Source organism: Streptomyces sp. NPDC002853 (assembly GCF_053591915.1).
In genome coordinates, this window is sequence record NZ_JBSFUS010000009.1 from 161,178 (window position 1) to 218,848 (window position 57,671).

Below are 57,671 nucleotides of genomic sequence, written 5' to 3' on the forward strand. Positions count from 1 at the left end.
GTCGGTCTCGACCGTCGCGCCGGCCGCTTGAGGGGACGCCGCCTCGCCCGCCAGTCCCATCAGGCGCGCGCGGCGGGACGCGACGTCGTTCGGCGGGGCGTCCGGGCCGTCGGCCGCGTCCAGGCTCTCCTTCGCCTGGTCCGGGTGCAGCTCCACCTGGCACCGCTCGACGGTCCAGTCCGCGAGCAGCTCCGTGCGCTCCAGGAGTTCCTCCACGAGTTCGCGGACGGTCTCCTCGGCGAGTTCGAGCGCCGGGGCGTCCACGAAGACCTTCAGGAGCGCACCCCCGGGGTACACGCCCACAAATGTGTCGCGGAGCCTGACCTCCGTCCCGTCGGGTCCCGCGATCTCCTCCACGGACTCGAAGCCGTCCTCGAGGAGAGCACCGGCGCCGATCCGCTGCAGCTCATCCATCTCCGGGGTACCGGCGGCTATCCGGGCGTCCACACTCACTGCATACGTCACGCGACACAGCCTCGCAGGCGAGAGCACCACTTGCGCCCGCAACGACTGCTTCCCACCCGTCCCGGGCCCGCACCCGCAGCACCCATAGCCTTCGCGCATTCAACCTGTGTCGTCCTCCCCTGCCTGGGAACACGGGAGGAGAAGCGGTGGCTTCGGGTTGTGACGGTGTGGTTCGCGCCGTGTGCGGCCGCAGCGGTCGTCGCTCATGAGCTCCCACGGAGACCGGCGCACTCCCGCGTCGCCGACCCCGTGGTAGAGGCGGGCCGGCCGTGGCCAAGGGGAGCCGCCGCGGCCGGGCCCTGCCAGTGGGACAGGGCCCCGGAGCCGACGTGGCGAAAGCTCTGTTACGACCCCCTAATACGTACCCGGCCAACCCTCACCCCACGCCACCCCCTCTCCCCCACCATGGGGACACACAGTCAGGGAAACCCGACGCGCAAGCCATGCCGTCGCCGGAGCAGGGGCAGGAGCAAGAGCAAGATCCGGAACCGGAGCCAAAGCCGCAGCCACAACCGGAGCCGTCGTCGCCTCGTCGACTACCCCCGGCACGGCAGACGCGGACCGCGGCGGTGGGTTCCCTCCTGGCGGCAAGGGCTCGGAGGGCTCGCGTTCCTGGTCGGCTGCCTCGGCTGTCTCTTCGGTCTCGTGTACGCCTCCGTCGACATTCCCGACGAGAACGCCGCCGCCCGGCGCGAGGCCAACGTCTACTACTGGGCCGACGGCACCCAGATGGTCAGCACCGGTGAAGTGAACCGGCAGAACGTGCGGCTCTCGGAGATTCCCGACGCCGTCGAGAACGCCGTCATCGCCGCCGAGAACGACACCTTCTACAGCGACTCCGGTGTCTCCCCCAAAGGCCTGGCCCGCGCCGCCGTCAACATGGTCCGGGGGCAGGAGACCCAGGGCGGTTCCACCATCACCCAGCAGTACGTGAAGAACACCTACCTCTCCCAGGACCAGACGGTGACGCGGAAGGTCAAGGAGTTCGTCATCGCACTGAAGGTGGACCGGAAGAAGAGCAAGCGGGAGATTCTCCAGGGGTATCTCAACACCAGTTGGTTCGGGCGTGGCGCGTATGGCATCGAAGCCGCCGCGCATGCCTATTACGGCATCCCCGCCCGGCAGTTGGACCCCAGCCAAGGGGCCGCCCTCGCCGCCCTGTTGAAGGGAGCCGAGCAGTACGACCCCTCCGTGAGCGCGGTCAACCACCACCGCTCGGAGGCCCGTTGGAAGTGGATCCTCGACCGGCAGGTCAAGGCCGGGCTCATGAAGGCCGAGGCCCGCGCGAAGTTCACCACCTACCCCGAGCCCCACAAGGAGTCCCGGACCACCAGTCTCGGCGGGCAGACCGGCTACCTCGTGGACGTCGCGAACAAGTACATCAAGCAGCACACCTCCCTCACCGACAAGGACCTCGCGCGCGGCGGCTACCAGATCCACACCACCTTCGACAGGAACAAGGTGCGGCACTTGAAGGGCGCGGTCGAGAACGTGCTCGACCGCGAGATCGACCCGAAGAAACGCGCCGCCGACAAGGGCGTGCAGGTCGGCGCCGCCTCCGTGCGCCCTTCCGACGGCGCCATCGTCGCCCTCTACGGAGGGTCCGACGCCACAAAGCACTTCACCAACAACGCCGACACCTCCGGCGTCCCCGTCGGCTCCGCCTTCAAGCCTTTCGTGCTCGCCTCCGCCCTTGAGCACGGCATCGGCACGTCGGGACGCGGCACACCGTGGCAGGCCGTCTCCGCGGGCAGCTCCTACGACGACAACGGCCGCCTGCGGGAATCCACCGTGCCCGCCCTCGCGAACGGCGGCATCGACACCGCCCGGCCCAGCAGCATCAGCGGTACGGACAACTCCGACAGCACCCACCCCACCCTCCGCCAAGCCCTGGCGAAGGGCGGCAACGCCACCTACGTACGCCTCGGCAAGGACGTCGGGTGGGAGCGGGTGCGGCGCACCGCCGTCGCGGCCGGGCTGCTCGAAGGCAGCATGGCGCGCCTGGAGCGGACCTTCCCCATCGGTACGTCGACCCCCAGCGCGATCCGCATGGCCAACGCCTACGGCACGTTCGTCGGCCGCGGCCTGCGGCACGACCCGTACTCGGTGACCAAGGTCGTCAAGAACGACGAGACCGTCGACGGGCTCGCGCGGCCCGGCGCCCGGCGCGCGCTGGATCCCGACGTGGCCGACGAGGCCGCCGCCGCGATGCGGGGCGTCGGCACGTCGGCCGTCGGCCGGCCCGTCGTCGCCGGCCGCACCGGCGACCAGGACCGCCTCCGCTCGGCCTGGTTCACCGCCACCACCGATGAGCTCTCGACCGCCGTGACGATGTTCCGGACCAGCCCGGGCAAGCCGCAGCTGCTGCCCATGTCGGGTGTGGGCGGGGCGGGTTCACGGCACGGGAACGCCTTTCCCGTACAGATCTGGCGCGATTACGTGCAGGCGACCGGCGACAGCGGCAGTCAGCCATAGTCCCGGCCCGGGGGACAGCCCCCTTCCCCCGGGCCCCGCCGGGCTGTCATCGTTCCGATATGTATCCCTATGGGCCACCTCCCGGGCCGCCGCCCCGCATCGACGCGGGACAACTGCGGCCCCGCCGGGGGTGGTTCGTCGTCGCGGCGGTGATCGCGGCGGTCTGTGTGGGCATCGGCGTCGCGAGTTTCCTGCTGACGCTTACCTCGACGGTGGACTCCGTCGAGGACGACAAGGCGTTCACGAGCGGGCAGTCCGTCACGCTGCGGATCGGACCCGACGACGACGCCGCCATCTACGTACGCAGCCCCTTCGTCACCCGCGCGCGCTGCGAGGTCGCCTCCGGCCCCGCCGGCTCCGCGCCGCGCGTGACCACGCCCGAGAGCACCTTCACCGTCACCAAGGGCAGCGTCGAGTGGGAGCGGGTGTTCGTGCTCAAGACCGACACGGCGGCGGACTACCGCGTGACGTGCGACGACCGGCGCGGCACCCTCACCTTCGCCCCCGGCGACGACGCCGACTTCGCGTCGTTCGTCGGCGGCATAGTCGTGACCGTCGTCGTACCGGCCCTCGGCCTCCTCGCGGGCTCCGGCATCGCGATCATCGTCGGGGTACGACGCGGCAGGCACCGCCGGTGGCTGGAGGCCCAGGCCTACTACAGCCGCCGTTGACCTTCCCCCTGGGGCAGAGCCCATCGTCGGCGTGCCGGGCCACGGGGCCCGGTGACGGAGGATGCCCCCATGGACGCGCACGCACACCCGCCGGCGAGCGGCGAAACCCTGCTCACCATCGGTGAGTTCGCCGCCCGCGCACGGCTCTCGCCCAAGGCCCTGCGCCTGTACGACCGCCTCGGCCTGCTGACCCCCGCGTACGTCGACGCCTCCACCGGCTACCGCCACTACCGCGCGGCGCAGGTGGAGCACGCCCGCACCGTCGTCCTGCTGCGCCGCCTCGGCATGCCGCTCGCGGACATCACCGCGACGGTACGGCTCGACGGCGACGGGGCGGGGCGAGCGGTCGCCGCGTACTGGGCGGATGTCGAGGCGCGGCACGCGGAGCAGCGCACGCTCGTGGGGTACCTCCGTGGACGACTGTCCGGAAGAGGTTTTGAGATGTACGGGAAAGATTTCGAGGTCAAGACCGTCGACGTGCCCGAGCAGCACGTCATCTGCGAGAGCAGGCACCTGCTCGCCGAGGAGCTGCCCGTGTGGATCGACGCGTCGACGCGTCGCCTCGAGGAGGCGGCCGAGAGCGAGTGCGGCGGCATGGCGGACTCGCCGTTCGTCGTCTACCACGCCGAGGTCACCCAGGACAGCGACGGCCCGGCGGAGGCCTGCGTACCGGTCAGGGACGCGGCGGCGGCTCGGGCGTGGGCGGCGAAGGCGGGGCGGCAGCGGGGCACGACCTCCCGCGTGGAGCCCGCCCACCGGATCGCGTACACCCGCATCACCAAGGCTCAGGTCTCCTATCCGCAGATCCTCGGCGCGTTCGAGGCGGTGGAGGCATGGGTGGCCCGCGAAGGCCTGAAGGTCGTCGGGCCGTGCCGCGAGATCTACTTCGTGGAGTGGGACACGGCCGGTCCCGAGGACCAGGTGTGCGACGTGGCGTTCCCGGTGGCGACCCCGTAGGGCTGAACGCTCAGCGCACGCTCTCCCGCAGCTCCTCGGGGCAGGCGGTGCCGCGCGGCAGCTGGTAGGGCGCGCCCAGGCGGTAGACGCCGGGGCCGGGGGCGAGGAGTTCGGTCCACTTGTCGCCCTCGGCGTCCTCCTCGGCCTCCATCAGGCAGCCGTTGACGTTGTCGAACTGCTTGGGGCGGTCCTCGTCGGTCTCGCGCAGCCGCTTGGACTCGTCGGTCTCCTTGGGGCCCTCGACGCCCTTGCCCTCGGCGTCGACGATGCTGAGCCACGGCGAGTACGGCACCCGGATCAGGACGCGGCCCGCCTCCTTCACCTCGATCGTCATCCCGCCCGCCTCGGCACGGTCGACGACCGCGGGCGGGTCGGCGAGCGGCGTCGGGTCGGTGACCTCGTACAGCTGCCAGTTGGAGTCCACCCACACCTGCTTCAGATACGGCAGGCCCCTCTCGACCAGCGCGGCCTCGCGCTTGCCGCCGTCACCGTCGGGCTCGCCCTTGGGCAGCACGACGTAGTGCACGGACCAGCGCTTGAGCCACTCGTGGTAGTTCGCGGAGTTCAGGGTGTCGTCGTAGAAGAGGGGGTTGCGCTCCATGTCCGCCTGGCGGTTCCAGCCGCGGGCGAGGTTCACGTACGGCGAGAGCGCGGAGGCCTCGCGGTGGCTGCGGGCGGGCACGACCTCCACGCGGCCCTTCTCGGCGCCGACCTCCTGCAGTTCGTTGACGAGCGGCGCGAGCTCACGCGTCCAGGAGGCCTGGGGCGTCGTGTGCACTATGTCGTCGATCGCCTTGAAGCCGACCCAGCCGGTGAAGGCGACGAGGGCCAGGACGATCGTGTACCACTTGCGGGACTTCTTCACCGCGAACGGCAGCGCGGCCAGCAGCGCGACGCCGCCGAAGGACATCGCGAGGCGGGAGATGTTGGAGCCGATCTGCGAGCTGATCAGCCAGACACCGAGCACGAAGGCCGCGTACACGGCGGTGGTGATCCGCACCGTCTTCCATTCCTTCGGCACGAGGAAGAAGACGAGGCCGGAGCAGATCAGGGGCAGCGAGGCGGACCCGAACGACATCGGCTGCGTGCCGGAGAACGGGAAGAGCCACGCGGAAAGTCCCACGACGATGGCGGGCGCCACCCCGAGGGCGTACGCGCCGGGGTAGCGCTTGCTGAGGAACAGCGCGACGGCGATCAGGCCCACGAAGAGCCCGGCCACCGGGCTGCCCATCGTCGCGAGCGCGGCGAACGGCGCGGCGACCAGCGCCTTCGCCCACCGCTTGTAGCGCCAGCGGTAGGGCCAGCAGAAGACGGCCGCGACGGCCATCAGCGCGAACATCTGGCCGAGGCCGTACGTCACCCGGCCCGACACCGCGTTGCAGAACAGCGCGAAGACACCCGCGAACGCGGGCCACAGCGGCTGCTTCACCGCACGGCTGCGGACCAGGATCATCGTGAGGAGCGCGGCGGAGACCGTACCGGCGATCATCATCGTGGTCCGGACGCCGAGCACCGACATCAGATACGGCGAGACGACGCTGTACGACACCGGGTGCATCCCGCCGTACCAGGCGAGGTTGTACGCGGAGTCGGGGTGCCGTCCGACGAACTCGGCCCAGGCGTCCTGCGCGGCGAGGTCACCGCCGCTGTTGGCGAAGGTGAAGAACCACACGACGTGCAGGACGGCCGCGGTGACGGTCGTGATGGTCACGGGGTGGCGCAGGAACCGCTGCCACTTGGTGGGCTGTTCGGGTGTCACGGGCTCCCCGCGGCGCTGGGCGGGCAGCTGTATTCGCGCCCCGGTGCGGGTGCCGCCACCGGTGCCGGGCGCAGGATCGGCGTCGTCGGCTCGCGTCGGCTCCGCTGTGGCCACTTGCGGCACTCCCCGTGTCGTTCTGTCCGTCCGGGGGCCGCGCCAGGGGGTCCGTCCCGGAACACCCCGTCGCTCAGCCCCGGCGTACTGCTCCCCGAACTTGTGACGCTAGCACGCACCGCGCGCGGGGAGCCTGGGGCGGGGGCTCCGTGCACGAGGGCCCGGCGGGCTTCGGCCAAGGCGCGGGCACGGGCGGCGGCTTGCGCCCGCACCCGTGCCCGCTCTCCCCTGTCCGTCGCGCTGTCCTTGCCTCGGTACGTTCCGCTGTCCCTGCCTCAGCCGACGCGCTGGAGCTTGGCTCCGAGGCCCGGCTCGGCAAGGTCCTTCTGGAGCGCGACGGGCACCTCGACGGCACCTTCCTTGCCGTCCCCGACGCTCAGCACACCCACCGTCGTACCGGCCTTCGCCGAGTGCGGGATCGTCACGCCGGCCTTCTCGCCGAGCTTCAGCTTGACCGTCAGGCCCGACCAGCCCGCGGCGGCGACGTCCTTGGTGGCGACGACCGGGGTCGTGCCGCCGAGCCCGTCGTCGACCTGGCCGACGACGTCGCCCTTCTGCACGATCTTCTTGGCCTTGAGGGCGCCCTGACCGGCCTCGATGAGCTTGCGGGTGACGCCGGTGACCTGGTCGATGTTGGCCACGCCGTTCTCCCCGTACTGACCGAGGGCGGCACCGATGATCGTGCGGGTCTCGCCGCCGACCTTCTTCTCCGCTGCGAAGAGGATGTTGCCGCCCGCCGCGGTGGTGGTGCCGGTCTTGATGCCGATGGCGACCGTCGGGACGAGCCCGAAGAAGTTGTTCTGCTTGTCGCCGTTGAGGTCCTTGTAGCTGGGCTGGCGGGAGATCTCGTTGAAGACCGGGTCCTCCATCGCGGCCCGGCCCAGCTTCACGAGGTCCTCGGCGGTGGAGACGGTCGTCTTGTCGAGGCCGCTGGGGTCCGTGTAGTGGGTGTTCTTCATGCCGAGTTCCTTGGCGGTCTTGTTCATCTTCGCGACGAACTCGTCCTCGGAATCGCTCTTGGTGTCCCAGCGGGCGAGCAGCTTGGCGACGTTGTTCGCGGACGGCAGCATGACCGCCTGGAGCGCCTCGTACTGGGTGATCTTCTGACCCTCGGTGACCTTGACGACGGACTCGTTGCCCGCCTTGCCCGTCGTGTAGTGCTTCTCCGCCGCGGCGTCGACCGGGATCTTCGGGCCGGGGTCGCCCTTCTTCAGCGGGTGGTCGCGCAGGACGAGATAGACCGTCATGACCTTGGCGATGCTCGCGATCGGCACGGGCTTCTGGTCACCGGACGTGCCGAACGTGCCGATGCCGTTCACGTCCATCGCCGCCTGGCCCTTGTCGGGCCACGGCATGGACGGCTTGCCGCCCTCGAAGGTGACGGTCTCCTTCGCGGTCAGCGCGAGGGTGGGGGTCGGCAACGGACGCACGGCCTGTACGACCGCAAAGACGACCACCAGGAGCAGCACCAGCGGCGTCCAGATCTTGACCCTCCGCACGGCGGTGCGGACCGGGGTCTCCGGGGGCGGCGGAGTGTTGGTCAGCTCGGCGAGAAGGTCGAGCGGCGGCCGCGGGGGCAGCGGCTGCTGGGTGGTGCGCTCGGGGCCTACGTTGACTTTCTCGGACGTGGACGCGTTATCTGGCGTGGGCGCCTTGGCCGGGGCCGGGGGCTTCGGGGCGCTGGGCGCCGCGTCGTCGAGGGGCTTGAGCGCGACGAACTTGCTGGTGCGCTCAGCGTCCCCCTCGGACTTCGCAGCAGGCTTTGCTCCCTTTGCTTCCTTCGCTTCCGGCTTCGCTTCCGGCTTCTTGGCCTCGGGCTTGTGATCGCCCAGCTTGAGCATGGTGGTCGGCTGATCGACAGCCTTCGGCGACACCGCCTTGAAAACGGCAGTGGCCTGGTCGACACCGCGGGTGGGGGCGTCGCCGGAGGGCTTCTCGTCGGCGTCGGCGTCGGTCGAAGCCTTGGGGGCACTGTCGGCGGGGGTGGGCTTGGCGTCGGCCTTGGGCTTGGCGTCAGGCGCGGGCTTGGCGTCGGCCTTGGGCTTGGCGTCAGGCGTGGGCTTGGCGTCGGCCTTGGGCTTGGCGTCAGGCGTGGGCTTGGCGTCAGGCGTGGGCTTGGCGTCAGCTGCGGACTTGGTGGGCTTGGCGTCCGCCTTGGGCTCAGCGTCAGCCGCGGGCTCGGTGGGCTTGGCGTCCGCCGTGGGCTCGGTGACACCGTCGGCTTCACGGGAGCTGTCCTCGCCCGCAGCCGCGTCGGCCTGCTCGGGCTCGTCGGGCGTCTCGGGTTCGGCCGAGTCGGCCGCGTCACCGGAGCCGTCCGCAGGCTCGGCGGCGCTGTCGGTACCGGCGTCACGGGAGTCGTCCGCGTCGCCCTCCGCGTCCGTGGGCTCGTCCGCCGCCTCAGGCTCGGCGGAGGCGGCGGCATCACCGGAACCGTCGGTGTCACCCGCGTCACCCGCAGCCCCGTTCGCCTCGGGCTCGGGCTCGGGCTCGGGCTCGGGCTCGGGCTCGGCGGAGCTTGCCGTAACCCCGTCCGTGGCCGGGGAATCGCCCTTCTCGGCGTCCGGGCTCGCCCCCTCGCCCTTCTCCGAGGCCACGGGGGTCTCCTCGTCCGCCGAGGCCACCCACGCCGCCACAGCGGCCCGCAGACGCGCGTCACCGGGCTCGGCGGGCTCAGCCGGCTCAGCCGGCTCCTCGGAAGCCGCCGAGGACTCGGCACGCTTCTCCGGGCCGGAGGCCGTCGCCTTCGTCGAGAAGACCGCCGTCGCCTGGTCCTCCCGCTCCTCGCGCGCCGCCGGGACCTCCCGGGCCACCGCGAGACGCGGGTCGCGTCCCTCCGGCGCCGGTGCCGGCACGGACGGTTCTGCCCCAGTCGGGTTCCCCGACGACTTCCGCTGCTTCGACCTGTCGGGGGTCTCGCCCGCCACCGATGCCTCCTCGTACGCCATGCCGCTCGCGTTGCCGTTGCGCCAAAACCACGGCCGGACCCGCTGTCCGAACCATGTACCAGTGTCCTGTGTGAGGGCTTAACCCCCGTGGTAGACGAGAACGACATACCTACTGGTTCCCGTACGTACCGGTCACGCACTCTCGACAGACCAATGTGAGAGGGGTCACCCTGTCATTCATCCACGCGGGGAGGCATGGATGGGCAGGAGCCGCAGAACAATTCCGGAGGAGCTTCTGCTGCTCGCTTTGGACCCGGCCACGGGTACCACAGCGCAGCCGCAGTCGCTCGACCTCGGTCTGGCCGGAGCACAGCTAGTGGAGCTGGCGCTGGCCGGACGGATAGCCCCAGACGGGGATCGTATCGCCGTGGTGATGCCACGGCCGACCGGAGATCCGACTCTGGACTCCGCACTGGAACTGCTGCGCAGGCGCGGCAGCCCGGTTCGGGCAGTCCACTGGATTGGCGGGCCCCGACTGGGGCTGCGCCAGATCTACCTCGCGCACCTGGAGCGGTGCGGCATGGTGCATGCCGTATCGGGCCAGATGTGCGGAGTACTGCCGACGACTCGCTACCAAGCGACGGACACGGCAATCAGCCGGGACATCAGGTCCCGGCTGGACAGCGCGATCCGCACCGGCGTACCTCCGGACCCGCGGACCGCGGCGCTCGCCGCGCTCGCTCACGCAGTGGGACTCGGCAAGCACCTCTACCCCGGCAACGAAGGGCGTTCATCGCGCTCCCGTCTCCGGGACCTGATCAGGCACGACCCGATGGGCGGCCTCGTGGCGCACGCCGTGATGGACGTCCAGAACGGTGTGGCCGCTCAGCCACGCCGCAGCCCGGCCCCAGCGGGCCCGGGTGGACCGGGTGGACCAGGCGGTGGCCGACAGCCGGCCAGGACCGTGCCGGAACCCGGCGGGGTTCCGATGCAGCCGCGCCGCGGATCCATGGCACGTGCCGTGGCCCACTGACCCTGGTCAGAGACAGGGAAGCAAGGACTCACCCGCAGTACCGGCAACAGCAACGCCGCACCGCAGTCCCCCAGACCCGGTTCGGGAGCCGCTGGGCCGCGCGGGGCACCGGTACCGGAACCGTCAAAAAGACGGCACCGGCACCTCGCCCCGCGCGGCCGCGCGACTGGCACCGCGCGGCCGGGCCGCACCCTCACACCACTCCTCATGTCCGCCTTCACGTCGCACGGCAGTTCGCTCTTCACATCGGCTGTTTCCCAGCGGTGCGCGACGCGATGGTGGCACTCTGCTGAACAGCAGATACGCAAAGTAGAGGCATGTAGTCGGAGGTGCACGTCCGTGGCGTCCAATGTCAATCCCACCGTCAGGCGACGCCGGTTGGGCCAGGAGCTCCGCAGGCTCCGCGAGCTCAAGGGCATGACGGCCGAGGAGGTCGCCGAGCGCCTGCTGGTCTCGCAGTCGAAGATCAGCCGCCTCGAGAACGGCCGCCGTTCGATCAGTCAGCGCGATGTACGCGACCTCTGCGGCGTCTACGAGGTCGAGGACCACCGCATCGTCGACTCGCTCATGCAAATGGCGAAGGACTCGCGCCAGCAGGGCTGGTGGCACTCCTTCGGCGACATCCCGTACAGCGTCTACATCGGCCTGGAGACGGACGCCGCGTCGCTGCGCGTGTACGACCCGCAGGTCGTCCCCGGCCTGCTCCAGACCCGTGCGTACGCGGAGGCGCTCATCACCGGCGCGCTGCCGGAGACCACGCCGACGGACATCGAGAAGCGGGTCCAGGTCCGTGTCCGCCGCCAGGAGCGCATCAACGCCCCGGAGAACCCGCTGCGTCTGTGGACTGTCCTCGACGAATCCGCGCTGCGCCGCGTGGTCGGCTCCCGGCATCTGATGCGCGACCAGCTGGAACACCTCGTGGAGCAGTCCCAGCTGCCGCACGTGACGGTCCAGGTGATTCCCTTCGAGATGGGCGCGCACCCCGGCCTCAACGGCCAGTACGCGATTCTCGAGTTCCCGGACGCGGCGGATTCCAGCGTCGTCTACATCGAGGGCGTCACGAGCGATCTCTACCTGGAGAAGGCCAACGACGTACAGCAGTACAGCGTGATGTACGAGCATCTGCGGGCCCAGGCACTGAACGTGGATCAATCGCGCCAACTCATCGCGGACATCGCGAAAGAGTACGCACGCTGAGGCAATACGTCGCGTATGCGACCGCCTCGCGAGGGAAGGCGCCGCACGGTACACCTACCACTCGGCGAGGCGGAAGACCCCACTGGAATATGCCATCCGGTCGAGTGAACGCTCCCTTCACTCCGCGATGTTGGCGAGTAGCGTCATTCACGCCATCAAGCAACATCCGTTGGCGCAGCCGCTGTCGGCGGTGACCGCAACTCAACAACTGGGCGAACCGGAGTAACCATGGCAATTCATCAGGGCGCTACGAATACGTGGGTCAAGTCCTCGTATTCCACGGGAAACGGCGCATGTGTCGAGGTCAAGTCCCCTCTCGCGACCGCGATTTCGGTCCGGGACTCGAAGGTCACCGAGGGCCCCGTCCTCGCCTTTCCCTCCGACTCATGGCGCGCGTTCGTCTCCGAGGTCGGCCGGGAGAAGTAACGAGAGATCAACAACCGCATAAGCAGTACCGATTGAGCCCTCTCGACTGGCCCGCCGTCCCGGCCGAGGGGGCTCGGCCTTTTACCGGAGCTGCTCGTTATCGGAGCTGCTCGCTATCGGAGCTGTTCGTTACCGGAGCTGCTCGACGTACGCGTCCGTGCCCGGCACCGTGGGAATGAACGGAGCCACCAGCTCCACCCTCCCCATCCCCGATTCCGCCACCGCGTCCGCCCGCCCGGCGAAATGCTCCTGCCAGCACTCCCGCGGGTCGGTCTGCAGGAACCACAGCAGCGTGAGGCGCGTGTCGACTCCCTCCACCTGCTTCACGTACGTCATCCGGTCCCCCGGCAGCGGAGTCGGCCGGAAGATGGTCACCATCGCGGCCGGGGACCCGGCGAGGGCACGCGGTAGCTGCCTGGACCGCAGCCACTCCAGCAACTCCGCCCGCTGGGCGCCGGATTCGGCGTCGATGACTTCGAGCACCAGGCCCTGGTAGGGGTGGTCGAGCGCGTGGAAGTCGCGGGGCCCCGCCGCCCCGTCGCGGTAGACGGTGGTCTCGTGGTCCTGGAAGGCCGTGAACACGTGCGTGCGGTCCTGATAGACGCGGCCGTCGCGGTTCAGGCGCTTGTTGATGCCGACGGTCCACTTCATGTGCTCGTCGTAGCGGCCCTCGGTGACCCAGTAGGTGGAGAGGTAGCAGCCGGCGGTCACGGGTTCGGCGACCGCCGACTTCTCCGGCTTGCGCAGGAGTTGCAGTTCGCGGGGGGCGACCCAGCGGCGGCCCGCGTACATCCAGGGCATGGCCATCGCGCCCGCGTAGTAGTGGTCGTCCTCGTACCAGCGGTTGTACGCGTACTCGTGGCCCGGGTGCGGCTCGACCATGGTGATCAGGGCGTGGCCCGGATGCACGCCGTACGGGCCGACGGCGGCCAGTTCGCCGTAGACCTCGCTGCGGGTGTCCTCGCTCATGAGTCTTCCTTCCTCCGTTGGTCGCCCATACTCTGACGCCCCGTCAGCAAAACTGCCAGAGCCGGGAGGCGCCCCATGCGCTCGCTCCTCGAAGGAAAGACCGTCGTCGTCTCGGGGGTCGGCGCGGGCCTCGGCCACCAGGTGGCGGCCGCCGTCGTACGGGACGGGGGCCGGGCAGTGCTCGGGGCGCGTACGGAGGCGAACCTGGCCAAGTCGGCCGGCGAGATCGACCCCGAGGGCGCGCGCACGGCGTACCGCCCGACCGACATCACCGACGAGGCCCAGTGCGAGGCCCTCGCGGCTCTGGCGCGCGAGCGCTTCGGCGGGATCGACGCGGTGGTCCATGTGGCCGCCTGGGACAGTTATTTCGGCGGTGTGCAGGACGCGGACTTCGCCACCTGGCAGCAGGTCATCGACGTCAATCTGCTCGGCACGCTGCGGATGACGCGCGCCTGTCTGCCCGCGCTCAAGGAGCGGGGCGGCTCGGTGGTGTTCATCGGCACGCAGTCGGCCGTCGCGGCGCCCTCGCAGGTGCGCCAGGCGGCGTACGCGGCATCGAAGGGGGCGCTGACGTCGGCGATGTACTCCCTGGCGCACGAGGTGGGGCCTGATCGGGTCCGGGTCAACACCGTGCTGCCCGGCTGGATGTGGGGCCCGCCGGTCGAGGCGTACGTCCAGTTCACCGCGCACACCGAGGGGGTGCCGGAGTCGGAGGTGCGGGACCGCCTCGCGGCGCGGATGGCACTCCCGGAGCTGGCGACGGACGGGGACGTGGCGGACGCGGCGGTGTTCCTGGCGTCGGACATGGCACGGGCGATCACGGGGCAGTCGCTGCTGGTGAACGCGGGTGAGCTGATGCGGTAGAGCGCTCGGCACGCAGGGCGAACAGGCGACGGCTGTACGGGACTTGGGCCCCGTGCAGCCGTTTCCGTGTGCTCCGGGGGCTCCGGGAATCGGCGCGAAGCCCGGCCATCTCGGATCAAGGATGTGAACGCAGGTCAGCAAACAGAACGATTTTACTCGCTCTTGACCCTACTGCCGGTTGTCGGCGGCGCACGCCCGAACCCACGATGAGCGGGCACTTCAAGGCCGCCCAGGTCCGTATGTCACGAAACTGGCGAAGTGCACGGCATAACAGCGCAGTTCACAAGGCGGACCCCTGGAGGGGGCACATGAACAGTCTCGACTGGGCCGTGCTCATCGGCTACTTCGGCATCATGGTCGCGATCGGCGTCTGGTCCCACAAACGCGTGGACAACGTGAGCGACTTCTTCACCGCGGGCGGCAAGATGCCCTGGTGGCTTTCCGGCATCTCGCACCACATGTCCGGCTACAGCGCCGTGATGTTCACCGGGTACGCGGGCATCGCGTACACCTACGGCGTCACGTCCTTCATCACCTGGTCGTTCCCGATCGCGCTCGGCATCGCCATCGGCTCCAAGCTCTTCGCGCCCCGCATCAACCGGCTGCGCGGACGCCTGCACGTGGCCTCACCGCTCGAATACCTCAAGAACCGCTACAACCTGAAGACCCAGCAGGCCCTCGCCTGGTCCGGGATGCTCCTGAAGATCGTGGACGTGGCCGCCAAGTGGGCCGCCATCGCCACCCTGCTCTCCGTCTTCACCGGCATCTCGATCAACCAGGGCATCCTGATCACCGGCGTGATCACCGCCATCTACTGCACGATCGGCGGTCTGTGGGCGGACGCGCTCACCGAGCTCGGCCAGTTCATCATCCAGCTCCTCGCCGGTGTAGCGATGTTCGTGGCCGTGGTGTCGAAGCTGGGCCCGCACGGCGGGTTCTTCGGGGTCTGGGACGAGCCCGAACTCGCGGGCCACGGCAAGCCGTTGGTCGGCCCGTACGGGACGATCTTCCTGCTCGCCTTCCTCTTCATCAAGCTCTTCGAGTACAACGGCGGCATGCTCAACCAGGCCCAGCGCTACATGGCCACGGCGACGCCCCGCGAGGCCGCGCGCTCGGCACGGCTCTCGGCGGTGCTGTGGCTGGTGTGGCCGGTCATCCTCTTCTTCCCCATGTGGATGTCCCCGCTCCTGGTGGACGCGAAGAAGCCCGACGGCTCGGACTCGTACGCCCTGATGACCGAACAGCTGCTGCCGCACGGCCTGTTGGGGCTTGTCATCGTCGGCTTCTTCTCCCACACGATGGCCATGTGCTCCTCGGACGCCAACGCCATCGCCGCGGTCTTCACCCGGGACGTGGCGCCGGTGATCTCCCGGCAGGCCAGGCTGTGGAACGAACGCTCGGGCCTGCTCGCCGCGCGTCTGACGACCGTCGTCTTCCTCGGCCTTTCCATGGCGGTGGCCACCCAGGTCAACTCCCCCGCGTTCAAGGACATCATCACCGTCGTCATCAAGTGGGTGGCGGGTCTGATGGGCCCGATCGCGATCCCGATGATGCTGGGTCTGCTGCGCACGTTCCGCAAATCGGGTCCGACCGCGGCGCTCACCAGCTGGTCGATGGGTCTGCTCGCCTTCTGGCTGGTCAACTACCCGATCAACTGGAGCGTCGAGGGCGGGGTGCCCCTGGAGTACCAGGTCTCGATCCCGCTCGCGGTCTCGCTGATCCTTTACATCCTCGTCGGCTACCTGAAGCCGGAGGACACTCCCGAGCGGGACGCGATCATCGAGAAGATCAATACCGATGACGACGGCTCGGCGGCAGCCGGGGCGACTGTTCCGGGGCCGGCGGAGCCCTTCGAGCGACAGGGTGTGGCCCGCTCACAGGTGAAGGACTGACCCGGCAGCTGTACGAGTCGCCGGGTGGGCCGGGGGTGACACCTCCGGCCCACCCGGCGTTGCTATGCCCGCGGATACCGCGCGAGCCACCCGGGCGAGGACACCGCGGGCCCGTGCAGCGCGGGCCCCTGCGTCATCTCCATCGCGAAGTCGTCCGCCAGCTCAAGGATCGTGGCCCGCCCCTCCAGCTCGGTGAGCCAGGCGGGCGGCAACGCGGTCTCGCCGTGCAGCGCGCCGAGCAGCGCCCCGCACAGGGCGCCCGCGGCAGCCGACGAACCGCCGTGGTTGACGGCCAGCCGCAGCCCGTGGCGGATGTCCTCGCCCACGAGGGCGCAGTACACGGCGGCGGCCAGCGCACCCTCGGCGCCGCCGTCCCCCAGCAGCTCCTCCACCCGGGACGGGCTTGGCATCCCCTGCCGCACGGCTCCCAGGGCGTGCTTCAGCGCATCGGTCACGGGCTGGTGACCGGGCCGGGCGGTCAGCAGCGCGAGCGCCCGCTGGATGGCCCCGTCCAGGGAATCCCCTCGGGCGAGACCGTGGACGAGGATGGTGTGCGCGCCGGCGGCGAGATAGGCGGTGGGGTGCCCGTGCGTCTGTACGGCGCATTCCACGGCGAGCTGGAGCACCAGCTGCGGCTCCCATCCGACCAGGAGCCCGAAGGGGGCGGACCGGGTGACGGCCTCGGCGCCCCGCTCGCCGGGATTCTTGGGGGCTTCGAGCGTCCCCATGTTCTCGTCGCCGAACCCGGTCAGGCAGGCGCGGGCAGGCGAGCGGCGCGAGTAGAGCCACTCCTCGCGGGCCAGCCAGCCGTCTTCCTTGCGGCGCTCGTCGGGCCCCCAGTCGCTCTGGGTGGCCGCCCAGCGGCGGTAGGCGCGGTGCAGGTCGGTGGGCGGATGCCAGGCGCCGGTGTCGCGCCGCACCTGGGCGCGTATGAGTCCGTCGACGGTGAAGAGGGTGAGCTGGGTGGCGGCGGTGACGGCGCCGCGTCTGCCGTGCGCGGGGGCGGGTTCGATGAGGCCTTCGGCGCCGTGGGCCTCGCGTATCTCGTCGAGGCTCAGCGCGTCGACGGGCGCGCCCAGCGCGTCCCCGACGGCGGCTCCGAGGAGGGTGCCGCGCACCCGGCTCCGGAAGTCCTGCTGCTCGGCGCGCCCCCAGACTCCGGTGGCTGCTGCGGTGCTCACGGCACCTCCTCCCCTGGCTCGCCCCCTGCACTTCCGCGCATGCTCTGCGCAGCACTGTAATCGACCGGGAACGGTCGGTTCAGGGTCGATGCGATTTCTAAGGAGACGCCCTTCAGATCACTTTTGACCGGCCTTCACCAGGGCTTTCAGTGATCTCCGCAGGGCGGCCGCGAGCTCCACCGCTCCCGGAACGCGTCCCTCGCCGCGCGCACCCTGACCAGGCGTGGGGCCAGGCCCGACCGGTCCGCGCCGGGGGCTTCGAGGAGTTCCGCGAGGAGGTCGGTGAGTTCCGCCAGATCTTCCCAGTCGACCTCCGGGGGCGCCGTGGCCAGGACGCGGTCCAGGCTCGCGTCGAGGGACGCCCAGTCGCCCACGGCCGCGCCGGACACCACGTACACGCAGTCGTCGGATACGGCGGGTGGCGCCTCCCGCGGCTGTCGGCGGCGGGTCGCCTCCTGCCACAGGGGGCGGGCCGCGTCATACCCCTTCGCGCCGCTCTCCGTCAGCGCCAGCACGAACGCCCCGGCCTCCTCGCCGGCCGCGACGAGCGTCCGCGCGGCCTCCCGCGCCCGGTCCCACCGCCCCGTCATGCGGTACGCCTTGGCCAGCTCCTCGGCGTCGTCGGAGTCATCCGCGTCCAGCACCGCGAGGGCCCGCTCCGGGTCACCCGTCCACATGTGGAGCTCGGCGGTCTTGCGGCGCGCCCAGTCGAGGTCCGCACCGATCTCCGCATAGCGCGCGAGGTCGGCGAGGGCCTGCTCCCAGCGGCCGGAGGCCAGGGCGTTCTCCGCACGGACGACGCGCGTCCAGCCGTCGTCCGGTTCCGCCTCGACGGCACGGTCGAGGTCCGCCGACGCCTCCGCGTAGCGGCCCAGTTTGCGCAGCGTGGAGCCGCGCAGGACCCGCGCCAGCTGGTAGTCGGGGGCCATGCCGAGCACCTGGTCGAGAGCGGAGCAGGCCTCCTCGTACCGCCGGAGATCGTGCAGGACCGCGCCGCGCAGGTACAGCAATCCCTCGCTGTCCGGCCGGAGCGCGCACGCCCGGTCGACATCGGCGAGCGCGCGCTCGTGATCGCCCAGGACCCGGTGCACACCGGCCCGCTGGGTCAACGCCCAGGCGTTGCCGGGGTGAAGATCGAGGGACCGGTCCAGGTCGGCGAGCGCCTCCTCATGCCGCCCGAGGTCGTTCAGCGCGGCACCCCGGCTCGCGTACGCCGACGTGTACACGTCGTTGAGCCCGATCGCACGGTCATACTCCGCCAGAGCCTCCTCCGGCCTGTCCGCGGTACGCAGGGCGTCGCCCCGCTCGCACGCGACGAACGCCGACTGCGGGGACACCCGGGCCGCGCGGTCCAGGTCCGCCATCTGCTCCGCGCGCTGCCCGCGGTGGCCCCATATCCGAGCACGGCGCGCCAGCGCCCACGCGTACTCCGGGTCCAGCTCCACCGCCCGGTTCAGATCCGCGAGGGCCTCGTCGTCCTGCTCGATGCTGTACTGGGCGGCACCCCGGGACGCCCAGGCGTACGCGTCCGTCGGCTGGATCTCGATCGCCCGGCTCAAGTCCCTGATCGACTCACCCCAGTTGCCGAGCACCCGGTGGTACTCACCCCGCAGCCGCAGAGCCCGGTGGTAGTCCGGGTCGACGGCGACGGCCCGGTCCAGCTCCGTGATCGCGGCCGCGAAATCACCCTGCTTGGCCCGGGTCGACCCCTTGCCGTAGTGGGCCCGCGCCAGCTCCGGGTCCAGGGCGATGGCGCGGTCGTACTCGGCCAGCGCCTGCTCGTACGCCCCGCTCTCCCGCAGGTCCCGCCCCCGCAGCATCCGCGCGACCGCCTGCCCCCTTACGTCGAGCCCGGCCCGGTCCGCCAGCAGCCCCAGAGCGTCGACGCACGCGTTCTCCGTCAGCGCGGCCAGCAGATCGCGCCCCCACTTCCCGACAGCCGCACCGCCCGCGTCGTCCCCCGCGTCCACCAGCACCTGCGCCCAGCGCCGGGCCACGACCTCGCCCATGTCACAGGCGTCGACGGCATCCCGCAGCACGGCGGGCAGCGCTCCCCGCTCCCCCGCGCACAGCAAGTGGTACGACTCCGCGAGCCGCAGCTCACGCCAGGCCTCCCCCTCCCACAACTCCTCGGCGTCCACCCCGGCTTCCGCCTCCGCCCGCCACCCCGCGAACGTCTCCGCCAAGCGCCCGTGCGCCTCCGCCCACCCCCGCGGCGACGCCTTGCGCTGCGTGCGGAGCATCGGCGCCCGCACCACGTCGTGGTACTGCACCCGCTCGCTCCGCTCGCTCACGAACGGCAGCCCCCGCAGCCACCCGAAGAGGCCCGGCACCTCCGCCTCCGCGCAGATCCCCTCCACGGCCGCCCGGAACACATCCGCGTCGAGCCGCCTCGGCAGCGCGCACGCAAGGGCCACCGCCCTGCGCACGGGATCCCGCTCCCACTTCAGGAAGCGCTCCACGGCGGTGGCGCTCGGGTCACCCACGTCGTCCGGGGCCGCGGGCCGCCCCTCGGCGAGGGTGGAGACTAGGACGGGCAGGCCGCCGGAGAGCCGCAGGACCTCCTCCACCACCGGCTCCGCCACCACACCCTTCCCGGCGAGCAGGCCCCGCGCCTCCAGCTCCGTGAAGGGGCCGAGCGGCACATCCATGACGAAGTCGCCGTAGCCGCCCCACCGGGCCGTGTCGAAGGGCTGCTGCCCGGCCGTCACCACGACCACGTCGGCGGGCAGCGCTCCGTGCCGGTCGGTGAGCATCACGTCGTGCAGCCAGCTGTCCAGGAACGGCGCCGTCCGCTCGTACGTGTCGAAGAAGAGGACGATCCACGGCGCGTCCTTCGCCGCGTCGGCCAGTTCGGCCAGGAAGACCGGCGTGAGGACGCGCTCCGGCGACAGGACGAGCTGGACGTCGTCCTGACTGCCGAGGCGCGCGCTCAGTCCCGCGCGCAACCGGTCGGCGCCCTGCGCGAGTTGCGCCGGGTCCACCGCTCCCGCGAAGGCGCCCACCCCCGGCAAAAGGCCGAGCCCGACCAGGCTCGCGCGGGCAGCGGTCATGCTGCCGGTGGAGGGCGCGGGCACCACCGCGGGGCCGGGCTCCTGGCCCGCGGCCTCGAACATCCCTGCCGCCGACGCCGATTCCGCTTCGTGGCGGCGTTCACGGTGGGTCGCCAGGAGGCGGGTGAGGTCCTTGCAACGGCGCCCGCGCAGGGCGAACTGTGCGGCGATCGCCGCCATCGCCTCCGGCACGCTGCCGACCGCTTCGTCGACGTACGCGGTCAAGGCGCCGCGCTCCCGGGCCAGTTGCTCCCACTCCCGCACCAGGGACGTCTTTCCCACGCCACCGATCCCGTGGACGTGGAACAGGAAGCGGTGCCGGTCGTCGTTCGGCGGTACGTCGAAATTGGCCCGGAAGGCGTCGAGTTCGCCTCTGCGGCCGACGAAACCCGCCCGTCTGCGACGGCGTATCAACTCCTGCATGGACGGCTGCTCCGCCCCCGCCGACACCACTACAGGCTCCACCCTCCCCGCGAAACGGACTGCCCCGCCCCCAGTGTTCCACCGGCCCCAGGACGGCGGGGCCGAATCCGTGTGGCGGGAAACGGAGGGCAACGTCACGGGAATGTCCGGGCGTCGTAACAAGAAACCTGCGGGGTACAACCACTTCACTGATGCGCCTGTCTTCCGTGGTGTCACAGCAGTTACCCCACAGGCAGTTTCCCCACAGTCCACAGGCAGTTCCCCCACAGGAGGACCAGTGCGTCGCTCACTCATAGCCGCCGTCGCGGTGACCGCGCTCGCGACCCCGTTCGCCGTCGTCGTCACGGCCGGTTCCGCCTCCGCGGCACCCGCCGCGGCAGGCAAGTCCGTGACCGACTTCAACCATGACGGATACGCGGACCTCGCCGTCTCCGCGGGCGGCGGCGCCGTCAGCGGCAAGTCCGGCGCGGGCTACGTCTCGATCGTGTACGGCTCGGCGTCGGGCGCCGACACCGCGCACGCCAAGCAGATCGACCGCACCACCGCCGGCGTACCCGGCGACCCCGAGGAGGACGGCAGCTTCGGTGCGAGCACCGAGGCGGCCGACCTCGACGGCGACGGATACACCGACCTCGTCGCGAGCAACGGCAGCGCCGCCGACGCGGTGCTCTGGGGCTCCGCGGACGGCCTGACCAAGGGCGGCGCGCTGCCGGGCGACTACGTGCAGCAGATCAAGGCCGGCGACTTCAACGGCGACGGCAAGGCCGACCTCGTCGCCAACTCCCAGTCCACCATGGAGGTGCGCTACGGGCCGTTCACCCGCGACGGGAAGCCCGCCTCCACCTCGTCCGTCGAGAACAGCGACGACGGCCCCCAGGACCTCATGGTGGGCGACGTGACCGGCGACGGCGCCGACGACCTCGTCACCGGCCACGCCATGGAGGAGATGCAGCACTCCTCGCGCCTGTGGAAGGGCAGCAAGGACGGCCTCTCCAAGACGTCGACGCCGACCAAGAAGTTCACCACGAACGGCGTCATCGCCGACGTCGACAAGGACGGCTACGGCGACCTCGTGGCCCACGAGGTGGACGAGGTCTCCGAGACCCAGGTGTACGACGCGGGCGCCATCCGGGTCATCTACGGCTCCGCGTCCGGCTTCTCCGGCCGCACCGCGAAGATCGACCAGGACACCGCGGGCGTCCCCGGAGCCGGCGAGGCCGCGGAGATCAACGGGCCCGAGCGTGGCGACCAGTTCGGCTACTCCGTCTCCGCGGGCGACGTCACGGGTGACGGCTACGCGGACATCGTTGTCGGCGTGCCCGGCGAGAACCTCGACGACGTCCAGGACACCGGTGCGGTCGTCCTGCTCAAGGGCGGCGCGAACGGCCTGACCGGCACCGGCTCGCAGGCCTTCAACCAGTCCACCGCCGGCGTCCCCGGCGTCTCGGAGAAGGGCGACAACTTCGGTGAGGAGGTCCACCTCACCGACGTGAACAAGGACGGCCTCGCCGACCTGACCGTGGGCGTGCCCCAGGAAGACGGCACGACCAAGGACTCCGGCGCCGCATGGCTGTTCCGCGGCGCCAGGACGGGCCTCACGACGACCGGCATCACGTCGTTCAGCCCGTCCTCGCTCGGCACCCAGGAGGCGGGCGCCCACTTCGGCGGCGGGCTCTCCTGACGAGTCAGTCCAGAACGGGAAGCAGTTCCGGGAGGTGGCCGTCCGAAGCGGCGGCCGCCTCCTGGCGCTCCACGGGCACCTCTCCGTACAGCGTCGTGCGCGGCTTCGCCGGGCGCCCCGCCTCCTCCGCGATCGCGACGAGATCCTTCACGGAGCGGTACGAGCCGTAACTGGAGCCCGCCATACGGGAGATGGTCTCCTCCATCAGCGTGCCGCCCAGGTCGTTCGCGCCCGAGCGCAGCATCTCCGCCGCACCCTCCGTGCCCAGCTTCACCCAGCTGGTCTGGATGTTCGGGATGTACGGGTGGAGCAGGAGCCGCGCCATCGCCACCACCGCGCGGTTGTCGCGGGTGGTCGGCCCCGGCCGCGCGATGCCCGCCAGATAGACCGGCGCGTTCGTGTGGATGAAGGGCAGCGTCACGAACTCCGTGAACCCTTCGACCCCCTTGGCCAGCGCGTCCCGCTGCATCCCGGCGAGGGTGCGGAAGTGCCCGAGCCAGTGCCTCGGCTGGTCCACGTGCCCGTACATCATCGTGGACGAGGAACGGATGCCCAGCTCGTGGGCCGTCTTCACCACCTCGATCCAGGTGGCCGTCGGCAGCTTGCCCTTCGTCAGGACCCAGCGCACCTCGTCGTCGAGGATCTCCGCGGCCGTGCCGGGGATCGAGTCCAGGCCCGCCTCCTTCGCGGCACCGAGCCAGTCCCGTATCGAAAGGCCGGTCCTGGTCGCGCCGTTCACGACCTCCATCGGCGAGAAGGCGTGCACGTGCATGCCCGGCACGCGCTCCTTCACCGCCCGCGCGATGTCGAAGTACGCCGTGCCGGGCAGGTCCGGATGGATGCCGCCCTGCATGCACACCTCGGTGGCACCGACCTCCCACGCCTGCTGGGCCCGGTCCGCGACCTGGTCCAGGGAGAGCGTGTAGGCGTCGGCGTCCGTGCGGCGCTGGGCGAAGGCGCAGAAGCGGCAGCCGGTGTAGCAGACGTTCGTGAAGTTGATGTTGCGCGTGACGATGTACGTGACGTCGTCGCCGACCACGGACTTGCGCAGGTCGTCCGCGACGGAGCACAGCGCGTCGAGGGCGGGCCCGTCCGCGTGCAGGAGGGCGAGGGCTTCGGCGTCCGTCAGGCGCGTCGGGTCGTCGGCGGCCGTCTTCAGGGCCGCCCGTACGTCACCGTCGATGCGCGAGGGGACCATGCCGGGCGCGGCCTGCTCCCGCAGGGCCTCCCAGTCGCCGTACACCTCGTCGAAGTCGTCGCGCCGGTCGGAGGTGCGGCCCGTCGTGTCGATCGTGCGGTGCAGGTCGGTGCGGCCGGACGAGGCGACGTAGCCCTCGTCGGGCTCCTGCCAGGGCAGTCCGCCCGGTCGTGCGTCGGGGTTCGCCAGGCCCGTCTCCGGGTCGACGAGCGCGCGCACGTGCGGGAGGAGGCGCGGGTCGAGCCAGGGTTCGCCGCGCTCGATGAACTCGGGGTAGATCGTGAGGCGTTCGCGCAGCTCGAAGCCCGCGTCCGCGGTCTTCTCGGCCAGCTCGTCGATGTGCGGCCAGGGCCGCTCGGGGTTCACGTGGTCGGGCGTCAGGGGCGAGACGCCGCCCCAGTCGTCGATGCCCGCGCCGATCAGGAGGGCGTACTCGGCGTCCACCAGGTTCGGCGGCGCCTGGATGCGGGCGCTCGGGCCGAGGATGTGCCGCGCCACCGCGATGCACGCGGCGAGCTCCTCCAGCTCGGCGTCCGGCATGCCGCGCATCGCCGTGTCCGGCTTGGCGCGGAAGTTCTGGACGATGACTTCCTGGATGCCGTGGTACGAGCGCTGGGTCGAGCGAAGGCGGAAGAGCGCGTCGGCCCGCTCCTCGTACGACTCGCCGATGCCGATCAGGACGCCGGTGGTGAAGGGGACGTTCGAGCGGCCCGCGTCCTCCAGGACCCGCAGCCGAACGGCGGGCTCCTTGTCGGGCGAGCCGTGGTGCGGTCCGCCCGGCTCGCTCCACAGCCGGGTCGCGGTCGTCTCCAGCATCATGCCCATGGACGGCGCGACGGGCTTGAGGCGCTGCAGGTCGGTCCAGGTCATGACGCCCGGGTTGAGGTGCGGGAGCAGGCCCGTCTCCTCAAGGACACGGATCGCCATCGCGCGGACGTAGGCGAGCGTGTCGTCGTACCCCTCCGCCTCCAGCCACTCGCGCGCCTCGGGCCACCGGTCCTCGGGCCGGTCGCCGAGCGTGAACAGGGCCTCCTTGCAGCCCATTTCGGCCCCGCGCCGGGCGATGTCGACGACCTCGTCGGGCGACAGGAACATCCCGTGGCCCTCGCGCCGCAGCTTGCCGGGGACGGTCACGAACGTGCAGTAGTGGCACTTGTCCCGGCACAGCCGCGTCAGCGGGATGAAGACCTTCTTCGAGTACGTGATGACTCCGGGCCGCCCGGCGGCCGCGAGGCCCGCGTCACGCACCCGCGCGGCGGACGCGGCGAGGTCCTTCAGGTCGTCGCCGCGCGCCTGGAGCAGCACGGCGGCTTCGGCGGTGTCGAGCGCGACGCCGTCCCTGGCGCGTTTGAGCGCGCGACGCACGGCGTTCGCGGTGGGCCGAGCCGGCGCTGGGGTCGGCCCCTGGGGTGCTTTGTCCTGCGGCGCGCTGTTGGTCATGCGTCCGAGCATACGAGCGACCGCGCGGAGAAACAGCTACAGGTCAGTGCGGGTTCCCGGGGGCAGGTGCGAGGTGCACGTATCGCTGGAACCCGTCGAGCGTGCGCAGCACCTCCGCCTCCCCGCGCGCCGGGAGCTGCACGATGACCTCGTCCACGCCGAGCTCCGCGTAGTGGGCGAGCTTGCCCTCGGTCGGCTCGACGGCGGAGAGCGCCACATACAGGTCGGCGGAATCCCGGCCCGCGTCCGCCCAGGCGGTGCGGAGCACCGGCAGCGCGTCACGAAGCCCGCCGCCGCCGATGGGCAGCCAGCCGTCGGCGTACTCCGCGACGTGCGCGAACAGCGTGGGCCCCGCCGCTCCGCCGATGAGCGTACGGGGCCCGTACAGGGGGCTCTCCACGCGCGGCCGGGAGCGGGCGGCGCGCGCCGGCTTCGGGTGCGCCTCACTGGCGCGCACACGTCCGAACTCACCCTCGTACGCCGTCGGACGCTCGGCCCACAGAGCCCGCATGACCGCCATCCGGTCCCGCACGAGCGCGCGCCGCGTGCGCCACTCGACGCCGTGGTCGGCGGCCTCCTCCTTGTTCCAGCCGTAACCGATGCCGAGGGTGAACCGGCCGCCGGAGAGATGGTCGAGGGTCGCGATCTGCTTGGCCAGGTCGACCGGGTCGTGCTGCCCGACGAGCGTGATGTTCGTGCCGAGCCCCAGCCGCCGCGTGACGGCGGCGGCCTGGGCGAGGGCGACGAACGGGTTCAGCATCCGGGCGCACTCGGGCGGCAAGTCACCGCCGGGGTAAGGAGTCTCGCGGGACACCGGGATGTGGGAGTGCTCGGGCAGGTACAGCGCGGCGAAGCCCCGCTGCTCGAGCTCCTGGGCCAGGCGGATCGGCGTGATGGTCCGGTCGGTGAGGTAGAGCGTGGCGGCAACTCGCACGGGAGGGCCTCCTGTTGTCTCTCGGTGCGTCGTACGCGCGCGGGGCTCACTTACTAGCCGTCAGCGGCGCAGGAGTCCATGCCGCGCCCGCACCCCGCGTCCGCCTCCGGTAGTAGGCGACCGTCACCGCGACGAGCAGCGGAGCCCACAGGAGCAGCGGCACGTAGCAGACCATCAGGAGCGTCTGCTTGGCCGCGCTGTCCGTGACGCCGGACCCCAGCTCCGCGTACGCCGCGTACACGAACCAGCCGGTGATCAGGAACAGCCCGGCCGCCCCGAGCAGCGCCGGAACCACTGCGGCGAGCGGCCGCACCCGGCGCCCGCCGAGCAGCGGTATCCAGCCCGGCACCACCTCGCCCCACCCCCGCACCAGGCCGAGCGTCAGCAGGGCGAGGCACTCGGAGACGACGCTGAGCCCCAGGACGTAGATCATCTCGCCCCAGCCCTCCACGGGCATGTCGGCCACCGGGAGCCCGGCGACCAGGGCGACGCGCCACAGCCCCGAGGGCAGGGTGGCCAGCGGCACGGCATGGGCGGCGATCACGGCCCACCGGGGGACATCGGGGAGAGCGCTCATCTTCAGCATGGGACTCATGCTGGCCGTGGGCAGGGGCCCGTCACATCGGCGTACGGTCCGATCAGGAACGCCGGGCCTCCGCCGCGCGGGGGAGCGGAGAATCCGCCCAGGGCTCCCCCACGGAGCCGGCCGCCGTGCTGCGGGCCGCCGGCGCGAGCACCTAGGCGCGGGGCGCCGCGTGGCCTAGGATCCGCCAGAACCGGGGTATTCCGGTGAGTTCAGGGGGAATTGGGGGGCTCCATCATGCGACTCCGTCCGGCGACCGTCCTGCTGCTGCTCGGCGCGCTCCTTGGAGGCACGGCTTCCGCGGGGGCCCACGCGGTCACCCCGCAGACCGGGTCCACTGCGACATCCGCTGCATCAACGACCGCAGCTTCGGCCGCGGCACCCGCTTCGACCTCGTACGCGACAGGAACCGTCACCGTCCGGACGGTGACCAAAGCAGCAGACGAGGCGCAGTCCAAGCCCAAGAAGAAGAAAAAGAAGAAGTCCAAGGGCGGGATCGGACTGATCTTCGGGATCATCGCTGTCATCGCGATCATCATCATCGTCCTGATCGCCGTCCGCCGCGTACGCAAGGCCCGGCACGGCCACTGAGCGACACCACCCGTAAGTCTGTCAATTGCCTTCCCTTGCCGCGAAGTTCACGGCTCAATACCAGGGTTGCCCTGCAGTCCCTTCCGACACCCTGGGGAGCCGACACATGTGCGAGGACGAACACCACCGGGCCAGAGCCGCCGACACACCCCTGAACCGGCGCGGTCTGCTCGTGACGGGAGCCGCCGCCGCGCTTACGTTGAACAGCGTGAGCTTCGCGAGCGCCGCAGGGCGTGAACCCGGAAGTGGCGACGAGACCAAGGTGGTGCGCGGCACGCTGCCCACCGGGTCACCCGACTTCGTGTACCTGCCGGTCGAAGTCCCGGACGGCGTACGGGAGATCCACGTCGCGTACACCTACGAGAAGGTCACCGTCCCGGCGGGCACGCAGGGCAACGCACTCGACATCGGCATCTTCGACCAGCGCGGCACCGCACTCGGCGGCAAGGGGTTCCGCGGCTGGTCGGGCGGCGCGCGCACCGAGTTCTTCATCCGCGCCGACGAGGCGACCCCCGGATACATCCCGGGCCCGGTCAAGGCCGGCACCTGGAACATCGCGCTCGGCCCCTACACCGTCGCACCCCAGGGCCTGCCCTACGAGGTCACGATCACCCTCAGGTTCGGGGCGCCCGGCAAGACGCCCAGGCCCACCTACCCGCCGGAGCGGGCGAAGGGGCGGGGCCGCGCCTGGTACCGCGGCGACTGCCACCTGCACTCCTGGCACTCGGACGGCAGGCGCACCCCGGCCGAGATCGCGGCGCTCGCGCGCGCCGCGGGCCTCGACTTCATCAACTCTTCCGAGCACAACACCCACTCCGCGCACGCCCATTGGGCCGACCACGCGGGCGACGACCTCCTCGTGATGCTGGGCGAGGAGGTCACCACGCGCAACGGCCACGTGGTCGCCCTCGGCACGGATCCCGGCACGTTCGTCGACTGGCGCTACCGCGCCCGCGACAACCGCTTCGGCAAGTACGCCCGCGAGGTCCGCGACGCGGGCGGCCTCGTCGTCCCCGCGCATCCGCACGCCACCTGCATCGGCTGCAACTGGAAGTTCGGCTTCGGGGAGGCGGACGCGGTGGAGGTGTGGAACGGCGCGTACACCCCGGACGACGAGATCTCCCTCGCCGACTGGGACAGCACCCTCGTCGCCGCCGTCCGCGGCCGCAAACCCTGGATCCCCGCCATGGGCAACAGCGACGCCCACCGCGACCCCGACCCCATCGGCACCCCCCAGACGGTGGTCCTCGCCGACGACCTGACCCGCGACGCCATCCAGGCGGGCATCCGCGCGGGCCACAGCTACGTGGCCGAGTCCAGGCACGTCTCGCTCAAGTTCACCGCCACCGGCGGCAGGGGCAAACAGGCGGGCATCGGCGACCGCCTCTACGTCGAACAGGACGCCCCCGTCACGGTCCGCCTGGACGTCACGGGAGCCCCCGGCTGCACGATCCGCTTCGTCACCGACCAGGGCGTGCTCTTCACCAGCCCCGCCCTCCCCGCCTCCGGAACCGGCACGGCGGAATGGCGCACGACGCCTTCGTACGCCGCGTACGTACGCGCCGAGGTCCGCCACCCCGCGACGGTACCGACCCTCCCGGGCCCGCTGACGGCCTTCACGAACCCGATTTTCCTGGGCCGGAGTTAAGCACCACGGAGCGGCCGCCCCTGCCTCCGACCGCCTCTGACCAGGGGCGGGGCGGCCCTCGCGGAAACCCCCGCATAAGGTCGGACGATCACCAGCACCCCCAGGAGAGCCGCCCCATGCCGTCCACCAAGCCCCGCCTCCTGCTCGTCACCGACCTCGCCTACGAGGCGCGGGGCCGCCGCTACTGCGACGAGGACATCGCGCTCGCCTCCCGCCTCCGCGAGGACTTCGACACGGCGCTGTGCCACCCGCTGGACGCGGCGGCGCTGATGGACTCCTTCGACGCGGTACTGATCCGCAACAGCGGCCCGGTCCTGAACCACCAGGCGGCCTTCGACGCCTTCCGCGCCCAGGCGCTCGCCTCGGGCACCCGCGTCCACAACCACCTGACCGGCGGCGCGGACATGGCGGGCAAGCAATACCTCGTCGACCTGACGGCGGAGGGCCACCCGGTGATCCCGACGGTCGACCGCCTCGCGGACGTGCACAAACTCCCGGACACGGCCGAGTACGTGGTCAAGCCCAAGCAGGGCGCGGACTCGATCGGCCTTGAGTTCCTCACTCGCACCGACCTGGAGACCCACGCCGGCCCCGACGGCTCGATCCTCGTCCAGCCCCGCATCGACTTCACGTACGAGGTGTCGTTCTACTTCGTCGACGACACCTTCCAGTACGCACTCCACGCACCGCACCCGGACAAGCGCTGGGCCCTGGAGCCCTACACGCCGACCCCCGCCGACCTGGCCTTCGCCCAGCGCTTCATCGACTGGAACACCATGGACCACGGCATCCAACGCGTCGACGCCTGCCGCACGCGTTCCGGAGAACTGCTCCTGGTCGAACTGGAGGACCTCAACCCGTACCTGTCCCTGGACCTCATCCCCCGGAACCACCGCGACGCCTTCATCACCAACCTGAAGGCGTCGCTGCAAAGGCTGCTGGCGGACTGAGGGGTCAGTCCGCGACCACCAGCGCCGGAGTGTCCCGCTTCAGGACCTCGCCCCGGAAGAACGCCGGGCTCTTGCGGCCCATCGCCAGCATGATGACCACGCCGAGCAGCAGCAGGCCCACGCCGATCACGAAGACCGAGCCGACACCGAAGACGGAGGAGCCGCTGCCGTAGGCGGGGTTCCACATGTCGATGAGGGTCTTGACGAAGACCGCGGTCAGCAGGATTCCGCCGAACACCGGGAAGAAGCCCTTGAAGGCGAAGTCGCGCGCGGACGAGAACAGTTCGCGCCGGAAGTACCACGCGCAGGCGAAGGCCGTCAGCGCGTAGTAGAAGCAGATCATGAGGCCGAGCGCGTAGATCGTGTCGACCAGGACGTGCTCGGAGACCAGGGTCATGACCGTGTAGAAGGCGCCGGTGGCGACTCCCGCGACGACGGTCGCGCGGCCCGGGGTCTTGAACCGGGGGTGCACGCGCGCGTAGGACGGCGGCAGTGCCTCGTACGTCGACATGGCGAGGACCGTGCGGGCCACCGGGATGAACGTGGTCTGCAGGCTCGCGGCGGCCGAGGCCAGCACGGCGACGAAGAGCAGGATGCCCAGGCCGCTGCCCATGATGGGCCCGGCGAGCGCGGCGAAGACGTTGTCGGACGTGTCCGGGTTGGCGAGGCCCAGACCCTTGTCGCCGGAGCCGACGGCCATCTGGGCGGCGATCCCGGTGGCGAGGTAGGAGCCGATCAGGACGACCATCGAGATGAGCGCCGCGCGGCCCGGGGTCTTCTCGCTGCCGGTGGTCTCCTCATTGGCGGTCAGACACGCGTCCCATCCCCAGAACATGAAGATCGACAGGGAGAGACCGGCCGTGAAAGCGCCGAAGGACTGGACGGAGAACGGGTTCAGCCACGACCAGGAGAAGTCCATGGATCCGGCGATGTCACCGCTGCGGGCCTTGCCCAGGGCCATCACGACGAAGAGCGCGAGGACCACGAGCTGCAGGCCGACCAGGAGGTACTGCACCCCCTTCGTGGCCGTCATCCCCCGATAGCTGATCGCCGTCGCCGCGGCGATCAGGGCCAGGCACGTGAGGATGTGGACGGCCTTGTTGTCGTCCAGGGCGGCCACCGAGTCGCTGCCCGTGATCTCGCCGGCCAGGAGCCAGAAGTACGAGGTCGCCACGCCCGCCAGGTTCGACAGGACGATGATCGTGGCGATGACGAGGCCCCAGCCGCACATCCAGCCGATCCGCGGCCCGAAGGCCTTGACCGTCCAGGTGAAGGACGTGCCGCAGTCCGGCATGGCCTTGTTGAGCTCCCTGTAGGCGAACGCCACCAGGAGCATCGGCAGGAAGCCCGCGAGGAAGACCGCGGGCATGGCCAGGCCGACCTCGCCGGCGGTGGAGCCGAGGGTCGACGTCAGGCAGTAGACGGGGGCGACGGTGGAGATGCCGATGACGGCGCTGCCCATGAGGCCGACGGAGTTCCCGCCGAGGCCTTTGGCGCGTACGCCCCCGTCGGGGGAGCCGTTTACCGTGTCTCCGGCCTGTGGCCGTACGTCCAACTGGGTCATGAACAGGACGTTAAGTCCTGCGGTTTCCACATGCGGAGGCCAGAGATCCGGATCTTATGGCTTGCAATCGACGGAGCAATCGGGGCAACCGCCATCGATTGAGCACCCGATAGCGGCGCACACTCATTCATTGCCAGGCAAAAGCCAGACCGTCCGGTATGCGGGAACCGTAGGCATGTCCGTTTTGCCCTAGTTCTAAATTTTCCCGTCCCGCTTTCCCCGTGTCACATGCCGGACGCCCTCGCTCTAGCCCGGCCACACGATCGACTGCAGTTCGCTGTACGCGTGCAGCGCGTACGACCCCACGTCGCGCCCCACCCCGCTCTTCTTGAAGCCGCCGAACGGCGCCTCCATGTTCCGGCCGATCGTGTTCACGCCGACCCCGCCCGCGCGCAGCCGCCGCGCCACCCGGAAGGCGCGGGCCACGTCGCCCGACCAGACGTAGTCGAGGAGGCCGTAGTCGCTGTCGTTGGCCAGCGCGATGCCTTCCTCCTCGTCCTCGAAGGGAACCACCACCACGACCGGCCCGAAGATCTCCTCCCTGACCACCCGCATGTCGTTCGTGCAGTCGGCGAGCAGCGTCGGGGCCACGTAGAAGCCGCGGTCCAGGCCCGGCCCCGCCGGGCGCTCGCCGCCCGCGACGACCCGCGCGCCCTCCTTGCGCCCCAGCTCCACGTACGACTCGATGCGGTCCCGGTGAGCCGCCGAGATGACCGGGCCGACGATCGTCCCCTTCTCCCGCGGATCCCCGACCTTCATGAAGCCGATGTAGCCCGTCAGCTTCTCGATCAGGGCGTCGTGGACCGCGCGGTGCACGATCACCCTGGTCGGAGCCGTACAGATCTGGCCGCTGTAGAAGGAGAACGTGGTCCCGATCCCCGCCACCGCCGAGTCCAGGTCCGCGTCGTCGAAGACGAGCGCCGCGCCCTTGCCGCCCAGCTCCATCAGCTGGCGTTTCATGTCGCGGCCGCACACCTCGGCGATCCGCTGCCCCACCGACGTCGAGCCGGTGAAGCTGACCATGTCGACGTCCCGGGAGTCGACGGCCGCCTCGCCCACCTCGGCGCGCGCGCCGCTCACCACGTTCACCACTCCCGGCGGCGCCCCGGCCTCCTCCAGGGCCGCCGCCATCCGGTACACGGACAGCGGGTCCTGCGGGGCGGGCTTCACGAGGACCGTGTTGCCCATGGCCAGGGCGGGCGCCACCTTGCCCGCCGGGTTGGCCCACGGGTTGTTGTACGAGGTGATGCAGGTGACGACGCCCACCGGCTGGCGGACGGTGAGCGCCCCCACGACGCCCGCCTTCCCCATCGGCCCGGCCTCGTTGATCTGCGGCGGAAGAGCCGCCTCGACCGGTTCGAGGGCGCCCTTCGCGTAGCGCCTGAAACGCGCCACGGACACCGCGACCTGCATGCCCCGAGCCGTGCCCGTCGTCGCGCCGCTCTCGGCCTGGGCGAGTTCCGCGTACGGACCCAGATCACGCTGCATGATCGACGCGGCCCGGTCCAGGACGGCGGCCCGCTCCTCCGGTGTCGTACGCGACCACGAGCCGAAGGCCTCCCGGGCGGCGCCGGCCGCCGCGTGCACCTGCTCGCGGCTCGCCTCGGGAGCGAGGCCGACGACGCCTTCGGTGGCCGGATTGACGACCTCGTAGTGACCACCGCCGGGTTCGATCCACTCGCCGCCGATGAACAGCCGCTGCTCCCGCGGGAGTTCGCCGCTCACTTGGTGCTCACCGTCCTGGTGTCGCGGCCCGAACGCAGCACCGTGCCGGGGGTCGCGCCCGTCACCCGGTCCTCGCGAATGGCCTCGACCCCGTTGACCCAGACGGCGTTGATGCCGATGGCCTTGGAGTCCAGGCGCGGGCTGTCGCCGGGCAGGTCGTGCACCAGCGTGGCCTTGCCCGCGTCGATCCGCTCGGGGTCGAAGAGGACGAGGTCGGCGTGGAAGCCCTCCTCGATACGGCCCCGCCCCCGCAGCCCGAAGAGCTGCGCGGGATCATCGGTGAGCATCTTCACCGCCTCCTCCAAACCGACCAGCTTGCGGCCGCGCAGACAGTCCCCGATGAACCGGGTCGTGTACGGGGCCCCGCACATGCGGTCCAGGTGCGCGCCCGCGTCGGAGCCGCCCAGCATGACGTCCTCGTGCTGCCAGGTCTCCTGGCGCAGGGCCCACGAGTCGGGGTCGTTGTCGGCGGGCATCGGCCACAGGACCGTACGCAGGTCGTCGTTGGCGCAGATCTCGACGAGGCACTGGAAGGCCTCCTGGCCGCGCTCGGCGGCGATGTCGGCGACGACGCGTCCGGTGAGGCCCTCGTTCTCCTTGGAGTACGTGTCCCCGATGACGTAGCGGTCGAAGTTCGCGAGCCGCCGGAAGACCCCGGCCTCCTTGCTGTCGGCGCGCCGCAGCATCTCACCCCGGACGTCCGGGTCGCGCAGCTCGGCGATGCGCTCGGGCACGGGCAGGCCGAGTACGTCTCCCCAGCCGGGGATCAGGTTCAGGGCGCAGAAGGTTCCGAGCGACATGTTCATGGGAGTGAGGATCGGCATGGTCAGGGCGACGATCCTGCCGCCCGACTCACGGGCGCGCTCACTGGCGGCCAGCTGGCGCGGGACGCGTTCGGGCACGGCGGCGTCGATGGTGAGGACGTTCCAGTTGAGCGGCCGCCCGGCGGCGGCGCTCATCTCGACGAACAGATCGATCTCGTCGTCGCTGAACTGATCCAGACAGCCCGCGACGATCGCTTCGAGCTGCGTGCCCTCGTGTTCGGCGACGGCCCGGCTGAGTGCGAGCAGTTCGGCGGGCTTCGCGTGCCGCGATGCCACCGGCTGCCCGTCGCCGTCGGAGTGCGTGGACGACTGTGTGGTGGAGAGCCCCCAGGCCCCGGCGTCCATGGCGTCGTGGAAGAGCCGCAGCATCTCGTCGAGCTGCCCGGGGGTCGGCTGCCCGCCCACCGCGTCGGCACCCATGACGTACCGCCGCAGCGCGCAATGCCCCACCATGAAACCGGCGTTGACGGCGACGCGCCCCTCCAGGGCGTCCAGGTACTCGCCGAACGAACTCCACGACCAGGGCGCGCCCTCTTCGAGGGCCACCAGGGACATGCCCTCGACCTTGGACATCATCCGCCGCGTGTAGTCGGCGTCCTCGGGGCGGTCGGGATGCAAGGGGGCAAGGGTGAACCCGCAGTTGCCGCCCGCGACGGTGGTGACGCCATGGTTCAGGGAGGGCGTCGCGTACGGGTCCCAGAAGAGCTGGGCGTCGTAGTGCGTGTGGGGGTCGACGAATCCGGGGGCGAGGACTCGGCCCTGGGCGTCTTCGCTGGTCGCGGCCTGCTCGGTGACTGCGCCCGGCTCGGCTATGACGGCGATGCGCCCGTCCCGGATGCCTACGTCGGCGGTGTATGCGGGGGCGCCGGTTCCGTCGACGACAGTGGCGCCCTTGATGAGGTGATCAAGCATGACGGTGCACGTCCCCTTCGGGGTAACGGGGGTGGGTGGGGAAGATGACGCCCGAGGGCGGAGAGGGGAACCCCGGCTTCCGTCCGGGAGGGGAAGCCGGGGCGGTCAAAGGGGGGTCAGGAAGACCCTGCCTGCCGGAAGCGCGAGGTCCGATGCACGGGGTCCGTGTCGATCTTCGGAATCACATGCTCACCGATCAACTTGATCGTGTTCTTCGTGTCCTCGGGCGAGATCCCGATCGGCAGCCCGAAGCTGAGCTGATCCGCCCCCGCCTGCTCCCACCGCTTGCACTGCGTGAGCACCTCGTCCGGGTCGCCGCAGATCATCAGCTCCTCGGCGATGAGCAGCTCGATGATCTCCTCGCTGTACTCGGGGAGCAGCTCGGGCCACTCGGGGATGCCCTCCGGCCGCGGGAAGGTGTCGTGGTAGCGGAACAGCAGGGACTGCAGGTAGTTCAGCCCGCCGCTGACGGCGATCTCCACTGCCTTCTTGTGCGTCTCGGCGCAGATCGCCGTGGAGGTCACCATGACGTTGTCGTTGACGAAGTCACCGACCGGTTCGGCTTCCTTCACGGCCGTCTTGTACGACTCGAGGACCCACTCCATGTCGGAGACCTTCTGCACGCTGAAGCCAAGGACCCCGAGCCCCTTCTTGCCTGCCATCGCGTACGAGGGCGGGGACCCGGCGGCGTACCACATGGCCGGGTGCGACTTCCCGTACGGCTTGGGCAGGACCTTGCGGGGCGGCAGCGACCAGTGTTTGCCCTGGAAGCCGACGTACTCGTCCTGGAGCCACATCTTGGGGAACTCGGCGATGGTCTCTTCCCAGAGTTCCTTGGTGTGGTTCATGTCGGTGATGCCCGGCATGAAGCCCAATATCTCGTGCGACCCGGCCCCGCGGCCCGACCCGAACTCGAAGCGGCCCTCGGAGAGGTGGTCGAGCATGGCGACCTTCTCGGCGACCTTGACCGGGTGGTTCACCGGGGCGAGCGGGTTGAAGATCCCGGAGCCCAGGTGGATGCGGTCGGTCGCGTGGGCGAGGTAGCCGAGGAAGACGTCGTTGGCGGAGAGGTGGGAGTACTCCTCCAGGAAGTGGTGCTCGGAGGCCCAGGCGTACTTGAAGCCGGACTTGTCCGCCTGGATGACGTACTCGGTCTCCTCGATGAGCGCCTTGTGCTCTGCTTCGGGGTCGACCTTGGCCCGCTTGGCGGGCACGTATCCCTGTACAAAGAGACCGAATTCCAAGGAGGTTCACCATCCTCGTGAGTATCTGCGAGTTTCTGACGAACCGTCAGATTGTGATGCGACGACTGTTCCACCGGCCGCCGGGACCGTCAATACCCGCGGCTCGGATGACTGACGTACCGTCAGTTCCACTGCACGGCGTCATACGACACTGACCCCCGCCAGCCACCCTCCGTCGATGACGAACGGCTGCCCGGTGATGTACGCCGAGTCGCCCCCGGTCAGGAAGAGCGCGAGCGCGGCCACCTCCTCGGGCCTGCCGATCCGGCCGAGCGGCACGAGCTTCTTGTAGAGCTCGGCGACGGCATCGCCCGCCTCGACGGGGTCTGCGGCCGGGTCGAGCTGCGCGGGATTGGTCATCGGGGTGTCGACGGCCCCCGGACACACGGCGTTGACCCGGATGTTCCGGGCCGCGAGCTCCAGCGCGGCGACCCGGGTCAGGCCGAGGATGGCGTGCTTGGTCGCGGCGTACGCGCCGACGTACGCCATCCCCGTCATCGCCGTGTACGAGGCGGTGTTCACGATGGTCCCGCCGCCGGCGGCCCCGATCTCGGGCGCGACATTGCGGATGCCGAGGAAGCAGCCCACCTGATTCACCTGGATGATCTGCTGGAACTCTTCGAGCGGAGTGCTGACCAGCTCGTTGAAGCGCAGGATCCCCGCGTTGTTCACGAGGCCGTCGATCTTCCCGAAGGCGTCCTTCGCGGCACCGACCGCCGCTGCCCAGTCGGCCTCCTGGCTGACGTCGAGGTGCACGTACTTGGCCACGTCACTGCCGAGCTCCTTGGCCAGGGCCTCGCCCTGGTCGTCGAGCACGTCACCGATGACGACCCGCGCCCCCTCGGCGACGAAGAGCCGCGCCTCCTGCTCGCCCTGCCCGCGCGCCGCACCGGTGACGATGACGACGCGACCGTCCAGCTTGCCCATACGAGTCTCCTCAGTCGAGTCGGTCGGGTTTTGGTCTCAGTTGAGATGCGGTGCGACCTCGGCGGCGAAGGCCGCCATCTGATCGGTGAGTTCGGTGCGGCCGCGGCTGCGGAAGCGCACCTGGATCTGCTGCACGCCCATCGCCCCGTACGCGCGCAGCGACTCGGCGAGGGCGTCCGGCTTCCCGCTCAGGGTGCGCCGCCCCACGGACCAGCCGGGCTCCCCCACGTACAGGGGCTCGGCGATCGCCCCCACGACGAGCGGGTCCTCGACCCCCGTCTCTTCCCTGAGCCGCTTGAGCGTGGCGATCTGCGCGGGCAGCTTGTCGCGCGGGTCACCCTGCGGCAGCCACCCGTCGCCGCGTACGGCGGCCCTGCGGACGGCGGCGGGCGAAGAACCGCCCACCCAGATGGGCACGCGGGCCTGGACGGGGCGCGGCTGCTGGCCGAGCCCGCTGAACTCGTACAGCTCGCCATGGTGCTCGGGATACTCCTCGGGCCCCAGAGCTGCCTTCAGGGCGTCGATGGTCTCGTCGAGCACGGGCCCGCGCCGCTCGAAGTCGGCGCCGACGGCGTCGAACTCCTCCTGCACGTGCCCGGCCCCGACACCGAGGATCAGCCGCCCGCCGCTGAGCCGGTCCAGGGTGGCGTACTGCTTGGCGGTGACGAGCGGATGCCGGAGCCCGACGACGGCGACGTGACTCATCAGCCGAACGTTCTCGGTGATCCCGGCGAGAAAGGAGAGTGTGGCCACCGGGTCGTACCAGACGGTGCTCATGGTGTCGGCGAGCCGCCGCGGAATGGCCACGTGATCACAGCCGGCGAGGTAGGCGAAGCCGCCGCGGTCGGCGGCGCGGGCGATCTCGGCAAGGTCATCGGCACTGGCGTCCGCCTCCCACGCCTCGGCGTAGATGACACTCTGCGACTGAATCGGAAGCTGCATCCCGTAGACCAGCCGCCCCTGCGGAAAAACCTGCGCCAACGCATCGGCAACCATGAGACCCCAACCCCTCACCTTGACCTGACGGTTCGTCATCTACGGCAACGGCACTCATCGTCGTAGCTGACGACCCGTCAGGCAAGGGGTGGGAGGGGACTGTCCGGGGGGCGGGGCGGGGCTGCTCGCGGAAAAGGGAGCGGAGGCCGCAACCCGTGGAACAAGGGGCCACAAGCCACCGCCCACGCCCGTCCGACAAGGGGCAAGCCACCGCCCGCCAGCCGACGGGCCGTAAGCCGCCGCCCACCAAGCACCGACCCGAAGGCGACCGCCCGCCAGCCGACGGGCCGTAAGCCGCCGCCACCCGCCGGGCTAAGGCCGCAGGCCACCGCCCACGCCCGTCCGACAAGGGGCAAGCCACCGCCCGTCAGGCAACGAGCCGCAGGCCACCGCCCACCAAGCACCGACCCGAAGGCGACCGCCCGTCAGCCGACGAGCCGTAAGCCGCCGCCACCCGCCGGGCTAAGGCCGCAGGGCGAAGGCCGCCGGGCGAAGGCCGCACGGCCACCGCCCACGCCCGCCAAGCCACAAGCCGCAGGCCACCGCCCGCCAAGCACCAGCCCGAAAGCGACCGCCCCCAGGCAACGAGCCGTAAGCCGCCGCCGGGCGAAGGGCCGCAAGCCACCGCCCACCCCCGTCGAACAAGGGGCCACAAGCCGCAGGCCACCGCCTGCCAGGGCCAGCGGCCTGCGGACGGCACCCCCGCCCTCAGGCCAGCGGCCAGCGGTCAGCGGCCGACGCCCATGCCGTCTATGCCCCCGGCCCCGCCCACAGCCCGTCCGCCGTCAGACCGAGCAGGTCGATCGCGTTGCCCCGCACTATCCGGTCCACGACGTCCGGTGCGAGGTGGCCCATCTGGGACTCCCCCACCTCCCGCGACTTCGGCCAGGTCGAGTCGGAGTGCGGGTAGTCGGTCTCGTACAACACGTTCCCGACCCCGATCGCGTCGAGGTTCTTCAGGCCGAACGCGTCATCGAAGAAGCACCCGTACACGTGCTCGGTGAAGAGCTCGGACGGCGGCCGGTGCACCTTGTCGGCGACCCCGCCCCACCCCCGGTTCTCCTCCCAGACGACGTCAGCCCGCTCGAGGATGTAGGGAATCCACCCGATCTGCCCCTCCGCGTACATGATCCGGAGATTCGGGAAGCGCTCGAACTTGCCGCTCATCAGCCAGTCGACCATCGAGAAGCAGCAGTTGGCGAAGGTGATGGTGGACCCGACGGCGGGCGGCGCGTCCGCGGACGTGCTCGGCATCTTGCTGCTGGACCCGATGTGCATGGCGATGACCGTGCCGGTCTCGTCGCACGCGCGCAGGAAGGGGTCCCACTCGTCGGTGTGGATGGAGGGGAGCCCCAGGTGGGGCGGTATCTCGGAGAAGGCGACGGCACGCACCCCGCGAGCGGCATTGCGGCGGACCTCGGCGGCGGCGAGCTCGGCGTCCCAGAGCGGAATGAGGGTGAGAGGGATGAGACGACCCCGCGCCTCGGGCCCGCACCACTCCTCCACCATCCAGTCGTTGTACGCGCGGACACCGAGCAGGCCCAGCTCACGGTCCTTCGCCTCGGTGAACGTCTGCCCGCAGAAGCGGGGGAACGTGGGGAAGCAGAGGGCGGACTGGACGTGATTGACGTCCATGTCGGCGAGCCGGTCGGGCACGCTGAAGGAGCCGGGCCGCATCTGCTCGTACGTGATGACCTCGAGCTTGATCTCGTCCCTGTCGTAGCCGACGGCGGTGTCGAGGCGGGTGAGGGGCCGGTGCAGGTCTTCGTACACCCACCAGTCACCTATGGGCCCGTCGTCCCCTTTCGCCCCCATCACCGGAGCGAACTTCCCACCCATAAAGGTCATTTCCTTCAGCGGCGCCCGGACGACACGCGGCCCGCTGTCGCGGTACCGGGCCGGGAGCCGGTCCCGCCAGACATGGGCGGGCTCAACGGTGTGGTCGTCCACCGAGATGATCCTCGGGAACGTCGGCAAGGTCTCAGTGGTCTCCATGCGTTCCACGGTAGCGCTGATCTGACGACCCGTCAGCTCCCTGTTCGTCATCCGTCGCGCCCCCATCCGCCATCCGTCAGCTCCCTGCCTGCCATCCGTCAGCTCCCTGCCTGCCATCCGCCGGCGATCGACCGACCGCCCATCGGCGACCGACCGACCGTCCATCTCCCGTCCATTACCGGCCGCCGAGTGCGTGGGCCCTGTGAGAGCCGTCTCGCACGGCTGACGTATCTGCCATGAACAAGGCAAACTGGCGGGGTGCAAGAGCCGGGTGCAAAACCCGGTCCGAAAACGGAACCAGGCAAAGAGCGACAATCGCGGGCAGGGCAGACCCGCGGCGCACGACCAGGCACGGAGACGGCCGGGTACGTCAGGGCAGCAGGGGGAGCGATGGACGGTGTACCGCGAGTACCGGACCAGCGGCGTCCGGCCCCGGGGAACGCCCCCGAGGAACTGAGACCGCACTTCAGCGTGCTCGGCCCCGTACGCGCATGGCACGGCGCCGAGCAGCTGTCCATGGGCTCCCCGCAACAGCGCGCGCTGCTCGCGGCGCTCCTGTTGCGCGCCGGGCGCACGGCCACGGCACACGAACTGATCGACGCGCTGTGGGGCGACGAACCGCCTTCGCAGGCCCTGGCCGCGGTCCGTACGTACGCGTCCCGCCTGCGCAAGGTGCTGCCCGCCGGAGTCCTGATCAGCGAATCGGGCGGGTACGCCATCGCGGTGGCCGACGGCGCACTCGACCTGGCCCTCGCGGAAGACCTCTGGGCGGAAGCGGAGAAGGCACGCGGCGTCGCCGACCTCTGCCAGGCCCGCTCCCTGGTCAACAAGGCGCTGAGCCTCTGGGACGGCGAACCCCTCGCCAACGTCCCCGGCCCCTACGCGGAAACGGAACGCACCCGCCTGGAGGAATGGCGCCTCCAGCTCCTGGAATCCCGCCTGGACATGGACCTGGAGGTCGGCTGCCACGCGGAGGCCGTCTCGGAACTCACGGCCCTCACGGCGGCGCACCCCCTGCGCGAACGCCTGCGCGAACTCCTGATGCTGGCGCTGTACCGCAGCGGACGTCAGGCGGAGGCCCTGGCGGTGTACGCGGACACGAGGCGCCTCCTCGACGACGAACTGGGCGTGGACCCGCGCCCCGGCCTGAAGGAACTCCAGCAGCGGATCCTCCAGGCGGACCCGGCACTGACGGAACCCTCGGCGGCGGCCCCGGAACCAGCGGCGGCAGTCGTACGCCCCGCCCAACTCCCCGCCACAGTCCCCGACTTCACCGGCCGCGCCTCCTTCGTGGCCGAACTGAGCGAGATCCTCTCCGCGGCCGAGGGCAGGGTGATGGCGGTCTCGGCGCTCGCGGGCATCGGAGGCGTCGGCAAGACGACCCTCGCCGTCCACGTCGCCCACGTGGCACGCACACACTTCCCCGACGGACAGCTGTACGTGGACCTGCAGGGCGCCGGCGCGCGAGCGGCGGAGCCGGAAACGGTGCTCGGCGCGTTCCTCCGCGCCCTGGGCACACCCGACTCGGCGATCCCGGACTCCCTGGAGGAGAGAGCGGCGCTGTACCGCTCGGTCCTCGACGGCCGCAGGGTCCTCGTGGTCCTGGACAACGCCCGCGACGCGGCCCAGGTACGACCCCTGCTCCCGGGCATGGAAGGCTGCGCGGCGCTGGTGACGAGCCGCATCCGGATGGTGGACCTGGCGGGCGCGCACCTGGTCGACCTCGACGTGATGTCCCCCGAGGAAGCCCTCCTCCTCTTCACCCGCATCGTCGGCGAGGAGAGGGTCACGTCAGAGCGGAAAGCAGCACTGGACGTGGTCGCGGCCTGCGGCTTCCTCCCGCTGGCGATCCGTATCGCGGCCTCGCGCCTGGCGGCCCGCCGTACGTGGACGGTGTCCACCCTCGCCGCCAAGCTCGCGGACGAGCGCCGCCGCCTGGACGAACTCCAGGCGGGCGACCTCGCGGTCAAGGCCACGTTCGAACTGGGCTACGGCCAACTGGAGCCGGCCCAGGCACGGGCCTTCCGCCTCCTCGGCCTGGCGGACGGCCCGGACCTCTCCCTCGCCGCGGCCGCGGCGGTACTCGACCTGCCGCTGGAGGAGACGGAGGACCTGCTGGAAATGCTGGTCGACACGTCCCTGGTCGAATCAGCGGCCCCCGGCCGCTACCGCTACCACGACCTGGTCCGGCTCTACGCGCGTGCGTGCGCGGAACGTGACGAACTCCCGTCGAGTGAGCGCGAGGCGGCGATGTCCCGGTTGCTCGACTTCTACTTGGCGACGGCGGCAGGCGTCTATGCGTTGGAGCGCCCCGGTGATCGCCTCGTGGACCACCTGGCGTCGACCAAGTACGCCGGCCTCGTGTTCGACGACCGGCACAAAGCGCTCGGCTGGCTCTACACCGAAGCGAACTGCCTGCTCGCATGTGCCCAGCAGGCCGCACGGGGTACGAGCCTGCAGCGTGCGGTCGACCTGCTCTGGGCATCGCAGGACCTCGCCGAATCCGGCGCCAACTCCAAGCAGTACGAGGCCGTCGCCCTGTCCGCGCGTGACGCGGCCCAAACCGCCGGTGACGCCCGCACGGAGGGCCGCGCGCGGACGACGATCACCAACGTCCACCTGGTGGCCGGACGGTACGACGACGCCGACGAAGAAGCCCGCCTCGCGGCGCTGCTCGCCACGGCGGCCGAGGACCCGACCCCGGTCTACTGGGCATCGAACGACCGCGGCATCATCGCCCTGAACCAAGGCCGCTACACGGACGCGGAAGAGCATCTGCTCCGGGCGATACAGGGCGCTCGCGCGGACGACAGCCCCCCGAACGAGGCGAGCGCCCTGTGCAACCTCTCCCGCATGCACCTGTTCATGGGGCACACGTCACGCGCCATCGAACTCGCCCAGCAGGGCATCGACATCTACGACCGCATCGGCCACACCCTGCGCCTCGCCAACGCCCAGTACGCACTCGGAATCGCGCTCACCCAGGCCGGCCGCCACTCCGAGGCGCTTGAACAGCTCGCCGAGGCCCTGCACAAGTTCGAGACGAACCGCCAGCGCTTGTGGGAGGGCACTGCCCACTTCCGCATCGCCCAGGCCCATCTGGCCGCCGAGCGCTCGGCGCAGGCGGCCCAGCACGCGGAACAGGCCCTCGCCATCGGCTGCATCGGCGGTGACCGGACACGTGCTCATGTCCTGACGACCCTGGGCAAGACCCTGGAGCGCCTCGGCCAGACGGACCGCGCGCGGGCCTGCTGGCTCGAGTCGCTCTCGCTGTACGAACAGTGCGGTGCGGCCGAAGCGGCCACGGTGCGCGGCCTGTTGTCCCCTCTTTCCGCAGCCTGAGCCGCCGCATCGGCGGCGTTCATCGATTGTTTATGCCCACCATGCATGCTGAAAGCAGTCGATCCGTCGCGTCGGGGGGCAGACGGGTCGCCGGAAGCTCACCGCTCGGGTGAGCGTTCCACCCGCCCCCTGTCCGGCGGTCCTCGGGGGAGTCGCCGGACAGGGGCGTTCTATATAGTTGCCCGCCGCCGACACCCCAGGAGTTGACAGCTATGAGCGACGCAGCGAAGAAGAAGGACCCCATCACCACGCAGGGCGACCACCACAGCCCCGCCCCGCCCGCGGACGGCACCGTCACCACGCAGGGCGACCACCACAGCCCGGCCCCGCCCGCGGACGGCGCCGTCACCACGCTGGGCGACCACCACAGCCCGGTCCCGCCCGCGAAGGACTGAAGACTCACATCCCGACGGGGGAACGATCGGCCGCGGCGGCGCGGAGGGGGAGCCGCCGCGGCCGACGCCTGTCGGGAGCGGCCACGGCCGACGCGTGTGCGGAGCGGCCGCGGCCGACGCGTGGCCAGAGCTGCCGCAGCCGACGCGTGTGCGGAGCGGCCGCGGCCAGCGCATGCCCGGAGCCGCCGCAGCCGACGCCAGTCCGGAGCGGCCGCGGCCGACGCGTGGCCGGGGCCACCGCGGCCGACGCGTGGCCGGAGCGGCCGCGGCTGACGCACGCCCAGAGCCGACCCGGACCAATTGCAGCCGCCAGTCGGCCGGCACACCCAGCCCTTCACTCCCTCCCCCTCGGCAGTGACGACGCGAGGCGTCTGCCTCTACGTCTGCCTCTGCCTCTACCTCTACCTCTACCTACGCGGCAGCCAACTCGCACCACACGTACTTACCTCCGCCACCGCCTCCACCCGGACTACCGGGACCACCGGGACCACCGGGACCACCGGGACCACCGCCTCCACCGGGACCGTCACCCGTCCCTGCGAGGGCGTACCACCCCCACCCGTCGGAACACGTCCGCACCAGAGCCAGCCCGCGCCCCTCCTCCGCGTACGCGGAGACGACGTCCGGCGGCGGCTCCGGAGGCGTCGGGTCGCCGTCCCACACCCCGATCCGCAGCACTCGCCCAGCCCATCGGAGCCGCAGCGCGGCAGGTCCCTTCGTATGTCGGAGAGCGTTGCTGACCAGCTCCGTCGCCACCAGCTCGGCCACCTCGACGAGGTGCGGCAGGCCGTGCGCGGCGAGGATGAGGCGGAGGGTCCGGCGACTGATCGTGACGGCACGGAGGTCGTGGGGGACGTAGAGCGTGTACTCCCAGGGTTCGTCCGGCGGGGCGCAGTTCGCGGCACAGCTCGTGGCAGGTCTCGTTTCGGGCATGGGGGTACTCCTGTTGAGGTGAGGGAGGAGCGAGAGACGTCGAGGAGCACTGCGGGGACACACGGTGGCCGTGCCGCAACCGCCAAGGCGTGACGGGACGGTGCACTTCCGGGGGCCCACGGTTTCGCAGGGTATGCGATGCATCACTGACGGTAGGGGTTACTAGTAACCCTGGTCAAGCCATTCGCGTACGCTGGGTAGTCGTCAACTGACGGGAGCGCAGGGGCAGATGCCAGCGCGAAATTTGATCACGGCAAGACAGGTGCGCCTGGCCGCGGAGTTGCGCAAGCTCCGGGAAAGGGCAGGACTCTCCGTTGGCGAGGCCGCCCGGCTCCTGGGGATCGCGCCGACGAAGCTGTCCAATACCGAGTCCGCCCAGGTGGGCGTAAGCCCGGAGCGCGTGCGGCACTTCGCCTGCCAGTACGCATGCAGCGACGCGGCGCTGGTGGATGCATTGGCAGCCATGGCCGGCGAACGTGGGCGCGGCTGGTGGGAGGAGTACCGCGCGCAACTACCGACGGGCTTCCTCGACCTGGCGGAACTGGAGCGAAGCGCCCGCTACTTGAACACGATCGAGATCGCACACATACCAGGGCTGTTGCAGACGGAGGAACAGGTCCGGGCGATCTTCGCCTACTCGATCCCCGAACTCCCCACCGGCGAACTGGAAACTCGCGTGGCCTATCGCCTGCGAAGGCAGTCGATCCTCCACGAGGACGACGCACCTCCGTACGAGGCAGTCGTGCACGAGGCAGCCCTCCGCATCAAGGTCGCCGACCGGGTTGTCGCTCGACGCCAGTTGGCGCACATCCTGGAGATGTCACTGAGGCCAGGGGTGACCGTGCGAGTCATCCCCTTCGACGTGGACGGCTTCGCCGGGGTCGGCTACCCCATGCTGTACGCGGGTGGCCCGGTCCCGCAGCTCGACACCGTGCTCCTGGACTCCGTACACGGGGTGGCGTTCCTGGACGGCGAGTCGCAGCTGGACCGGTATCGCGCCCTCTTCCGCAAGGTGCAGCGCTCGGCACTCGACGACGTAGGGTCGAGGGAGCTCATCCACCGACTGGCCAAGGAAGTGTGAGGGACCCAGACATGGCGACGACGACCACTTGGCAGAAGTCCTCATTCTCCGGCGGCGGCGATGGGGCCAACTGCGTCGAACTCAGCGCCCAGCGGATCGGCACCGTCAAGCTCCGCGAGAGCGACGCCCCCGCAACCGAACTTTCGACCACCCCGCAAGGCCTCGCCCGCCTCATACGCCACGTAAAGAGCACGGCACCGAACCACGCGCGCCGATAACAGCGCGGCAGAGCACGCCCCCCCTTCGCCACCGCCTCTTAGCCACCGCTCCTCCGCCCCCACCCCGTACCGGACTCACCGCCGAGGTGCGGGCCGCGTTTTTGGCGCCCTCGCGATTCGCCCCCTGGCCTTGCGGACCGGTCATTTCGGGTGGGTGGGGGCGTGGTTTGGGCATGGAATGCAAAAAAATCCCACGCGCCGACCGTCCGAATCGGCGTGGCGTGGGATTTTTCTGCATCTCGCCCCCAAACGCACGCACCACCCGCAAGCCCACGCGCCACCCGTTAGCCCCTCACCACCGCCAAGCCTTCGCGCCACCCCCAAGCCCCCTCACCACCCCCAACCTCCGCGCCACCCAACGCCCACCAGCACCCCGGGGGCCCCTCTCCCCCCTCCCCCCTCCCTCCCCACCCCACCCCCGGCAACATCAACCGCCCCCTCGCCCCGCCCGCTCCACCGTCGTCCGCACTCTCTCCGTGAACTTTTCCGGTGCCGTGAATACCTCCTCCGCGGCGAAGCGCAGGACCACCCTTACCTCGGGGCATGACGCCAAGTCGTTGTAGCGGGCCAGGTCTCGGCGGTGGGCCTCCTTGGTGCCGTGGTACGCGTAGCCCTCGATCTCGACCACCACGCCCTCCCCGCGGAAGAAGAAGTCCGGGCGCAGGAGGCGGCCCGCCGGCGTCAGGATCCTTGCCTGGGACTCCGGGCGCAGGCCCGCGTCCCGCATCCGGAGTCGGGCCACCGTTTCCGCCGGTGAGCCCGCCCCCGGGTCGGCCAGCGTCAGCCACCGGCGCGCCCTCGCCGACCCCGCCGCCTGCGCCACCGGCGGGGAATCCAAGGCCGCGGCCACCGTGTCGATGCCGCCGATCAACGGGCCCCGCCGGTGACGCCCCCGATATCGGCGGCCGCTCAGCGCCGAGTCAAGAGCCACCACGGCGTCCTCGCGAGGGCCGCCGCGCAACAGATCCGCCAACGTACGCGCGACCGTCGTCACCCGTAGGTCCCCCACCACGGTGATGTCCTCAGGCGGCAGCGGCAGCCGGTGGACGTACGCGCCCGTCTTGCGGCCGACCCCCCGCGGGGCGGTGAACTCAAGCTCCTCCCGTAGTACTTCGATGCGCCACAGCCTCGCCGCCGACCGGTGGCTCGCCACCAGGCCCGGCATCGTCAACTGCCCCGCCCAGACCCGTAACGTCAGGTCGATCTCCCGCCCGGGCTCCGCCCAGCCACCGCCCGGGATACGCGTCCATCCCTCGGCGGCCAGACTCCTCGCCAACGTGCTCCCCGGCCAGCCCGCATCCCTGGCCCAGCGCGTGAGCAACACCCCCTCCACGGCCAACTCCCGCAGCTCACCCCACTTCCCCGCACCTCGCGGCCCTCTTGAACCCCCCATGGCCTCAGGCTGCCCCACATCGGCCGCGCGCGTTTCAGGCTGTGGATATCTGCTCTCATGTGGATAACCCGCACCACCACCGGCCGCGGTGCGTGATGGTGCGTGCTCTCCGTGGCAGTAAAGGTGGGGTCCTCGTCATTGCGGACATTCCCGCCCACCTGAAGACTTGAGTGAAGACCGAAACCATGAACACGACCGGGAGAGGGACTTCCATGCAGATCGCGATCCTGCTCTACGACAAGTTCACCGTCCTTGACGCGATAGGCCCCTACCAGACCCTCTCCGGTCTCCCCGGCGCCGAAGTCGTCTTCGTCGCCGAGCAGGCGGGCCCCGTCCTCGACGACAACCGGAGCCTCTCCCTCGTCGCCACGAAGTCCCTCGCCGAGGTCAGCAGCCCGGACATCGTCGTCGTACCCGGCAGCCCCGAGCCCGACCTGAAGAACGAGGCCGTGCTCAGCTGGCTGCGCGCCGTTGACGCCGGCACCACCTGGACCACGTCCGTCTGCACCGGCTCGCTCATCCTCGCCGCCGCCGGGCTCCTCAAGGGCCGCCGGGCCACGTCCCATTGGCTGGCGCTCGAACAGATCAAGCAGTTCGGCGTCGACTCGACCGGGCAACGCGTCGTCTTCGACGGGAAGTACGTCACCGGAGCGGGCGTCTCCGCCGGGATCGATCTGGGCCTCACGCTCGCCGGGAAGATCGCGGGCGACGAGCACGCGCAGACCGTGCAGCTCCTCATCGAGTACGACCCCCAGCCGCCGTACGACGCCGGCTCCCCGGACAAGGCCCCGGCCGCGCTGGTCGAGAAATTCCGGGCCCAGACCGTGTCCTAGCCGTGTCCCGAGCGGGCCGTGGGCGTCGCACAACCGTGGCAGAGTCGCGGGCATGGTCCGCTTGAGACGCACGCCCGGCAGGGTCACCTCGACGCAGCGGCGCCGACTCGGCGCCGTGTCCGCTCTCCTTGCCTGCGCCGCCACGGCCTCCCTCACCGGCTGCGGCGAGCAGCGCCACGACACCGCGGCGAACCCCTCCGCGGCCGGAGCTCCCACCACCATCAGCCCCACCACCATCAGCCCCACCACCATCGGCCCCTCCACCATCGGTCCCACCACGACCAGCCCCACCACCACAAGCTCCCCCGCCCCCGGCCCCTCCCCTTACGTGGAGCCCGGCGTCGTCGACGGTGCACCGCACAACGGGGAGAACAACGCCTACCGGCGGCCGGGCGACATGTCCCCGGCGAGCGAGGAAGCCGCCGAGGCCGAGGCCGCTCGCATCAGACCCGTGCTCAAGCGGCTGCACGCGAAGAAGACGTGGGATGCGGACAGCGTGCGGGCAGCCCTCACCGGCGAGCTCGGGTACGAGATCGAGAAGCATGACGGCAAGGGCACGATCCTGAGCGGCGAACTCACCGTCCAGGACATGCGTTCGCGCTACGAGAACGGCGAGTACGTCACTCCCGAAGGGACCATGATCGGCCTGCGCGTACGCGATGACGCCTGCGTCACCGCCTTCGTGCAGCCGACCAACTATGAGGCGCTGGCCAACGGCCCGTTCATGGAGACCGGTTGTATGTCTCCCCCGATCGGCCACTGAGATCCCGGGTTAGGTCGCCCTCCACCCCCCACCGCTCAGTTCGTACTCGGCCCCTGCAACCCCCGCAGCCACCCCACCAGCAACCGGTTCACCTCGAACGCCCTCTCTTGCTGCACCCAGTGCCCGCACCCCTCCAGGATGTGCGAGGACACCAGGCCCGGCAGCGTCTCCGGGAAGGCCTTGATCGCGTCCGCCAGCCACGTCGTCGACGCGTCCTGGTCGCCGCCGATGAACAGTGACGGCTGCGCGATCGGGGCTCCGTCCCACTCGGCCAGGTCCGCCCGGTCGCGGTCGACGTTGCGGTAGCGGCCGAGGGCGCCGGTCAGGCCCGTACGTTCGAACTCCTCGGCGTAGAAGTCGAGGTCGGCGTCCGTCAGCCAGGAGGGCAGTGCCGGCAGGGCTCCTCCCGGCGCGAAACGGTCCGACATCTTCCCGCCCCGGGCCACGAAGTGCAGGCTCGGGCCGTCGGCCGGTGACGGCATCGTGTCGGCCGAGAGCCCCGCGTAGAAACCAGCGAGCCAGCCCCGCACGTCCGGCTCGATCTCCGCCTCGGCTCTTCCCTCCTCCTGGAAGTAGCTGACGTAGAACTCCTCGTCACCACCGATCATGGCGAACGCGTCCGTGGGGCGGAGCCCGCTCCGGGGCGTGTACGGAACGCTCAGCTGGGCCACGGCCGCGAAGACGTCCGGCCTGAGCAGCGCGGAGTTCGCGGCGATGGTCGAACCCCAGTCGTGGCCCACGATCGTCGCGGTCTCCTCGCCCAGGGCGCGTACGACTCCGATGTTGTCGGCGACATGGGCCGTCATCCGGTACGCGTCCACCTCGCGCGGTTTCGACGAGCGTCCGTAGCCACGCACGTCGATCGCCACCGCGCGGAAGCCTGCCTCGGCGAGCACCGGCATCTGGTGGCGCCACGAGTACCAGGACTCGGGGAAGCCGTGGACGAGGAGCACCAAGGGGCCCGTCCCCTGCTCCACCAGGTGAATCCTTCCACCGGGGACGTCGACCAAGCGGTGCTGCATGGAGTGCGGCATTTCTGCTCCCAGGCCAGAATCAACAAAGACGTACCGGATGAGTACGGACCGGACGAGTACGTACCGCATGAGTACGGACCGGACGAGTACGTACCGCATGAGTACGGACCGGACGAGTACGTACGTCATGATGCTGGCCCCCCACCACCCCCGCCCGCGAGGAACTTTGCCGACCCGGCAAATGGCTCAGCCCCACCACCTCACCCGTCCCCAGCCCCAGCCCCTCCCCAGCCAGTAATCCGGTGGACACCCCCCACCCCTCGCCCCGATAGTGCCGCCCATGACCTCTCTCGTGCGCCACCTCACCTTCGACTGTTCCGACGCCTACCGTCAGGCCACCTTCTGGGCCGAGATACTCGGCGGGAAGATCGCCGACGACGACTTTCCCGGAGATCCCGAGGCCCTGGTCACCGCCGAGGGCATGACGCTGCTCTTCGTGACCGTGCCCGACGCCAAGACCGTCAAGAACCGTGTGCACGTCGACCTTCAGCCGCAGGACCGCACCCGCGACGAGGAGGTCGAGCGGGTCGTCGGGCTCGGCGCCAAGATCGTGGGTGACCACCGGCAGCCCGACGGGCGCGGCTGGGTCACCCTCTCCGACCTGGAGGGCAACGAATTCTGCGTCGAGCGCAGCGCCGCCGAGCGGGCGGATCTGACCTGATCTGGCCAGGCCCCGCCAGGCCCGGTCGGCCAAATCGCCTCAGCGGGTGCGGAGTTGCCGCTTCAGCACCTTCCCGCTCGCGTTCCTCGGCAGTTCCGTGACGAACTCGATCTCCCGGGGCACCTTGTAGTTCGCCATCTCGCGGCGCGACCACGCGATCAGGTCGTCGGAGGTGAGGACCGCCCCCGGCCTCCGCACCACGTACGCCTTGCCGACCTCTCCGAGGCGCGGGTCCGGTACGCCGATCACCGCCACGTCCGCGACCTGCGGGTGTACGCCGATGAGTTGCTCTATCTCGGCGGGGTAGGCGTTGAAGCCGCCGACGATGAACATGTCCTTGATGCGGTCCGTGATGCGGAGGTTGCCTGCTTCGTCCAGGACGCCGACGTCGCCCGTGCGCAGCCAGCCGTCCGGCGTGAGGGTCTTCTTCGTTTCCGCGGGGTCCTCGAAGTAGCCCTGCATGACGTTGTGTCCGCGTACGAGGATTTCTCCGGGGCGGCCCGGTGAGAGTGCTTCGCCGCCGGGGTTGACCACCCGTACCTCCGTGTCGGGGATGGCGCGGCCCGAGGTCGACGCGATGATCCCCGCTGCGTCTCCCCGGCGGCACATGGTGACGATGCCGCTCGCCTCGGAGAGGCCGTACGCCGTCAGGACCGTGGCGATGTGCAGTTCGGTGCGCAGGCGCTCGACGAGTTGCAGGGGGACGACCGCCGCGCCCGTCACGACCAGGCGGAGGGCCGACAGGTCGTGCTGGTCGCGGGCGGGGTGGTCGAGGAGGGACTGGTGGAGGGTGGGCGGGCCGGGGAGGACGGAGATGCGTTCGGCCGCGACGTTCGCGAGCACCGTGTCCACGTTGAAGACGGGTTGGGGGATCATCGTCGCGCCGCGCATCAGGCAGGCGATGATGCCTGCCTTGTAGCCGAAGGTGTGGAAGAACGGGTTGACGATGAGGTAGCGGTCGCCTTCTCGCAGGCCGGCGAGTTCGCTCCAGATGTCGTAGCAGCGCAGGGTCTGGGCGTGGGTGATGACGGCGCCCTTGGGGCGGCCTGTCGTGCCCGATGTGTAGATGATGTCCGAGGGTGTCGCGCCGTCGACGCTTTCCGCGCGTTCGCGTACGTCGGCGCCGCTCACGCCGTCGCCGCTGGCCAGGAAGTCCTTCCAGGTGCGGAAGTCCTCGGGGGCGTCGTCGGAGAGGACCACCACCTGTTCCAGGTGCGGGAGGCCGGGCAGCGGGCCGTCTCCCTTGCCTTCCTGGGTGGCGCGGCGCAGTGAGGCGACGTATGACGTGCCGAGGAAGGTGCCGGTCACGAAGAGCAGTTTCGCGCGGCTGCGTTGCAGGACGTAGGACGCTTCGGCGCCCTTGAAGCGGGTGTTCAGGGGGACGAGGACGGCGCCTGCCGAGACCGCGCCCAGTGCCGAGACGATCCAGTCCAGGGTGTTGGGGGCCCAGACGGCGACTCTGTCGCCGGAGTTGACGCCGTTGGCCATGCATGCGGCGGCGGCTCTTTCGACGCGTCGGCCGAGTTCCGCGTACGTGACGCGGGTGCGGCCCTCGACGACGGCCTCGCGGTCGCCGTACCGCTCGGCGGCTGCCCGGACAAGTCCCGGGATGCTGCCCCACTCCAGGTCGCCGCGCATCGCAAGCCCCTCCGCCGCAGTAGCTGACTATCCGTCAGATTAGCTGTAACCTGACGCGCTGTCAGCAGTCGGGACGACGTATGGCGAAGCCCTGGAGCCTCGCCACTCGCGGAGGTGCCGTTGCCCATGGCTTCACTCAAAGACGCTACAGCGATAGTCGGGATCGGACAGACCGCCTTCGCGAAACAACTGGCCGATGATGAGAAGACGTTGGCCTGCCGGGCGATCCTCGCCGCGCTCGACGACGCGGGCATCGCCCCGTCCGAGGTCGACGCCTTCGCCTCGTACACGATGGAGGAGACGGACGAGGTCGAGGTCGCCAAGGCGATCGGCGCGGGTGACGTGACCTTCTTCAGCAAGGTCGGCTACGGGGGCGGCGGTTCCTGCGCGACCATCGCGCACCTCGCGGCAGCCGTCGCCACCGGGCAGGCGAGCGTGGGCATCGCCTGGCGTTCCCGCAAGCGGGGCAGCGGGCCGCGCCCCTGGAAGAACACCGCGGTCCAACTCCCCACCCCCGGCCAGTGGACACGCCCCTTCGGCCTCCTCCGGCCCGCGGACGAGATCGGGATGCTGGCCCGCCGCTACATGCACGAGTACGGAGCCACCCGCGACCACCTCTTCAACGTCGCCCTCGCGTGCAGGAACCGGGCCAACCAGAACCCCGCCGCGATGATGTACGAACGGCCGCTCACCCGCGAGATGTACATGTCGTCGAGGTGGATCAGCGAGCCGCTGTGCCTCTTCGACAACTGCCTGGAGACGGACGGCGCGTTGGCGTGTGTCATCGTCTCCGCCGAGCGGGCGCGGGACTGCCGGCAAAGGCCCGTGTACGTCCACTCCGTCGCCCAGGGGCTGCCCGCGCAGCACCACGGGATGGTCAACTACTGGAACGACGACCCGCTGACCGGACCCGCCTGGACCGCGGCCCGACACCTCTGGAAGCAGGCGGATTTCGCCCCCGAGGACGTGGACGTGGCCCAGATCTACGACGCGTTCACCCCCCTGATCCCGCTGTCCCTGGAGGGCTACGGCTTCTGCGGCCGGGGCGAGGGCGGCGCGTTCACGGAGGGCGGCGCGCTGGAGAGCGGGGGCCGGCTGCCGATCAACACCGGGGGCGGCGGCCTGAGCGAGGCGTACGTCCACGGCTTCAACCTCATCAACGAGGGCGTGAAGCAACTGCGGGGGACGAGTACGGCCCAAGTCCCGGATGCCGCCACGTGTTTGGTGACGGCAGGCGAAGGCGTACCGACGTCAGCCGTTCTGCTGCGCGCCCCATAGGAGCGCCGGGAACCGCGCGACAGGCCACGACGAACCCGCAGCCGGACAAGGACGATCACATGGCAGACGCGACCACCGAGCCTCTACTGTCCCCGACCATCGACACCGACGGCGCCCCCTTCTGGGAGTACGCGGCCCGAGGTGAACTCCGGATACAGGCCTGCACCGCCTGCGGCGAGCTCAGGTTCCCGCCAAGGCCCTGCTGCCCGCACTGCCAGTCCTTCGCATCCGAATGGCGCCGGATGAGCGGCCGCGGCCGCATCTGGTCCTATGTGCGCCCGCACCCACCTCTGCTCCCCGCCTACGCCGCACAGGCCCCGTACAACGCGATCATCGTCGAGCTTGCCGACGCCCCCCGCATCCGGCTCGTCGGCAACCTCGTCGCCGCCCCGGACGCCCCGCTGGACTCCGTCGAGCCCGAGCGCCTGCGCATCGGAGCGAAGGTGCAGGTCGCGTTCACCGACGTGGACGGGGTCGCGATGCCCCGCTGGCTCCTGGAGCGGCCGTGAGCCTGCGCACGGAGACCGACAAGGACACGGGGGTCGCGGTCGTCACGCTCGACCGGCCCGCACGGCACAACGCCATCGACGGCGAGATGTCCGTGCAACTCAGCGCCGCCTGGCGTGAGTTCCGATTCGACGACACCGTGCGGGCGATCGTCCTCACCGGCGCCGGGGAGAAGGCGTTCTGCACGGGCATCGACCGCGACACGGACGTGCCGCAGCCCGGCTCCCCCTACTCGATGGACGATCCGCTCCTCTCCGTCGGGCCCAAGGCCAACGACCTGTGGAAGCCGGTGATCGCGGCGGTCAACGGGATGGCGTGCGGCGGCGCGTTCTACCTCCTGGGTGAGGCGGAGTTCGTGATCGCCGCCGAGCACGCCACGTTCTTCGACCCGCACACCACCTACGGCATGGTCAGCGCGTACGAGTCGATCCTCATGGCGCAGCGCATGCCGCTGGGCGAGGTCGCGAGGATGTCGCTGATGGGGGCGGCCGAGCGGATTTCCGCGCGGAGGGCGTACGAGACGGGCCTGGTCTCCGAACTGGCCCCCTCCGCCGACCTCTTGACGGCGGCCACGAGCGCGGCCGAGGTGATCGCGTCCCAGCCGTCCGAGCCGGTCCAGGGCACGGTGCGCGCGCTGTGGGCGGCGAAGGAGGCGGCCCGCACGCAGGCACTCGCGCAGGCCCCGCACCTCATCGCGCTCGGCAACGTGCCGCCGGAGCGGCAGGCGGGGCTCTTCACGGGGCGGGGCGGCGGCTTCCGTATCAGGTGACGCGGCGTCCCGCCTGGCAGGGTTCACGCACTCGGCGTAACGTCACGAGTGGACGGCCGCCGTCCGGAGCCCCTTCCAAAGCTGGTGCGACGGCCGTCACGAGGCGTGGCCCCCGACCCTGCGGTCCCTAGGAGCGCGCGGTGCCCGTCCCCCGCTCCGCGTCCAGCGCGTACACGCAGCGGTCCTTGCTGCACGCGTACACGACGCCGTCCCGCACCACCGGTGCCCCGGTGATCTCGCCGCCCGTGGCCAGCTTCCAGCGCAGGCGGCCGTCGTCGGCCTTCAGCGTGTACAGCAGGTGGTCCGTCGACCCGAAGTGGATCCGCCGGTCGGCCACGACGGGCGTGCCGACGACCTCGCCGCCCGCCTGGAAGCGCCACTTCGGGGTGCCCGTGACCGCGTCAAGGGTGTAGAGCCCCTTGCCGCTGCCCACGTGGACGTGGCCGTCGGCGACCAGGACCGGCTCGATGGACGCACGGGACTCCGTGGCGATGCGCCACCGGTCGCGGCCGTCCGTGGCATCGAGGGCGTAGACGGTGCCCAGGTAGTCCGCGAGGTACACGCCGCCGCCGGTGACCGCGGGCCCCGGCGCGAACGCGGGCGGACACAGGAACGCGGCGGGCGCCTCGAAGTGCCAGCGGACGCGGCCGACCGCCACGTCGATGGCGAGGACCCGGGAGCCCGCGGACACGTACACGTACCCGTCCTGGGCGGGCGCGAGGCGCACCGGGACGCCGCCGCAGGAGGCCGCGTCGCCGATGGGGTACGACCAGCGCTCGTCGCCCGTGCGGGCCTCCAGGGCGCGCAGGCGGGCGTTCTGCCAGACGTAGACCGTGCCGTCGTGGACGACGGGTCCGGCCTCGGGGGTCTCGAAGTCGGTCTGTGCCCCGGTGATCTCCCAGAGCTTCTCGCCGTTCGCGGCCTCCCATGCCTGTACGCCGCCGCCGCGCGTCCCGGTCACGACGGTGCCGCGGTCGGCCTGCAGGGAGTACACCCAGGCGTCGGTGTTCAGGCGCCACAGGTCGGTGCCGTCGGCGCCGTCCAGTGCGTAGAGCGTGGGGCCGTCGGAAGCGTGGATACGTCCGTCGGCGACGCCCATGGACCAGGCGACGTCGCGCGTCTTGAAGCTGCGGCGGCCTGTGCCGACGTCCAGGGCGTGGACCTCGAAGGACGTGACGTACACGAGGTTGCCGGCCACGGCGGGCGTGCCCCACACGTCGTTGGACATCCGGAAGCGCCACGGGCGCCACGCGGCCCCCGCGTCCGGCGCGGCGGCGGGGGCGGGCACCACGGGGTCGGCGCCGTTCACCGCGGCCTTGGACCGCGACCAGGAGGCGGCGAGCCCGGTGTCGGCGGGCACGGCGCTCACGGCGGCGCGTGCGTCGGCCACCCGTGGTCCCGGACCGATCGGCACCTTCGCCCCGGCGAGGTGCACGGGGCCGGCGTCCGGCACGCCTCCGAAGGGCGGCGGCTGCGTGGGCGGTACCGGCGGTGCGTGCTGCGGAGGGGGCGGCGCGACGGCGGGGGCGCCACCGCGGCCGCCGCTCCTGCCGGAGGAGGCGAGCGCGGGCCGCGCGGGCGGACGGCCGCCCCGGCGGGACTCGATGAGGGCGACGGCCCGCTCCGGAAGCCACGCGGAGGCCGTGCCGCTGTCGCCGTCCTCGCTCTCGGAGGCGAAGAGGTGGGGTGCGAGCTGCGCCTGGAGGTCGGCGGGGCTGGGCCGCAGCGGGGCCTCCATCTGCATGCACGTCTCGATGAGCGGACGCAGCTCGTCGGGGAGTCCCTCCAGGTCAGGGCCCTCGCGAAGGAGCATGAAGACGGTCTCCACGGGGTTCGCCCCGTGGAAGGGGGCGTGCCCGGTGGCGGCGAAGACGAGCATCGAGCCGAGCGAGAAGACGTCACTGGCGCCGGTGACGCTGCGCGAGTCCTTCGCCTGCTCGGGCGACATGTACGCGGGCGTGCCCACGGCGACGTTCGTCATGGTCAGGCGGGTGTTGGAGACGCCGGACGCGATGCCGAAGTCGATCACACGCGGGCCGTCCTCCACCACGAGGACGTTCGACGGCTTGAGGTCACGGTGGACGAGGCCGGCGCCGTGGATGGACTCCAGGGCCTCGGCGACGCCCGCTGCCAGCCAGCGCACGGCCTGGGTGGGCAGCGGCCCGTGTTCGTTCACTATTTCTTCGAGCGAGGGAGCGGGCACGTAGGCGGTGGCCAGCCACGGCACGGCCGCGCGCGGGTCGGCGTCGACGACGGCGGCCGTGTAGAAACCGGACACCGCCCGTGCCGCCTCGACCTCGCGCGTGAAGCGGACGCGGAACAGCTGGTCCTCGGCGAGCTCGGTCCTGACCGTCTTGATCGCCACGCGCCGCCCTGACGCGGAGCGCGCGAGGTAGACAAGGCCCATGCCACCGGCTCCGAGCCGGCCGAGCACCTCGAACGGGCCGATCCGCCTCGGATCGTGCTGCGTCAGCTGATCCACCACTTGCCCTGCCACCTCCCCGTACCCGGGCGCCGTATGAGCGGCCCCGTGCAGCGTCTCACCACCGAGCCGCTACGGCGGCACGCACCCTGATTCTTCCTGTCCGGGGCGGTGGTTGCGAACCCGGGGCGGGATCGGGGTGTTGTGGGACAAAGAAGACGCAAGAAGAAGGAGATATGTGAGCGAAACTTGATTCGAACAGCTTCTCGAACGTGTGATCTATTCAATGATCGGCCGCCACTTCTCGTGAGAGCCACCCCCGATCCGCCACCCGACCCGGCGCCCGGCCACCGCACGACCGGCGCCCGACCAGCGCCCGACCGGCGTACGGAAACGCAAGGAATACGGCCCCCAACCCCATTTGCACTCGGCCGAATCGCGCTCCGATCACCCCTCGGTAAGCTGACGGCATGACAGGACAGGTACGTACCGTCGACGGCCGCGTGGCCGGTCGGCGCGGTCAGGCGACGCGTCAAAAGCTGCTCGACTGCCTCAGCGAGATGCTCAGCTCCTCGCCCTACCGGGACGTCAAAGTCATCGACGTCGCCCGGAAGGCGGGGACTTCACCCGCGACCTTCTACCAGTACTTCCCGGACGTCGAGGGCGCCGTCCTGGAGATCGCCGAACAAATGGCCGCCGAGGGCGCTGAGTTGACCCAGCTCCTCGACGGCCGCTCCTGGGTCGGCAAGGCGGGGTGGCAGACCGCACAGGAGCTGGTCGACGGCTTCCTCGAATTCTGGCGCAAGAACGACGCGATCCTCCGGG

Annotated in this window: 44 protein-coding genes (2 of these 44 cut by a window edge); 23 read left to right on the forward strand and 21 right to left on the reverse strand. The window is 70.7% G+C overall.

All coding sequences use genetic code 11. The features are described from left to right. A protein-coding gene (locus ACWD02_RS25330) for a hypothetical protein (RefSeq protein ID WP_451214716.1) crosses the window boundary here: on the reverse strand, positions 1-465 show its 5' portion. The gene continues 732 nt to the left of window position 1, outside the view; 465 of the gene's 1,197 nt are visible here — the first part of the coding sequence; its start codon is at positions 463-465; its stop codon lies off the left edge, out of view. Positions 466-1,110: 645 nt separating this feature from the next. Between ACWD02_RS25330 and ACWD02_RS25335 the strand changes: the two genes are divergently transcribed. The 3 genes from ACWD02_RS25335 to ACWD02_RS25345 all read left to right on the forward strand — a co-directional run bounded on the left by ACWD02_RS25335 (position 1,111) and on the right by ACWD02_RS25345 (position 4,568). Further along, positions 1,111-2,940 carry a transglycosylase domain-containing protein gene (locus ACWD02_RS25335; protein WP_451214717.1) on the forward strand — a complete coding sequence of 610 codons (1,830 nt, stop codon included), beginning with the start codon at positions 1,111-1,113 and terminating at the stop codon, positions 2,938-2,940. Positions 2,941-2,999: 59 nt separating this feature from the next. After that, a complete protein-coding gene (locus tag ACWD02_RS25340; RefSeq protein ID WP_451214718.1) occupies positions 3,000-3,611 on the forward strand; it encodes a serine/arginine repetitive matrix protein 2 in 612 nt (203 codons plus the stop codon). 69 nt (positions 3,612-3,680) lie between these two features. Next, a complete protein-coding gene (locus ACWD02_RS25345; RefSeq protein WP_451214719.1) occupies positions 3,681-4,568 on the forward strand; it encodes a MerR family transcriptional regulator in 888 nt (295 codons plus the stop codon). A 10-nt stretch (positions 4,569-4,578) separates the two neighbouring features. Here the strand turns inward: ACWD02_RS25345 and ACWD02_RS25350 are convergent, their stop codons facing one another. Both ACWD02_RS25350 and ACWD02_RS25355 read right to left on the reverse strand, forming a co-directional pair. Continuing rightward, complete coding sequence (locus ACWD02_RS25350; RefSeq protein ID WP_451214720.1) at positions 4,579-6,441, reverse strand: MFS transporter; 1,863 nt, start codon at positions 6,439-6,441, stop codon at positions 4,579-4,581. A 275-nt stretch (positions 6,442-6,716) separates the two neighbouring features. Continuing rightward, entirely contained in the window at positions 6,717-9,389 is a 2,673-nt protein-coding gene (locus ACWD02_RS25355) for a serine hydrolase (RefSeq protein ID WP_451214721.1), read from the reverse strand. A 199-nt stretch (positions 9,390-9,588) separates the two neighbouring features. Between ACWD02_RS25355 and ACWD02_RS25360 the strand changes: the two genes are divergently transcribed. From ACWD02_RS25360 to ACWD02_RS25370, 3 genes are all read left to right on the forward strand, one after another. After that, complete coding sequence (locus ACWD02_RS25360; RefSeq protein WP_365821351.1) at positions 9,589-10,362, forward strand: GOLPH3/VPS74 family protein; 774 nt, start codon at positions 9,589-9,591, stop codon at positions 10,360-10,362. Positions 10,363-10,701: 339 nt separating this feature from the next. Continuing rightward, positions 10,702-11,559 carry a helix-turn-helix domain-containing protein gene (locus tag ACWD02_RS25365; protein WP_363211805.1) on the forward strand — a complete coding sequence of 286 codons (858 nt, stop codon included), beginning with the start codon at positions 10,702-10,704 and terminating at the stop codon, positions 11,557-11,559. A 228-nt stretch (positions 11,560-11,787) separates the two neighbouring features. Next, positions 11,788-11,985 carry a DUF397 domain-containing protein gene (locus ACWD02_RS25370; RefSeq protein ID WP_365821352.1) on the forward strand — a complete coding sequence of 66 codons (198 nt, stop codon included), beginning with the start codon at positions 11,788-11,790 and terminating at the stop codon, positions 11,983-11,985. Between the two features lie 129 nt (positions 11,986-12,114). On the opposite strand, the gene ACWD02_RS25375 is transcribed toward ACWD02_RS25370, so the two are convergent. After that, a complete protein-coding gene (locus tag ACWD02_RS25375; RefSeq protein ID WP_451214722.1) occupies positions 12,115-12,954 on the reverse strand; it encodes a hypothetical protein in 840 nt (279 codons plus the stop codon). A gap of 75 nt (positions 12,955-13,029) precedes the next feature. On the opposite strand from ACWD02_RS25375, the gene ACWD02_RS25380 reads away from it, so the two are divergent. Continuing rightward, positions 13,030-13,818: an SDR family oxidoreductase gene (locus tag ACWD02_RS25380; RefSeq protein ID WP_451214723.1), complete on the forward strand. Its 789-nt coding sequence runs from the start codon at positions 13,030-13,032 to the stop codon at positions 13,816-13,818. A 308-nt stretch (positions 13,819-14,126) separates the two neighbouring features. Next, positions 14,127-15,710: a sodium:solute symporter family protein gene (locus ACWD02_RS25385; protein ID WP_451214724.1), complete on the forward strand. Its 1,584-nt coding sequence runs from the start codon at positions 14,127-14,129 to the stop codon at positions 15,708-15,710. Positions 15,711-15,772: 62 nt separating this feature from the next. On the opposite strand, the gene ACWD02_RS25390 is transcribed toward ACWD02_RS25385, so the two are convergent. Together ACWD02_RS25390 and ACWD02_RS25395 are read right to left on the reverse strand one after the other, a co-directional pair. Beyond that, positions 15,773-16,891, reverse strand: coding sequence for an ADP-ribosylglycohydrolase family protein (locus ACWD02_RS25390; protein ID WP_451214725.1), 1,119 nt, complete (start codon positions 16,889-16,891; stop codon positions 15,773-15,775). A 146-nt stretch (positions 16,892-17,037) separates the two neighbouring features. Then, positions 17,038-20,367, reverse strand: coding sequence for a tetratricopeptide repeat protein (locus ACWD02_RS25395; protein WP_451214726.1), 3,330 nt, complete (start codon positions 20,365-20,367; stop codon positions 17,038-17,040). Positions 20,368-20,644: 277 nt separating this feature from the next. On the opposite strand from ACWD02_RS25395, the gene ACWD02_RS25400 reads away from it, so the two are divergent. Beyond that, the gene (locus ACWD02_RS25400) at positions 20,645-22,048 is read left to right on the forward strand and encodes an FG-GAP-like repeat-containing protein (protein ID WP_451214727.1); all 1,404 of its coding nucleotides are present in this window, start codon (positions 20,645-20,647) and stop codon (positions 22,046-22,048) included. Between the two features lie 4 nt (positions 22,049-22,052). Here ACWD02_RS25400 and ACWD02_RS25405 read toward each other — a convergent pair whose 3' ends face one another. The 3 genes from ACWD02_RS25405 to ACWD02_RS25415 are packed head-to-tail and all read right to left on the reverse strand — an operon-like array spanning position 22,053 to position 26,206. Beyond that, on the reverse strand, positions 22,053-24,686 hold the full coding sequence (locus ACWD02_RS25405) for a bifunctional FO biosynthesis protein CofGH (protein WP_451214728.1): 2,634 nt from the start codon (positions 24,684-24,686) through the stop codon (positions 22,053-22,055). A 43-nt stretch (positions 24,687-24,729) separates the two neighbouring features. After that, a complete protein-coding gene (locus ACWD02_RS25410) occupies positions 24,730-25,620 on the reverse strand; it encodes an LLM class F420-dependent oxidoreductase (RefSeq protein WP_451214729.1) in 891 nt (296 codons plus the stop codon). Between the two features lie 46 nt (positions 25,621-25,666). Further along, positions 25,667-26,206 carry a hypothetical protein gene (locus tag ACWD02_RS25415; protein WP_451214730.1) on the reverse strand — a complete coding sequence of 180 codons (540 nt, stop codon included), beginning with the start codon at positions 26,204-26,206 and terminating at the stop codon, positions 25,667-25,669. A 234-nt stretch (positions 26,207-26,440) separates the two neighbouring features. Here ACWD02_RS25415 and ACWD02_RS25420 point away from each other — a divergent pair, with 234 nt between their 5' ends. From ACWD02_RS25420 to ACWD02_RS25430, 3 genes are all read left to right on the forward strand, one after another. Beyond that, complete coding sequence (locus ACWD02_RS25420) at positions 26,441-26,794, forward strand: hypothetical protein (protein WP_451214731.1); 354 nt, start codon at positions 26,441-26,443, stop codon at positions 26,792-26,794. Positions 26,795-26,900: 106 nt separating this feature from the next. After that, on the forward strand, positions 26,901-28,442 hold the full coding sequence (locus ACWD02_RS25425) for a CehA/McbA family metallohydrolase (RefSeq protein ID WP_451214732.1): 1,542 nt from the start codon (positions 26,901-26,903) through the stop codon (positions 28,440-28,442). 116 nt (positions 28,443-28,558) lie between these two features. Then, positions 28,559-29,392 carry a hypothetical protein gene (locus tag ACWD02_RS25430; RefSeq protein ID WP_451214733.1) on the forward strand — a complete coding sequence of 278 codons (834 nt, stop codon included), beginning with the start codon at positions 28,559-28,561 and terminating at the stop codon, positions 29,390-29,392. A gap of 4 nt (positions 29,393-29,396) precedes the next feature. On the opposite strand, the gene ACWD02_RS25435 is transcribed toward ACWD02_RS25430, so the two are convergent. The 7 genes from ACWD02_RS25435 to ACWD02_RS25465 form a co-directional block, all read right to left on the reverse strand. After that, on the reverse strand, positions 29,397-30,956 hold the full coding sequence (locus ACWD02_RS25435; protein WP_451214734.1) for an APC family permease: 1,560 nt from the start codon (positions 30,954-30,956) through the stop codon (positions 29,397-29,399). A gap of 246 nt (positions 30,957-31,202) precedes the next feature. Beyond that, the gene (locus tag ACWD02_RS25440; protein WP_451214735.1) at positions 31,203-32,681 is read right to left on the reverse strand and encodes an aldehyde dehydrogenase family protein; all 1,479 of its coding nucleotides are present in this window, start codon (positions 32,679-32,681) and stop codon (positions 31,203-31,205) included. Beyond that, entirely contained in the window at positions 32,678-34,417 is a 1,740-nt protein-coding gene (locus tag ACWD02_RS25445; protein WP_451214736.1) for an N-acyl-D-amino-acid deacylase family protein, read from the reverse strand. Before ACWD02_RS25445 ends, ACWD02_RS25440 begins: the two co-directional genes overlap by 4 nt. A 116-nt stretch (positions 34,418-34,533) precedes the next feature. Further along, a complete protein-coding gene (locus tag ACWD02_RS25450; RefSeq protein ID WP_451214737.1) occupies positions 34,534-35,661 on the reverse strand; it encodes an LLM class flavin-dependent oxidoreductase in 1,128 nt (375 codons plus the stop codon). 141 nt (positions 35,662-35,802) lie between these two features. Continuing rightward, positions 35,803-36,588, reverse strand: a complete 786-nt coding sequence (locus ACWD02_RS25455) for an SDR family NAD(P)-dependent oxidoreductase (RefSeq protein ID WP_451214738.1) — start codon at positions 36,586-36,588, stop codon at positions 35,803-35,805. A gap of 36 nt (positions 36,589-36,624) precedes the next feature. After that, a complete protein-coding gene (locus tag ACWD02_RS25460) occupies positions 36,625-37,584 on the reverse strand; it encodes an LLM class F420-dependent oxidoreductase (protein ID WP_451214739.1) in 960 nt (319 codons plus the stop codon). Between the two features lie 750 nt (positions 37,585-38,334). Continuing rightward, the gene (locus ACWD02_RS25465) at positions 38,335-39,561 is read right to left on the reverse strand and encodes an amidohydrolase family protein (RefSeq protein ID WP_451214993.1); all 1,227 of its coding nucleotides are present in this window, start codon (positions 39,559-39,561) and stop codon (positions 38,335-38,337) included. A 408-nt stretch (positions 39,562-39,969) separates the two neighbouring features. Here ACWD02_RS25465 and ACWD02_RS25470 point away from each other — a divergent pair, with 408 nt between their 5' ends. Beyond that, complete coding sequence (locus tag ACWD02_RS25470) at positions 39,970-42,921, forward strand: AfsR/SARP family transcriptional regulator (RefSeq protein WP_451214740.1); 2,952 nt, start codon at positions 39,970-39,972, stop codon at positions 42,919-42,921. A 212-nt stretch (positions 42,922-43,133) separates the two neighbouring features. Beyond that, entirely contained in the window at positions 43,134-43,316 is a 183-nt protein-coding gene (locus tag ACWD02_RS25475) for a sigma-like protein (protein WP_451214741.1), read from the forward strand. A gap of 411 nt (positions 43,317-43,727) precedes the next feature. On the opposite strand, the gene ACWD02_RS25480 is transcribed toward ACWD02_RS25475, so the two are convergent. Further along, entirely contained in the window at positions 43,728-44,249 is a 522-nt protein-coding gene (locus ACWD02_RS25480; RefSeq protein WP_451214742.1) for an ATP-binding protein, read from the reverse strand. Between the two features lie 229 nt (positions 44,250-44,478). Here ACWD02_RS25480 and ACWD02_RS25485 point away from each other — a divergent pair, with 229 nt between their 5' ends. After that, on the forward strand, positions 44,479-45,330 hold the full coding sequence (locus ACWD02_RS25485) for a helix-turn-helix domain-containing protein (RefSeq protein WP_451214743.1): 852 nt from the start codon (positions 44,479-44,481) through the stop codon (positions 45,328-45,330). Positions 45,331-45,341: 11 nt separating this feature from the next. Beyond that, complete coding sequence (locus ACWD02_RS25490) at positions 45,342-45,548, forward strand: DUF397 domain-containing protein (protein WP_451214744.1); 207 nt, start codon at positions 45,342-45,344, stop codon at positions 45,546-45,548. A gap of 427 nt (positions 45,549-45,975) precedes the next feature. Here the strand turns inward: ACWD02_RS25490 and ACWD02_RS25495 are convergent, their stop codons facing one another. Continuing rightward, entirely contained in the window at positions 45,976-46,941 is a 966-nt protein-coding gene (locus ACWD02_RS25495) for a hypothetical protein (protein WP_451214745.1), read from the reverse strand. Positions 46,942-47,153: 212 nt separating this feature from the next. Between ACWD02_RS25495 and ACWD02_RS25500 the strand changes: the two genes are divergently transcribed. Next, the gene (locus ACWD02_RS25500) at positions 47,154-47,774 is read left to right on the forward strand and encodes a DJ-1/PfpI family protein (protein ID WP_451214746.1); all 621 of its coding nucleotides are present in this window, start codon (positions 47,154-47,156) and stop codon (positions 47,772-47,774) included. A 52-nt stretch (positions 47,775-47,826) separates the two neighbouring features. Further along, the gene (locus ACWD02_RS25505) at positions 47,827-48,537 is read left to right on the forward strand and encodes a hypothetical protein (RefSeq protein WP_451214747.1); all 711 of its coding nucleotides are present in this window, start codon (positions 47,827-47,829) and stop codon (positions 48,535-48,537) included. 35 nt (positions 48,538-48,572) lie between these two features. Here the strand turns inward: ACWD02_RS25505 and ACWD02_RS25510 are convergent, their stop codons facing one another. After that, a complete protein-coding gene (locus ACWD02_RS25510) occupies positions 48,573-49,571 on the reverse strand; it encodes an alpha/beta fold hydrolase (protein ID WP_451214994.1) in 999 nt (332 codons plus the stop codon). 280 nt (positions 49,572-49,851) lie between these two features. Between ACWD02_RS25510 and ACWD02_RS25515 the strand changes: the two genes are divergently transcribed. Then, complete coding sequence (locus ACWD02_RS25515; RefSeq protein WP_451214748.1) at positions 49,852-50,232, forward strand: VOC family protein; 381 nt, start codon at positions 49,852-49,854, stop codon at positions 50,230-50,232. Between the two features lie 39 nt (positions 50,233-50,271). Here the strand turns inward: ACWD02_RS25515 and ACWD02_RS25520 are convergent, their stop codons facing one another. Then, positions 50,272-51,870 carry a FadD3 family acyl-CoA ligase gene (locus ACWD02_RS25520; RefSeq protein WP_451214749.1) on the reverse strand — a complete coding sequence of 533 codons (1,599 nt, stop codon included), beginning with the start codon at positions 51,868-51,870 and terminating at the stop codon, positions 50,272-50,274. A gap of 126 nt (positions 51,871-51,996) precedes the next feature. Between ACWD02_RS25520 and ACWD02_RS25525 the strand changes: the two genes are divergently transcribed. From ACWD02_RS25525 to ACWD02_RS25535, 3 genes are read left to right on the forward strand one after another with little or no spacing between them, the layout of a single operon-like run. Beyond that, positions 51,997-53,148, forward strand: a complete 1,152-nt coding sequence (locus tag ACWD02_RS25525; RefSeq protein ID WP_451214750.1) for a lipid-transfer protein — start codon at positions 51,997-51,999, stop codon at positions 53,146-53,148. Positions 53,149-53,207: 59 nt separating this feature from the next. Next, positions 53,208-53,657 (forward strand): Zn-ribbon domain-containing OB-fold protein, encoded by a 450-nt coding sequence (locus ACWD02_RS25530; RefSeq protein WP_451214751.1) that lies wholly within the window; start codon positions 53,208-53,210, stop codon positions 53,655-53,657. Continuing rightward, a complete protein-coding gene (locus tag ACWD02_RS25535) occupies positions 53,654-54,424 on the forward strand; it encodes an enoyl-CoA hydratase/isomerase family protein (protein WP_451214752.1) in 771 nt (256 codons plus the stop codon). Before ACWD02_RS25530 ends, ACWD02_RS25535 begins: the two co-directional genes overlap by 4 nt. A gap of 127 nt (positions 54,425-54,551) precedes the next feature. On the opposite strand, the gene ACWD02_RS25540 is transcribed toward ACWD02_RS25535, so the two are convergent. Continuing rightward, positions 54,552-56,909 (reverse strand): outer membrane protein assembly factor BamB family protein, encoded by a 2,358-nt coding sequence (locus tag ACWD02_RS25540; protein WP_451214753.1) that lies wholly within the window; start codon positions 56,907-56,909, stop codon positions 54,552-54,554. 407 nt (positions 56,910-57,316) lie between these two features. Here ACWD02_RS25540 and ACWD02_RS25545 point away from each other — a divergent pair, with 407 nt between their 5' ends. Further along, positions 57,317-57,671: the 5' portion of a TetR family transcriptional regulator gene (locus ACWD02_RS25545; protein ID WP_451214754.1), read on the forward strand. Its footprint extends 293 nt past the window's final position; 355 of the gene's 648 nt are visible here — the first part of the coding sequence; the start codon lies at positions 57,317-57,319; its stop codon lies beyond the right edge, outside the window.

Excerpts from the sequence above, each read along its gene's own strand:
- ACWD02_RS25340 (WP_451214718.1), top strand. The coding sequence starts at position 3,000 with ATGTATCCCTATGGGCCACCTCCCGGGCCGCCGCCCCGCATCGACGCG.
- ACWD02_RS25345 (WP_451214719.1), top strand. The coding sequence starts at position 3,681 with ATGGACGCGCACGCACACCCGCCGGCGAGCGGCGAAACCCTGCTCACC.
- ACWD02_RS25355 (WP_451214721.1), bottom strand. The coding sequence starts at position 9,389 with ATGGCGTACGAGGAGGCATCGGTGGCGGGCGAGACCCCCGACAGGTCG.
- ACWD02_RS25360 (WP_365821351.1), top strand. The coding sequence starts at position 9,589 with ATGGGCAGGAGCCGCAGAACAATTCCGGAGGAGCTTCTGCTGCTCGCT.
- ACWD02_RS25370 (WP_365821352.1), top strand. The coding sequence starts at position 11,788 with ATGGCAATTCATCAGGGCGCTACGAATACGTGGGTCAAGTCCTCGTAT.
- ACWD02_RS25375 (WP_451214722.1), bottom strand. The coding sequence starts at position 12,954 with ATGAGCGAGGACACCCGCAGCGAGGTCTACGGCGAACTGGCCGCCGTC.
- ACWD02_RS25380 (WP_451214723.1), top strand. The coding sequence starts at position 13,030 with ATGCGCTCGCTCCTCGAAGGAAAGACCGTCGTCGTCTCGGGGGTCGGC.
- ACWD02_RS25385 (WP_451214724.1), top strand. The coding sequence starts at position 14,127 with ATGAACAGTCTCGACTGGGCCGTGCTCATCGGCTACTTCGGCATCATG.
- ACWD02_RS25395 (WP_451214726.1), bottom strand. The coding sequence starts at position 20,367 with ATGCAGGAGTTGATACGCCGTCGCAGACGGGCGGGTTTCGTCGGCCGC.
- ACWD02_RS25405 (WP_451214728.1), bottom strand. The coding sequence starts at position 24,686 with ATGACCAACAGCGCGCCGCAGGACAAAGCACCCCAGGGGCCGACCCCA.
- ACWD02_RS25415 (WP_451214730.1), bottom strand. The coding sequence starts at position 26,206 with ATGCTGAAGATGAGCGCTCTCCCCGATGTCCCCCGGTGGGCCGTGATC.
- ACWD02_RS25420 (WP_451214731.1), top strand. The coding sequence starts at position 26,441 with ATGCGACTCCGTCCGGCGACCGTCCTGCTGCTGCTCGGCGCGCTCCTT.
- ACWD02_RS25425 (WP_451214732.1), top strand. The coding sequence starts at position 26,901 with ATGTGCGAGGACGAACACCACCGGGCCAGAGCCGCCGACACACCCCTG.
- ACWD02_RS25430 (WP_451214733.1), top strand. The coding sequence starts at position 28,559 with ATGCCGTCCACCAAGCCCCGCCTCCTGCTCGTCACCGACCTCGCCTAC.
- ACWD02_RS25435 (WP_451214734.1), bottom strand. The coding sequence starts at position 30,956 with ATGACCCAGTTGGACGTACGGCCACAGGCCGGAGACACGGTAAACGGC.
- ACWD02_RS25445 (WP_451214736.1), bottom strand. The coding sequence starts at position 34,417 with ATGCTTGATCACCTCATCAAGGGCGCCACTGTCGTCGACGGAACCGGC.
- ACWD02_RS25455 (WP_451214738.1), bottom strand. The coding sequence starts at position 36,588 with ATGGGCAAGCTGGACGGTCGCGTCGTCATCGTCACCGGTGCGGCGCGC.
- ACWD02_RS25460 (WP_451214739.1), bottom strand. The coding sequence starts at position 37,584 with ATGGTTGCCGATGCGTTGGCGCAGGTTTTTCCGCAGGGGCGGCTGGTC.
- ACWD02_RS25470 (WP_451214740.1), top strand. The coding sequence starts at position 39,970 with ATGGACGGTGTACCGCGAGTACCGGACCAGCGGCGTCCGGCCCCGGGG.
- ACWD02_RS25475 (WP_451214741.1), top strand. The coding sequence starts at position 43,134 with ATGAGCGACGCAGCGAAGAAGAAGGACCCCATCACCACGCAGGGCGAC.
- ACWD02_RS25480 (WP_451214742.1), bottom strand. The coding sequence starts at position 44,249 with ATGCCCGAAACGAGACCTGCCACGAGCTGTGCCGCGAACTGCGCCCCG.
- ACWD02_RS25485 (WP_451214743.1), top strand. The coding sequence starts at position 44,479 with ATGCCAGCGCGAAATTTGATCACGGCAAGACAGGTGCGCCTGGCCGCG.
- ACWD02_RS25490 (WP_451214744.1), top strand. The coding sequence starts at position 45,342 with ATGGCGACGACGACCACTTGGCAGAAGTCCTCATTCTCCGGCGGCGGC.
- ACWD02_RS25495 (WP_451214745.1), bottom strand. The coding sequence starts at position 46,941 with ATGGGGGGTTCAAGAGGGCCGCGAGGTGCGGGGAAGTGGGGTGAGCTG.
- ACWD02_RS25500 (WP_451214746.1), top strand. The coding sequence starts at position 47,154 with ATGCAGATCGCGATCCTGCTCTACGACAAGTTCACCGTCCTTGACGCG.
- ACWD02_RS25505 (WP_451214747.1), top strand. The coding sequence starts at position 47,827 with ATGGTCCGCTTGAGACGCACGCCCGGCAGGGTCACCTCGACGCAGCGG.
- ACWD02_RS25510 (WP_451214994.1), bottom strand. The coding sequence starts at position 49,571 with ATGCCGCACTCCATGCAGCACCGCTTGGTCGACGTCCCCGGTGGAAGG.
- ACWD02_RS25515 (WP_451214748.1), top strand. The coding sequence starts at position 49,852 with ATGACCTCTCTCGTGCGCCACCTCACCTTCGACTGTTCCGACGCCTAC.
- ACWD02_RS25520 (WP_451214749.1), bottom strand. The coding sequence starts at position 51,870 with ATGCGCGGCGACCTGGAGTGGGGCAGCATCCCGGGACTTGTCCGGGCA.
- ACWD02_RS25525 (WP_451214750.1), top strand. The coding sequence starts at position 51,997 with ATGGCTTCACTCAAAGACGCTACAGCGATAGTCGGGATCGGACAGACC.
- ACWD02_RS25530 (WP_451214751.1), top strand. The coding sequence starts at position 53,208 with ATGGCAGACGCGACCACCGAGCCTCTACTGTCCCCGACCATCGACACC.